Origin of the sequence: Saccharothrix espanaensis DSM 44229 (assembly GCF_000328705.1) — a bacterium.
Classification (GTDB): Bacteria; Actinomycetota; Actinomycetes; order Mycobacteriales; family Pseudonocardiaceae; genus Actinosynnema; species Actinosynnema espanaense.
Window position 1 is genome coordinate 676249 of sequence record NC_019673.1, and the last position, 57023, is coordinate 733271.

The following is a 57023-nucleotide window of genomic DNA, read 5'->3' on the forward strand; positions in this document are numbered from 1 at the left end:
CCCGCGGCGACACGCTGCTCGGTGCGATCATGGTGGAGATCAGGAACCGCCCCCACGCGCGCATCGGGCTGGTCGGGCGCACCGCGACGATCGGACCGGTCGACGCCGCAGTACGGCTGAGCGCGGATCGCGCGTACCTGGTGCGGGAGCGGCTCGTGGCCGGTGGCGTGGGTGCTGAACGGATCCGGGTCGAGGCTCGGGGTTATGCCGATCCCCTTGTCGCCGACCTCGACCGGGACGGCACCCTCGTTCTTGACGCGGCGCAGCGCAACAGGTCCGTGGAGATCGTCGTGAAGTCGACGTAACCGCGACTGGCTACCGTGCACCCGCGTGGTTGCCCGTCCCCTCCTGACGAACTGGTGAACCGATGAACGAGACCGGTCGGGTGCTCGTCGTGGACGACGACGTGACGGTGCGCGATGTCGTGCGCCGCTACCTGGAGCTGGCCGGGCACCAGGTCGAACTGGTCGGCGACGGCGAGCACGCGCTGCGCCGCGTCGCCGAGCGCGAACCGGACCTGGTCGTGCTTGACCTCATGCTGCCCGGCATCGACGGTCTGGAGGTGTGCCGCCGGCTGCGGGCGCGCAGCGCGGTGCCGGTGGTGATGCTGACCGCGCTCGGCGAGGAGGAGGACCGGATCGCCGGGCTCCAGCTCGGCGCGGACGACTACGTGACCAAGCCGTTCAGCCCGCGCGAGCTGGCCCTGCGGGTGACCTCCGTGCTGCGCCGGTCGCGGGTGGTCGCCGACCGGGGCACGCCGGCGCTCGTCGACGGCGGCCTGCGGGTCGACGTCGGCGCGCGCTCGGCGTCGTTGGACGGTCGGGAGCTGTCGCTGACCACCCGCGAGTTCGACCTGCTGGTGTTCTTCCTGACCCACCGGGGCACCGCGTTCGACCGGGCCGAGCTGCTGGCCAGGGTGTGGGGCTGGGAGTTCGGCGACCAGTCCACGGTGACCGTCCACGTGCGCCGGCTGCGCGAGAAGGTCGAGGTCGACTCGGCCCGCCCGGTGCGGATCGCGACCGTGTGGGGCGTCGGCTACCGGTACGACGGGGGCGCGTGATGCTGGTCGAGATCTCCCACATCTTCCCGTACGCGGTGCTGTTCTCGTTGCCGCTGGCGGTGCTCGGCGTGCTGGTGATGCGGCGGCTGGTGCACGGCTCGCTGGCCACGGCGCTGACCGTGCTGGCGATCGTGCCGGTGGTCGCGACCATCGGCGGGGTGCTCGCGGTCAGCGGGTTCATGTTCAGCTCGATCCTGGTCACCACCCTGCTGGTGTGCCTGCTGGTGGCGGTGGTGACCGTGCCGACGGCGGTGCTGCTCGGGCGCGGCCTCGCGCGGCGCAGCGTCTGGGAGCGGGAGGCGCGGGCCCGCGAGCGCGCGGCCGAGGCGTCCCGGCGCGAACTGGTCGCGTGGATCAGCCACGACCTGCGCACCCCGCTCGCCGGGATCCGGGCGATGGCCGAGGCGCTGGCCGACGGGGTCGTCGCGCGGCCCGCCGAGGTCGCCGACTACGCGGGCCGGATCTCCGGCGAGGCGGCGAACCTGTCCGGGATGGTCGACGACCTGTTCGAGCTGTCCCGGATCACGGCCGGCGCGCTGCGGCTGACGTTGTCCGAGGTGCCGTTGGCGGACGTGGTCAGCGAGGTCGTCGCGGCCGAGAGCGCGGTGGCGTCCCGCAAGGGCGTGGTGCTCCGGGCGGACGCCGTGACCTGGCCGGTCGTGCTCGGCTCGGACCCGGAACTGGCGCGGGTGGTGCGCAACCTGCTGTCCAACGCGATCCGGCACACGCCGCCGGACGGGACGGTCGCCGTGCGGGTGGACGTCGACGGCGCGCAGGCGCTGCTGCGCGTGGACGACGGCTGCGGCGGAATCCCGGAGGCCGACCTGGGGCGCGTGTTCGAGGTGGCGTTCCGCGGCACGCCGAGCCGCCAACCGGTCGGCGGCGGCCTGGGCCTGGCAATCGCCCGCGGCCTGGTCGAAGCCCACCAGGGCACCATCGACGCCCGCAACCACGGCCCCGGCTGCCGCTTCGAAGTCCGCCTCCCCCTCAGCAGCCCACTGCGCACCACCTGACCGGAGGCTCAGGGCGGCTGTCCGGGGTCGCGTAGGGCTCTGTGTGGCTTTCCGGCGGCGTGGGTGCTTCCGGGGTCTGTGGGGGTCGAGTGGGGCGTTTTCGGGCACCAGACGCGGCGTGAGGGTGCGCCGCAGTGCGGGCACGGCCGGTCGTACCAGCGTTGGTCGTCGTAGCGGCCCTGGCCGTGGACGACGACGGTCGCCTGATGGCACACGGCGGCGACGGCACACGGCGTCGTGACCCGCCAGTTGGCCGGCGATGTGTGACCCGATGAACCCAGCACCGCCGGTGTGGAAAACCCGCACGTCACCGACGTCAAGGGTGGTAACGGCGTGCGATTGGCGGTGACAGCACCACGGCACGGAACCGTCGTATCCGCCGATTGGCTACGGTGATCCGCATGGAACGCAGCGCGCAGCGCCTGGGACGCGCCCTTGTCGTGATCGTGGACGACCGGGTGGCGCACGGTGAGCACGACGACAGCACGGGACCGCTGGTCACCGAGCTGCTGGAGGAAGCTGGATTCATCGTCGACGGCACCGTCGCGGTGGAGGGCGAGGTCGTGGGTATCCGCGCCGCGCTCAACACCGCGGTCATCGGTGGCGTCGACCTGGTGGTCACCGTCGGCGGCACCGGTGTGTCGCCGCGCGACGTCACGCCCGACGCCACGCAGGGTGTGCTGGACCGGCCCATCGCGGGCATCGCCGAGGCCCTCCGGGCTTCGGGGCTGGCCGCCGGCGCGGTCGACGCGGGGATCTCGCGCGGCCTCGTCGGGGTGTCCGGCAGCACCCTCGTGGTGAACCTGGCGGGATCGCGTTCGGCGGTGCGGGACGGCATGGCAACGCTCTCCGCACTGGTGCCCTACGTCATCGAGCAGCTCTCCGGGCTCGACGAAGCATGAGCGAGCCCGTTGACGACGCCGCTGCCGCCGCTGCCGAACAGGTGGCGAAGGAGGCGGCGCGGCGTCGTCGGCTGGCCGAGGTGTTCGGCGAAGTCCTGCCCGAAGCGGCGGACGAGCCGGCCGCCCAGCGACGTGACGACCAGTGGTACCTCGACAACCGACCTCCCCACCACGAGTAGTCACCCAGGCAGGAGGATTGCGCATCACGCGGGCGAGGCACGGCCGTCGACTCCGGTGACCAGCCCCACTGAGGGGTGACCAGCCGCTGTGCCGGCGCTGCTGCTGGGCTCAGCCGTTGCGCTGCTGTGCGGCCAGCAGGTCGCGGATCTCCTTGAGCAGCTCGACATCCGTCGGCTCCGACGGGCCGGGCTCCTGCCCGCGCTCGCGTCGCTCCTTGATCTTGTTCATGGGCAGCACGAAGATGAAGTAGACGACGGCCGCGACGATCACGAAGTTGATCATCGCCGTGATGATCGCGCCGAAGTCCACGATGGTCTTGTCGTTCTCGCCGAGCTTGACCGCCAGGCCGTCGACGTTGTTGCCGCCGAACAGCGCGATGATCGGGTTGATCAGGTTGTTGGTGAACGCGGTGACGATCGCGCTGAAGGCCGCGCCGATCACGACGGCGACCGCGAGGTCGACCACGTTGCCGCGCATGAGGAAGTCTTTGAATCCCTTGATCACAGCCGGTTCCTCCATTCGGGGGGACATTGGGGCTAGCGGAGGGTAACCGGTCGGTCGACTTCCCGTGACACAGCGGGTACGTGTGTCTCCTCTCGTTCCGTGGAACTTGAACGCGCGGACGGGGTGACCCCCGCCATCCAGCACCGCCTACCGCCTATCGCCGATGCTGGACGTGTTCGAACCCACGCTGCTCCGCCCGCCTTGGCCCCGCCCCTCGCGCGCTGAGCCGGACCGCGCCTTGGGCCGGACCGGACCGTGCCCGCCTTGCCCCGACTCGTTGTAACTCGACCTGAGCCAGCGGACCCGACCTGAAGCCGGGCGACCTGGGTCCGAGCCAGGCCGTGCCTGCCCGTTCGGATGGCTGGGCCTGTATGTCCGTCTCGTCCGTGCGGCCTGCCCAGCCGTGCGGCCTGCCCAGCCGTGCGGCCTGCCCAGCCGTGCGGCCTGCCCAGCCGTGCGGGCGGGCCAGCCGTGCGGGCGGGCCAGCCGTGCGGGCGGGCCGGGTGGGGTTGGCGGCGTGAGGGTTAGCGGAGGGTGACGGTTACGGGTTGGGTCAGGGATTCGGCGGCTACCTTGGTTGCTGCCTCGCGGCTCACGGTCAGGACCACGACCTCGCCGTCGCGGACGGCGGTCACCGAGGCGTGTTCGGCCAGGACGTGGGACTCCGCGCCCACCACGTCCACCCGGCTGCCTGTGCGCAGCAGGGCTGCCACCGCCGGGTCGGCCAGGCGGACGGCCACCGACGCCGTGTCCGGGTCGCGGCTCGCCAAACGGACGTCGGTGAGGGGCTCGCCGGCTCGGGCCGGTGAGAGCAGGGTGCGCCCGGTCGCCTCCGCCGCGGTGACCGGACCGGCTGGGGACAACTCGGGTGGGGCGTGGATGGTTCTGAGGTCGTCAGGGGTCAGCGGGACGCCTGGGGCCAGGTCGCGCGCGGCCACCGCCAGAGGGGTGCCCGCCGGGGCCGGCCAGGCCGCTACCAGCACCGCGAGCAGCGCCAACACCGTTGCCAAGATCTTTCGCGTGAGGTTCATGGGGTTGACGGTAGGGATCTTGGCGGGGTGTGGAAAGCACGAACCCCCGAGTTGTGGATTAACTCGGGGGCCTGTGGATAACTTGGGTGCTACGAGGCTGCGGCAGCCGGGGTCGAGCCGCTCTTCGAAGAGGAGGAAGAGGACGAGGAGGCAGTGGAAGAGGAGGTCGTCGAAGACGAGGTGTCGCTCTTCGTGGACGAGGACGACTCGCTCTTGGCCTCGCTCTTCGCGTCGCTCTTGGCGGACGACGAGGCCGAGGAACGGCTGTCGGTCCGGTAGAAGCCGCTGCCCTTGAACACCACGCCGACCGCTCCGTAGAGCTTGCGCAGCCTGCCCTCGCACGCCGGGCACTCGGTCAGCGCCGAGTCGGAGAAGGACTGCACCGCCTCGAACCGGTGGTCGCACTCGGTGCAGGCGTACTGGTAGGTCGGCACGGTTCGCCCCTCCACGGGTCCATGAATTGGCACTCCGCCGTCACGAGTGCCAACAACGATGATGCGCCGGCCGGCATACGCGGCGCAAACCCCACAGGTCAACGTCACAGCGGCAGGCGGATCACGCCCGCCCCAGGCGTCAGGACACCGTTCATCCGGACATCGTGCGGTTCCGCCGGCAGAGCCGGGACGAACTCGTCGTCCCGCACCAGGGCGACCAACGCCCCCGTCGCCATCGGCAACGACCGGTCGTAGTGCCCGCCACCCTTGCCCAGCCGCACCCCCTGGTGGTCCACCGCCAACGCCGGGACCAGCACCAACGCCGCTGCGGCGATGGCCGAAGCCCCCAACGGCTCACCCGCTGGCTCACGCAGCCCGTAAGGCCCCGGACGCAGCCCACCGTCGTACAAAGCCCAGTTCAGCGGCGCGTCCCCGACGACGATCGGCAGCAGTACCCGCAACCCGCCCGAACGAAGCGTGTCGATCATCTCCAGCGACCCCGGTTCACCCCCGATCGCCAGGTACGCGCACACCGTCTGACCAGGTACGACATCAAACGCAGCAACCACGCTCAGCACCTCGGCCGACAGCGGCACGGGGTCCGCGGTACGCCGTGCGGCTCGCAACCGTGTGCGCAGAGTCGCCTTCCGGTTACGTAGATCGGACGTCATGGCAGGTCACCCTAGGCGCGCCGTTACGCTCGCTCCCCATGAGCGCCTTCCAGACAGCAATCGTGCCCGCTGCGGGGTTGGGCACGCGCTTCCTCCCCACCACCAAAGCGGTGCCCAAGGAGCTGCTGCCGGTCGTGGACACCCCGGGGATCGAGCTGGTCGCCGCCGAGGCCGCCCAGGCCGGTGCGACCAAGCTCGTGATCGTCACCTCACCGGGCAAGGACGCGGTCGCCGAGTACTTCCGGCCGCAGCCCGAGCTGGAGCGGACGCTCGAAGCGCGCGGCAAGAGCGACCTGGTCGAGAAGGTCCGGCGCGCGTCCACCCTGCTGCACGTGGAGACCGCGATCCAGGACAAGGCCCTGGGCCTGGGCCACGCGGTCGGCTGCGCGGAGGGCAACCTGACCGGCGACGACGAGGCCGTGGCCGTGCTGCTGCCCGACGACCTGGTGCTGCCCACCGGCGTGCTGACCCGGATGTCCGCGGTGCGCGAGCGGTTCGGCGGGAGCGTGCTCTGCGCGTTCGACATCCCCAAGGAGCAGATCTCCGCGTACGGCGTGTTCGACGTCCGCGAGACCGACGACGACGACGTCAAGCAGGTCGTCGGCATGGTCGAGAAGCCCAGGTCCGAGGACGCGCCGTCGACGTTCGCGGCGGCCGGCCGGTACCTGCTCGATCGGGCGGTGTTCGACGCGCTCAAGCGGATCACGCCCGGCTCGGGCGGCGAGCTGCAGCTCACCGACGCCATCGCACTGCTGATCGAAGAGGGTCACCCGGTGCACGTCGTGGTCCACCGGGGTGGGCGACACGACCTGGGCAATCCGGGAGGATTCCTCAAAGCTGCGGTTGACTTCGCACTTGAGCACCCGGACTACGGGCCCGAGCTTGGGGAGTGGTTGCGGGAACGCCTCGGCAACTCCTGAACGAGGGTCAACACATGAGGTCAGTGGACGAGCAGCTCGCCAGGGTGATCGCCGCCGCCGTGCGGCCCGCCCCGGTGCGCGTGGCGATCTCCGAGTCGCAGGGCCTGCTCTGCGCCGAGGAGGTGGTCGCGGAACGCGCCCTGCCCGGTTTCGACCAGGCGGCGGTGGACGGCTACGCGGTGCGCAGCGTGGACGTCCAGGCCGCCAACGACGAGCCGGTGCAGCTACCCGTGGTCGGTGAGATCACGGCCGGGTCGCGCCAGCCCAGACGGCTGCAACCCGGTCAGGCCGTCCGGGTGGCCACGGGCGCGCCGCTGCCGACGCTGGCCGACGCCGTGGTCCCGCTCGGGTACACCGACGGGCACCCGGCGAAGGTGACCGTGCGCCGTCCCGTGCCGTCCGCCGGGTTCGTCCGGCGGACCGGCGAGGACGTGCAGACCGGTGACGTCGCGGTCCGCCGCGGCGCGACCATCGGCGCCGCCCAGGTGGGTCTGCTGGCCGCGGTCGGGCGCAACAAGGTGCTGGTCCACCCCCGGCCGCGGGTGTCGGTGATCTCGATCGGCGAGGAGCTGGTCGACGTCGACCGCACCCCCGGCCAGGGGCAGGTCTACGACGTCAACTCCTACGCGCTGGCCGCCGCCGCGCGGGACGCGGGCGCCGAGGTCAGCCGGGTCGGCATCCAGTCCGCCGACCCGCGCCGGCTGCGCGAGGTGGTCGAGGGCCGGTTGCTGCTGTCCGAGATCGTGGTTGTCGCGGGCGGCGTCGGCGGGGTGATCGGCGACGAGGTGCGCGCCGCGCTGGCCGACCTGGGCGACGTCGACTCGACCCGGGTGGCCATGCACCCCGGCTCGGTGCAGGGCTTCGGCCGGCTCGGGCCGGACGCGGTGCCCACGTTCCTGCTGCCCGCGAACCCGATGAGCGCCCTGGTCGTCTTCGAGGTGCTGGTCCGCCCGCTGATCCGGGCCGCGCTGGGCAAGCGCAACCCGTACCGGCGGGCGGTGAGCGCGCGGCTGCTGTCGCCGCTGACCTCGACCAAGGGCCGGCGCGGCTACCTGCGCGGCCAACTGCTGCGCGACGCGGACAACGGCGAGTACCTGGTCCAGCCGCTGGGTATCTCCGGTTCGCACCTGCTGGCGTCGTTGGCCGAGGCGAACTGCCTGATCATGGTCGACGAGGACGTCACCGACGTCGTCGTGGGGGAGGAAGTGCTGGTCAGCTTCCTCGCCCAAAAGAGTTGAGTGCAGAAGAGTCGGACGCAGCAGAGTCGAGCGCGCGAGCACAGGCGGAAACGTTGGACGCAGAGGGGACGGATGGGCGCGGGTCTGGCGTGGGAGGGCGGTAGGCACCCCGGCTGGCCCGCGCGGCTGGGTCCGCTGCGGGTCGACGCGGGCCTGGTCGCGCTGCGCCCGCCGAAGCTGTTCGACGCCACCACGTGGTCCCGGATCCGGATGCGCGACCAGTCCTACCTGGAGAACTGGGAGCCCACGGCGGTCGACGGCTGGCCCGAGCGCAACGCCGCCATGTCGTGGCCCGCGCAGTGGTCGTCGCTGAGGTCGCTGGCCAGGCGTGGGCAGGCACTGCCGTTCGTGATCACCGTGGACGGCGACCTGGCCGGGCAGATCACGGTGGGCAACATCGTGCGCGGGGCCCTGCGGTCGGCGTGGGTGGGCTACTGGGTGGCCGCCGACCGGGCGCGCGGCGGGGTGGCCACGGCGGCCCTCGCGCTGGTCGTGGACCACTGCTTCGGCGACGCCGGGCTGCACCGGCTGGAGGCCACCGTGCGGCCGGAGAACGCGGCGAGCCTGCGCGTGCTGGCGAAGGTCGGTTTCCGCGAGGAGGGCCTGTTCCGCCGGTACCTGGACGTGGCCGGCGACTGGCGGGACCACCTGTGCTTCGCGATGACTTCCGAGGAAGCCTCACCGGAAGGTCTCGTACGCCGTTTGGCCGCACAGGGGCACGTCCGAACCGCCTGACCAACAGGCCGAACGGCATAATCGGATCACCCGAAAGTGGGTGATAGACCACACTTTGGTACGTATGCCGGTCGGCGAGCCTCCGACACTGGTGTGACTGTTGTGACTAGCGTGGCGTACGCAGTTCGCGTGCCACGGGGTAGGGGGAGGTGACGGGGATGCCGAGCTCGCTGATCGTCGTGGGGCTGGTCGTGGCCTGGTTGGTCGTCCTCGTCCCGATGGTCGTGCGCAAGCGCGCCGATGCGCGGAACAGCATGGAGGAGGAGTACGACGCCATGCCTGATGCCGAGTTCGACGAGGACTACGAGGAGTTCGCCGACCAGGCCGACGACTTCGAGGAGGAGCACGCCCACCGGCCGTACCGGCCCGGTCGCGGCGGCTTCGACCCGGAGACGGCGGCCATCGTGGCGCAGGCGAAGTACGCCTTCCGCCGCCGAGTGGTCGGCGCGCTGCTGCTGGCCGCGCTGGTCACCGGAGTCGTCGCGGGCGTGCTGTACCCGCTCGCCTGGTGGGGCCACGCGGCCGTCGACCTGTCCCTGGTCGGGTACCTGGTGTACCTGCGCCGCCAGGTCCGCATCGAGGAGGACATCCGCGCCCGCCGACTGGCCCGGCTCGCCCAGGCCCGCAGGCGGACGTCCGGGCGCCCGGACGTGCGGCAGGAGACGGAACAGGACGAGGTCGAGGACACCGGCCTGGCCCCCCAGCCGCGCTTCCGGCACCAGGTCCGCCCCGGCACCGTGGTGGTCGACGCGGACGACGAGGACCCGATGTTCGTCGAGCTCGACGGCCCCGAAGCCCTGCCGTACCGGCGCGCCTCGGGCGAGTAGAGGGGGGTGGCGGAGCCACCCCCCGGCTACTGATATGCTTCTCCCCGCACCACGGGAACGACAACTGAACACGGGGCTGTAGCGCAGTTGGTAGCGCGACTCGTTCGCATCGAGTAGGTCAGGGGTTCGATTCCCCTCAGCTCCACCGAAGACCGAGGTGTACGAACACCTTCAAGGGCGGGAACCGGTAAGCCGGTTCCCGCCCTTTCGGTGTGTGGCCCCGTTGGGACGGACACCCGGAAGCTGGGCACGATCCAGCAGGTTCGGTGATCTTGATCATGGGGACGAGGTTCCGCGCGATGGCCTTGCGCTGATCGCGGTTGCCTGTACGGAGAATGTCATTGCTGTCCTTCGTGGACTCCGTCCAGCGTGGCCGGGTCGGACATGGCGGGCCCATTCTGTGGTTCTTCCCTGTGCCGCCTTGAGTTCGGCGGCCACGCTTTCGCGGCTGGAGGCGAGACCTTTCTGCCGGCAGGGGCGCTCGTGACCACGATCGGGTTGTACGGAGGGCCGGCCGAGAAGTTGCTGACGCCTGGGCTCACGCCTGAGCGGTACCGTTCAGCGGTCCGGGTTGCGGCGGCCGACCTGGCGACGGGGCACCCGGTGGACATTCACCTCGGCAGGCCCGACCAGGTCGAGCAGTACGCCGCGACGCGGAAGATCCGCGCAAACCGTGAGCCGTAGAGGGTCGACAGGTGAAGATCGATAACAGTCCGCCACGCGGTACTCGTGACTTGCTTCCCGACAGCGTTGCCGTGCGGGACCACGTCCTGGCGAGGATCAGCGAGGTCTACCACCGCTACGGCTACCACCGCATCGAGACGCCCGCCTTGGAGGACATCCGGCGTCTCCAGGGCGGTGACGGTGGCGAGAACGAAAAGTTGATCTTCCAGGTCCTCAAGCGGGGTCTCGGCGAGCAGGTCGAGGACGGCGCTCGGGTTGCCGATCTGATCGACCTGGGACTGCGGTTCGACCTGACGGTGCCGCTGGTGCGCTTCTACGCCAACAACCACGCCACGTTGCCCTCGCCCTTCCGGGCTTTCCAGTTCGCTCCGGTGTGGCGGGCAGAGCGACCCCAGAAGGGGCGTTACCGGCAGTTCTACCAGTGCGACATCGACTTGATCGGTGACGGTTCAGTGCTCGCCGAGGTCGAGTTGATCGAGGCGACCACGGAAGCGCTGGACGCGATCGGCATCACCGGCACCACGGTGCGGCTGTCCGACCGTCGTTTCCTGTCGGCGCTGGCCGCACACGTCGGGCTGGCCGAACCGGAGTGGGCCGGGTTCTTCATCGGTCTCGACAAGCTCGACAAGATCGGCTGGCAGGGCGTGCGCGCCGAGCTGGTCGACAAGCGAGGTCTGTCCGCCTCGGCGGTGGACAACGCCCAGTCGATCATCGAAGGGCTGATCGGGCCGGCGGCGGACAAGGTCGCCGATCGGCTCGCCGAGGCCGTGCCCACCCTGCCGGATGAGGTAGTGGCCGAGATGGCGACGACGGTCGGATGTCTGGCCGACCTCGGTACCGGTCGCCCGGTGCGGTGGGAGTTCGACCCGACCCTGGTGCGGGGGATGGGCTACTACACGGGTCAGATCTTCGAGATCTCCCACCCGGAGTCGTCGTCCTCCGTGGCTGGTGGAGGCCGCTACGACAAGCTCGTGGGCCGATCCCTGGGCAAGGACATCCCGGCCTGCGGATTCTCGTTGGGCTTCGAGCGGATCATCGACCTGATCCCCGACGCCCCGGCCAGGTCGGCGTTGGCCGTGCTGTTCGAGCCGGAGGTCCCGATCTCCTACGCCCTCGAACGCGCTCGCCAAGCGCGGGCCGAGGGCCGGGAGACGACGGTGATCCGACGCAGCGGCAAGCTTCCCGCCCAGTTGAACCGCGTCGAGGGTCAGGGCTTCACCGGCTTCGTGCACCTGCGGGCCGTCTCCACCGACGGAACCGTTGAACCGGAGCGCCCACTGGGCGTTGTGAAGTAACGGAAGAAGGCCCTCCGTGTTAGCCGCAGCGTGGGCACGGCGTGAGTGGAGCTGACGCAGGCTTTCGGTGTGTTCAAGCGGAACTTCGCCGAAAACCTTGACGTGATCGACCGTGTCGCATGTCCTGGTTTAGGTGACAAAAAGCGGTTCGGCGGGGAGTTCGTGCAGGCGAACGTGCTGGGACGCCGGTGTCGGGGGACAGCAGGGGTGAATAGTCGGCCTGACTCCCCGCCTTCTCCCTGATTTTTCGGGTTCGGCGGAATGTGTCGGTGTTTCTCGCCCGGGTTGCTGGAAATCCGGCTCGGGTCGGTGCATCGTGGTGCCGGCGACAGTATTCGTGTCCGACTTCGGCGGGTGGGGCCGTGGGCGGGGGTGGCGGTGTGGGCGGCAAGGTGTTCGCGGGTCGGGTGCGGGCCGCTGATTTGCGGGCTTTGGTGGAATGCGGGCGGACGGTGCGGTACGCGCCGGGGGATCACCTCATGCGGCAGGGGGATCCGGGGGACTGCGTGCTGCTGGTCGGGTCCGGGCGGGTGAAGGTGGTCGCGCGGGACGGGGCCGGGCACGAGCGGTTGCTCGGGATCCGGGGCAGCGGCGAACTGCTCGGTGAGATGTCCTGCGTGGACGACGGGCCGCGGTCGGCGTCCGTGGTGGCGCACGACCCGGTCTCGGCGACGAAGATCGCCAAGGCCCGGTTCATGGGGATCATGGGCGAACGGCCCGCGATCGCCCGCGAGGTCGTCCGGCAGGTGTCCCAGCGGCTGCGCGACGCCGAGCGCAAGCAGTCCGAGCTGACCTCGGACAGCGTGGACACCCGGGTCGCGCGGGTGCTGGCGGAGCTGGTCGGGCTGTTCGCCGACGACAGCGCGCTCGGGCCGCGCGGGGTGACCGTGCCGTTGGGCCAGGAGGAGCTGGCGCAGCTCGCGGCGGCCTCGCACGTGTCGGCGCAACGCGCGCTGCGCGGCCTGCGGGCGCGGGGGCTGGTCACGACCGGGTACGGCCGGGTCGACATCCCCTGCCTGGGCTGTTTCACCGCACTGTCCGGTCTGAACCCCGCGAAAGACGTCAGGGGATGTGGTGGCCGCGGTGCCTGCCCCCAAGGGTGATCACATCGCCGACTCCCTACCCCTCCAGTGAGGCAACGTGAGCACACTCGCACTCGCGCGCACGGTGCTGCGGTTCGACGTCGTCGGCTCCGGCGCCGGTGACCGCGGCCGGCAGGTGTTGTTGGACCGGGCGCTGGAGTCCGTGCTGGACCTGGCGCTCGACGCCGTCCGGGACCCCCGGTACCCGATCGGCAGCTCGTTCCGGCGGGCCGACGGGGACAGCGCGACGCTGGTGATCGAGGCCTGCATCGCCAAGGCGTGGATCGTCGCGGACTTCGTGCTGCGGGAGATCCCCATCGCGCTGAGCGAGGTGAACCGGGTGTCCAACCCGGAGCACCGGCTGCGGCTGCGGGTCGCCATCGACCACGGCGAGACGGTGGTGGAGGTGCCGCACGTCGGCGGTGACCCGGTGGTGGCGACCGCGCGGCTGGTGGACGCGCCGAGGTTCCGGCAGGCGCTGGTCGACTCGCCCGCGCAGGACCTCGGGCTGATCGTCTCCGACCGGTTCTACACCGAGGTGGTGCGGCGCGGCGAGCGCGGGCTCGACCAGGTCGGCTTCCGGCCGATCCACGTCCCGGCGAAGGACTTCCGCCGGCTGGGCTGGCTCTGGGTGCCCCCCGGGGGTGAACCCGCGCCCCGGCCCGGTCGGGGGGTGAAGCCGGAGACGGCGTCCGTGAAGATCGCGGACGCCGTTCGTGTTTTCCGGGTCGAGGGACCACCGGACGTCGTGCTGGGGCTGGGTGAGTGAGCGCCGCGAAAGTCGGACTGCGGGGTCTAGCCTGGTGGCGTGCACGAGACGGCCGAAGACCTGAAGTGGTTGCAGCGCCTGCTCGACGACTCCTACGCGGTGGCGGGGCGGCACCTGCGGTCGGTCGTCACGCCGGAACGGCGGTTGGGCGCGGCCGGGGTCGTCGCCGAGTTGGGCGCGATGCGGGTCATGGCGCTGGCGACCACGACGGCCGCGGGTGAGCCGCGCGTGGGGCCGGTCGACGGGCTGTTCTTCCGGGGACGGCTGCACTTCGGGTCGGGCGCGGATTCCCTGCGGTTCCGCCACATCCGGGCCCGCCGACCTGGGACGGCTGGATGAGCGCGCTGCCGTGGGCCCGGATCGAGCCCGCGCGGATGATCGCCTTCCGCAACCCGTGAGGTCCCGCCCACGGGCGGAAGCCGTGCCAGGACTAGGATCTGGTCGGTGCGCTTCGTGGCCGACCTCCACATCCACTCGAAGTACTCGCGAGCCTGTAGCCGGGACTGCGACCTGGAACACCTGACCTGGTGGGCGAGGCGCAAGGGGATCTCGCTGGTGGGCACCGGCGACTTCACCCACCCCGCGTGGCACGACCACCTGCGGGACAACCTGGAGCCCGCCGAGCCGGGCCTGTTCCGGTTGCGCGCCGACCTGGACCGGGAGATCGACCGCACGCTCGCGCCCTCGCTCGCGGGCACGACGGTCCGCTTCATGCTGTCGGTGGAGATCTCCACCATCTACAAGCGCGGCGACCGCACCCGGAAGGTGCACCACCTGGTCTACCTGCCGGACCTGGACTCGGCGGCGGAGTTCAACCGGCGGATGGCCAGGATCGGCAACATCGGGTCGGACGGCCGGCCGATCCTCGGGCTGGACTCCCGCGACCTGCTGGAGATCACCCTGGAGTGCGGCGGCTACCTGGTGCCCGCGCACATCTGGACGCCGTGGTTCGCCGTGCTGGGCTCGAAATCCGGCTTCGACGCGATCTCGGACTGCTACGTCGACCTGGCCGACCACATCTTCGCCGTGGAGACGGGCCTGTCCAGCGACCCGGAGATGAACTGGCGGGTCTCCGGGCTCGACAAGTACCGCCTGGTCAGCAATTCCGACGCGCACTCGCCGCCGATGCTCGGCCGCGAGGCGACCGTGTTCGACACCGACCTGGACTACCACTCGGTCAAGCGCGCGCTGGAGACCGGTGCCGGGTTCGCCGGGTCCATCGAGTTCTTCCCCGAGGAGGGCAAGTACCACGTCGACGGCCACCGCAAGTGCGGCGTCCGGATGGACCCGGCGGAAACGCTGGCGCACAAGGGGATCTGTCCCGAGTGCGGCAAGCCGCTGACGATCGGCGTGCTCAGCCGGGTGGACGAGCTGGCGGACCGGCCGGAGGGCTTCCGGCCGCCGGGTGCCGCCGGGTTCCGCAACCTGGTGCCGTTACCGGAGATCATGAGCGAGATCCTGGGCACCGGACCGAAGAGCAAGAGGGTGCTCGGCGAGGTCGACAAGCTGACCGCCGCGCTGGGGCCGGAACTGGGGATCCTGCAAGACGTCCCGGTGGACGACCTGGCCGCGCACTCCACGCTGCTGGGCGAGGCCGTGGAACGGTTGCGGCGCGGCCAGGTGGTGCGCGACGCGGGTTACGACGGCGAGTACGGCGTGATCCGGCTGTTCGAGCCGGGCGAGCTGGACCGCCGCCGCGCCTCGTTATCGCTGTTCGACGTCGAAGCGGCACCAGCCACCCGGACACCAGCCACCCGGACACCGGCCACGCAGGCACCGGCCACGCAGGCACCGGCCACGCCGGCACGGTCCGCGCCACGTGCCACGCCCGTCCAACCCGCACCGGACGTCCCGACCCCGGACAAGTCCACTGTGGACGGTAAGTCGCTGCTGGACGGGTTGGACCCGGAGCAGCGCGCGGCGGCGTCGGCAGACGGCGGGCCGTTGCTGATCATCGCCGGACCGGGCACGGGCAAGACCCGCACGTTGACGCACCGGATCGCCCACCTGGTCACCGAGCGCGGCGTCGCGCCGGAGGAGTGCCTGGCCATCACGTTCACCCGCCGGGCCGCCGAGGAGATGGCCGAACGGCTGGCCGCGCTGGCGCCGGGGCACGCCCGCCGGCTGACCGTGGCCACGTTCCACTCGCTGGGCGTGCGGATCCTGCGCGAGCACCACGCCGCGGCCGGCCTGTCCGCCGGGTTCGGGATCGCCGACCCGGACCGGCAACGGGAGGTCGCGCGCTCCGTCGCGGGCGGGGACGAGGAGGCGCGCCGGCTGGTCGCGGAGGGCGACGAGCAGTATAAGAAGGCATTGCGGGCCCTGGACCTGGTCGACTTCGACGACCTGATCGCGCTGCCGCTGTCGTTGCTGGACAACGATCCTGCGCTGGTCGCGGCCTATCGCGAGCGCTACCGGTGGATCTCGGTGGACGAGTACCAGGACGTGGACGAGCAGCAGTACCGGCTGCTGCGGCTGCTCGCGCCGGCCGACGGCAACCTGACCGCGATCGGCGACCCGGACCAGGCGATCTACCGGTTCCGGGGCGCGGACGTCGGGTTCTTCCTGCGCTTCCAGGAGGACTTCCCGGGTGCCCGCAGCGTCCAGCTCACCCGCAACTACCGGTCCAGCGCGCTCGTCGTGGCCGGTGCGATGCAGGTGATCGCGCCTACTTCGCTGGTGCCGCAACGGGAACTGCGGGCGATGGGCGAGCACGGTGACGCGCGCATCGGCGTGCACCACGCGTCGTCGGAGCAGGCCGAGGCGGTGTTCGTGGCGCGGACCGTGGAGCAGGTGCTCGGCGGCGCGTCGTTCCACGCGTTCGACAGCGGCCGGGTGTCGGTGTCCGAGGGATCGCAGGGGCTCGGGTTCTCCGACTTCGCGGTGCTGTATCGGACGGACCGGCAGTCGCGGGCGCTGGTGGACGCGCTGACCCAGTCCGGCCTGCCGTTCCAGAAACGGTCGCACGACCGGCTCGCGGAACGCCCCGGCGTGGCCCGGATCGTGCGTGAGATCGCTTTCACGGCCGGGGACTCCGTGCTGGACCGGGTGCGCGCGGCGGCCGGTGACGACCACACCGCGTACGAGCTGCTCAAGCCGCTGGCGGTCGAGTGCGGCTCGGACTTCGAGCGGTTCGGCACGACGTTGGCGCTCGGGGTCGAGGTCGACACCTGGGACCCGCGCGCGGACCGGATCTCGCTGCTCACCCTGCACGCGTCCAAGGGGCTGGAGTTCGCGGTCGTGTTCATCGTCGGCTGCGAGGACGGGCTGCTGCCGTTGCGGTGGCCCGGTGCGACCGCCGACGACGCCGAGGACGTGGCGGAGGAGCGGCGGCTGATGTTCGTCGGCATGACGCGCGCGCAGCGGCACCTGTTCCTCAGCTACGCCGGCGAGCGCGCGCGGTCGCCGTTCCTGGCCGAGCTGACCGGGTTCGAGCGGGTCGGCGACCTCCGGCCGAGGCGGCGCAAGGGCGGCACCCAGCTCAGCCTGCTCTGAGCCGGCGGGGGCGCGCACGGGCCGGCGAACCGCTCAACCACTGCCGCCGGGCGGCCCTGCGGCGTAGCTTGCCCGTTGTCGCCTGTTAACTCATCACCGGCGACTTAACCGTTTGCCGGGTACCGCTATAACGTCTCCACCTGCGGTTACGTGGTCCAGAAGATCACAAGTGGACTGGACCATAACCTGACGTTATGACTCTACTGGCATATCCGCCGTCTCCCTCAGCCGGCTAGCGTCGGTCGCAACGGCCCCGCATCCTGTGTCACCCCCCTGCAAGGAGACAGCGGATGACTCGACGTATCGCCGCCGCCGTCGCCGTCACGGTATTGAGTGCTGCCGGCGTGGCAGCAGCTCTCACCACTTCAGCGACCGCCGGCCCACCCACAGCAGCACAAGAAGACGGCGTCATCGCCGCGATGGCGCGTGACTTCAAGATCAGCCCGGACCAGGCCCGCGCCCGCATCGGCCGCGAGGCCAAGGCCGCGACCACCGAGCAGTCGCTCAAGACCAAGCTCGGTGCCGACTACGCCGGCGCGTGGCTCAACGGCGACGCCACGGAGTTCACCGTGGCGGTCACCAGCCAGGCGCAGATCCAGGCTGTCAAGGACGCCGGCGCGACCCCCAAGGTGGTCAAGCGCAGCCAGATCCAGCTGGACACCCTGAAGTCCAAGCTGGACGCGAACAAGAACGCGCCCAAGGACGTGCCCGCGTGGTACGTGGACGTGCAGTCCAACTCCGTGGTCGTGCTCGCCCGCAACACCGACAGCGCGAAGTCGTTCATCCAGGCCAGCGGCGTGGACGCGGCTGACGTGCGGATCGAGCAGTCCACCGAGAACCCGCGCGCCCTCATCGACGTGATCGGCGGCAACGCGTACTACATGGGCGGCGGCGGTCGCTGCTCGGTCGGCTTCTCGGTCAACGGCGGCTTCGTGACCGCCGGCCACTGCGGCCGCACGGGCTCGACCACCACCCAGCCGAGCGGCACGTTCGCCGGCTCGACCTTCCCGGGTCGGGACTACGCGTGGGTCCGGGTCAGCGCGGGCAACACCATGCGCGGCCTGGTCAACCGCTACCCCGGCACGGTCGGTGTCAAGGGCTCCACCGAGGCCGCCGTCGGCGCTTCGGTCTGCCGCTCCGGCTCCACGACCGGCTGGCACTGCGGCACGATCCAGCAGAAGAACACCTCGGTGACCTACCCCGAGGGCACCATCTCCGGAGTCACCCGCACGAACGCCTGCGCCGAGCCCGGCGACTCCGGCGGCTCGTGGCTCTCCGGCGACCAGGCCCAGGGCGTCACCTCGGGCGGTTCCGGGAACTGTTCCTCCGGCGGCACGACGTACTACCAGCCGGTGAACCCGATCCTCCAGGCCTACGGCCTCCAGTTGGTCCTCGACGGCGGCGGCACTCCGACTACCGGGCCGACGACGACGACCAGCAACCCTGGCGGTGGTACGTCCTGGCAGCCAGGCGTCGCGTACGCGGCCGGCACCAACGTCACGTACAGCGGCGTCGGGTACAGGTGCTTGCAGGGGCACACGTCCCAAACCGGCTGGGACCCGCCCGCTGTGCCCGCCCTGTGGGCGCGCGTGGGCTAGCGGCAAGCTTCACGCGCGGGGGAGGGGCCCGACGGCCGTCGGGCCCCCCTTCTCCCACGCGTCTACCGGGGATGACGGGGCGTTTGCGGAGGCGCCCCGCCCCCACTACCACCGGGAACGGCCAGGTCCCTCACCTGGCCGTTCCCGGCTTTTTCAGGTCTGGCGCCCGGACTGCTCCGCGCTGTGGTGATCGCTGCGGAACGCACTGTAGCGGTCGTTATAAAATGGCGGGTGTGGCGGGGCGCAAACGTGGGTTCGACCGTGCGGAAGTGCTCGACCAGGTGATGCGCGCGTTCTGGCACGCCGGCTACGACGCCACCTCGGTGGCCGACCTCACCAAGCTGACCGGGGTCAACCCGCCGAGCCTCTACGCCGCGTTCGGCGACAAGAAGGCGTTGTTCGCCGAGGTCGTCGAGCGCTACCAGCGCACGTACGGCGCGTTCACCACCCGCGCCCTGGCCGAGGAGCCGACGGCCCGCGCCGCCGTCGAGCGGATCCTGCGCGAGGCCGCCACCGAGTACACCGACCCGGAACGCCCGCGCGGCTGCCTGGTGCTCAGCGCCCCCGAACTGGCCGGGCCCCGGCGCGCCGAGGTCGACGCCGTCGAGGCCAGGATCCGCGCCGACGTCGCCGCCGGGGTGCTCCCCGCCGCCACCGACCCGCACGGCCTGGCCGTCTTCGTCGCCGCGACCCTGCGCGGCATGTCCGGGCTCGCCCGCGACGGCGCGACGCGCGAAGAACTCGGCCACGTTGCCCGTGCGGCCCTGGCGGGTTGGCCCGCACCCGTACCCTGAGAGGCGACGAGAAGGGGTGGTGGAGGGCGTGGAGCTGGCCGAGTCGCTGCTGGCGTGGCTGCACGGCTGGACCGCCGTCCCGATCTGCCCCGGCGACTGGGCGTGGACGACCACGGCGCTCGGCGCGCTCATCGGCGTGCTGCCCACGGTGGCGGCCCTGCTGGCGATCACGGTCCGCCGGGTGGTCGGCAACTCCTACGGGCCGGTGACCGGCGCGATCTTCGCCGTCCTCGGCGTCTCCAGCACGCTGGTGCTGCCGTGGGTCCTGTTCTCCGGCGCGTCCACGGCGTTGCGCACCAACGCGGTGGCCGGCATGGAGTCGCTGAGCGGGTCGCCGTGCTTCGCGCTCACCCAGGACGAGTACCTGGTCGGCGCGCCGTCGATCGTCAAGGTGGTGACCGGGCAGTCGGACGTGCTGTTCCTGGTCCTGGGCTGCATCACCGCGGTGCTCGCGCTGCTGTGCCTGATCTTCGTGATGCTCCAGGCCGGTTCGGCCTTCCGGCTCGGCCCGAACTGGCCGCGCCGGGTGTTCTGGCCGCCGTTCCTGGTCCTCCTGGTAGCCACCTCGGCACTGCCCGTGACGCTGGTGGGCCACCTGCTGCTCGGATTCTTCCCGGTTGCCCTGATCGGCTCACTGGTCGTGCGGATTTTCGGGTTGACTACCGCCATGCTCAACCGCCCCGGCCGGGAGCGCGGCACGCCGAACTCCCCGCAGCAGCCGCAGTCCGCCGCGTCGTCGCGCAACAACCCGCCGCCCTACCAGGGGCCGCCCAAGCCGCCGCCGTACCAGCCGGCGCAGGTCCCGCAGTACCGGCCGGTGCCGCCGTACAACCCGAACCCGCCGGCGCACAAGCCCGTCCAGCCGGCCCAGCAGCCCTCGCAGCAGCCGCGCCAGTACCCGCCGACGCGGATCGCCGAGGTGCCGCCGGTCGAGCCGCCCCCGAACCAGCAGCCCGCCCAGCAGCCCAGCGGACCCCGGCCGACGCGCGTCGAGCAGCCCAGCGGGCCGCGGCCCACCCGGGTCGAGCAGCAGCCCGCGCAGCTCGCCGACACCCCCGGTCCGCTCCCGTTCGGTCCCGGCGCGAGTTCGCCGATGCCCACGCCCACCACGTCCGACGGCAAGGTGTGGAACCCGGCGAGCGGCCGGTTCCGCCGCGTCCGCCAGCTCGGCCGCGGCGGGTTCGGCACGGTGTGGCTGGCCGTGGACACCCAGCTCGACCGCACGGTCGCGGTGAAGCTCGCGCACGCCCCGGACAACGACACCGAGCAGCGGATGCTGCGCGAGGCGCGGGCCCTGGCGGCGGTGCGGCACCCGAACTGCGTGCGGGTGTTCGACATCGTCCAGGACCCGGACGGCCTGGCCATCGTCATGGAGTACATCGACGGCCAGCCGCTGTCCGACGTGGTGCTCAAGAGCGGCCTGTTGCAGGACACGCTGGCCGCGCGGCTGTGGGTGAACATGGCCGACGCGCTGGCCGCCGCGCACGAGCAGGGCGTGCTGCACCGCGACGTGAAGCCGTCCAACGTGATCGTGGACGGCAGCGGCACCGCGCACCTGATCGACTTCGGCATCGCGCGGTCCAAGGGCGACAGCACGCTCACCGCCACCGGGATGATGGTCGGCACGCCCGACTTCCTCGCCCCGGAGACCGCGCGCGGCGAGGCGGCGAGCCCCGCGTCGGACGCCTGGCAGCTCGCCGCCACCGTGAGCTACGCGCTGACCGGCCACCCGCCGCGCGGGTCGCGGGAGAACCCGATCTCGTCGCTGATGGCCGCGGCGCAGGGCGAGCCGTGCGTGAAGCTGCCCCAGCGCAGCGCCCACCACCGGCTGCTCACCACCGCCTTGGACGCCGACCCGAAGCGCCGCCCGCCGCTGGCCGCGGTCCGGGCCGAGCTGGGGTCGTGGCTGTCGCAGGCGGGCGTGAGCAAGGAGGGCCCGGTCACCCGGATGATCGACCGGCCCGAGCCGCCGACCCGACCGGTGCGCTGAACCCCGCGACCGGTCCCACCACCAGCGGGATCGGCAGCCACTTCGCGGAGAACCCGAGCACCACCAGCGTGGACGCGAGGGCGATGGCGGGCGGCAGGCGGTGGGGCAGCAGCTTCACCGCGCCGCCATGCCCGCCGCCGGCGCCGTCGACGTGACGCCCATCAACGTGTCCAGCGCGATGTCGGCCGCGAGGCGCGAGTTCCTGATCGACCGCCTCAGCGAACGCCGCGAGGTGGTCAGCTTCCGCAGCTCGGTCATCTTCGAGAGCACCCGCAACCCGGTCCCCACCGAACTGCCCGGCTGATCGGGCTGCGGCGAACGGGCGAAGGCGCGGGGGCGCATCGGAACTGGTGCGGACGGCGAAAGCCGACCCGACGGTGGTGGTGGCCGATCCCCGGCGGGAGATCTGCGGTTTCCGGGTGGCGCATTCGGTGCCGTCCGGAACGAAACGCGGAATCAGGCGCGATTCGTTAAGCGACTCCGTGCTCGGCGCGGACGTGGTGGTTCCCACGCTCCCGGTAACGGTCGACGTCTCAGAGCAGAACTGACGTGAAGGGGGCGGCGACGCCGCCCCCGGCAGTCACCGCCAGGACGGCAGCCAGCGCTGGGCCTCCCACATCTCCGGGGTTATGGGGACGCCGTTGAGGATCGGCCAGAGCCACACGAAGTTCGCCACCACGAGCCCCACGTACAGGGCCACGACGAGCAGGCCGGTGCCCCGGCGTTCCTGGCCCGCCGACGACGAGCCGAGGATCTCGCCCAGGGCCAGCACGATCCCGAGCACCAGGAACGGTGCCATCGGCATCGCGTAGAAGAGGTACATCTGGCGGTCGACGTTGGTGAACCACGGGAGGAAGCCCGCGCCGTAGCCGACGAGGACGGCCGCGTAGCGCCAGTCCAGCTTGGCGATCGACTTCCACAGCGCCCACGCCAGCACCGGGAACGCCAGCCACCACATCGCGGGCGTGCCGACCAGCATGATCGCGCCCACGCACGTCGCCGTGCCGCAGCCGGTCAGTTCGCCCTCGTAGTAGTAGAGCATCGGGCGCAGGCCCATGGGCCACGTCCACGGCTTCGACTCCCACGGGTGCTTGTTCGTCTCCGACGTCACCAGCTTGGTGTGGAAGTCCAGCACGTTGCCGCTGTAGTACCAGAGCGCGCGCAGCGGCTCCGGGATCCACGAGTCCTCCGGGATCTTCACGCCCGCCACGTGCCGGTCGATGGCCGTCTCGCTGGCGAACCAGGACCACCACGTGGCCAGGTACGCCAGGATCGGGATCAGCGCCAGCGCGAACAGCGACGGCAACAGGTCCCGCACGATCGTGCCCAGCCACGGCCGTTCCACGCCCGCCGAGCGGCGCGCCGTCGCGCTCCACACCACCGACAGCACGCCGAAGAACACGATGAACCAGGCGCCCGACCACTTCACGCCGCAGCCCAGGCCCAGCGCGACGCCGGCGGCGAACCGCCACCACCGGAAACCCAGGGTCGGCCCGAACGGCGAGTTGTTCACCCAGCCCTCGCGCACCGCGACCGCCAACCGCGACCGCACCTGGTCCCGGTCGGCCATCAGGCACGCGAACGCGGCCACCACGAACAGCACCAGGAAGCTGTCCAGCATCCCCATCCGGGACTGCACGTGGCTCAGGCCGTCGGCGATCAGCAGCACGCCCGCGATCGCGGCCAGCAGGTCCGACCCGGTCAGCCGGCGGGCGATGCGCACCACCAGCACGATCACGATCGTCCCGGCCAGCGCGGCGGCGAACCGCCAGCCCACCCCGTCGTAGCCGAAGATCCACTCGCCGATCGCGATCAGCTGCTTGCCCAGCGGCGGGTGGACGATCAGCTCGTAGCCGGGGTTGTCCTCGTAGCCGCCGTTGCGCAACGCCTGCGCGGCCTGCGGCACGTAGTGCTTCTCGTCGAAGATCGGGGTGCCCTTGTCGGTCGGGAACCCCAGGTTCCAGAACCGCACCACGCCGCCGACCAGTGCGACGGCCAGGGTGACGAGCCACCCGCGCAGGGCGTTGCCCACCGGGCCGGGTTCGAGTTGCCGGGCCCGCTGTTCGCGGTCGTTGCCCGGAGGCGGGCTGGTCGGGGGCAGCTCCCCGACGTCGACCACGTCGTCTGCGGACTGCGGTGCGATCAGGCTCACGGGGCCGATCGTAGGGTGAACGGTGTGAGACCTGTATCCGGATCAGGCCGTCTGGTGCTCGCCGCGACTCCGCTCGGCGACATCGGTGACGCTTCGCCACGCCTGGTGGCCGCGTTGGCGAGCGCCGACGTCGTGGCCGCCGAGGACACCAGACGCCTTCGCTCGCTGGCCGCCGCGCTCGACGTGCAAGTGGGCGGGCGGGTCATCAGCTTCTACGACCAGGTGGAGACCAGTCGGCTGCCCGGTCTGGTCGACGCCCTGCACGCGGGGCAGACGGTGCTGCTGGTGACCGACGCCGGGATGCCGAGCGTGTCCGACCCGGGGTACCGGCTGGTGGCCGCGTGCGTCGAGGAGGGGTTGACGGTGACCTGCCTGCCGGGTCCGTCGGCGGTGACCACGGCGCTCGCGGTGTCCGGTCTGCCGTCGGACCGGTTCTGCTTCGACGGTTTTCCGCCGAGGAAGTCCGGTGAACGTCAACGCTGGTTCGGAGCACTCCTCGCGGAGCCGCGCACGGTCGTGTTCTTCGAGTCGCCGCACCGGCTGGCCGCGACCCTGGCCGACGCGGCGGAGGTGCTGGGCGCGGATCGGCGGGCGGCGGTCTGCCGGGAGCTGACCAAGACGTACGAAGAGGTGCGGCGCGGCGGGCTCGGCGAACTGGCGGAGTGGGCGGCGGAGGGCGTGAAGGGCGAGATCACGGTGGTGCTCGCGCCCGGTGCGCCGGTCGAGGGGCCGTCGATGGAGTCGCTGGTGGCCGAGGTCAAGCAGCGGGTGGCGGACGGCGAGCGGATGAAGTCGGCGGCGGCGGAGGTCGCGGCGGCGGCCGGGGTGAGCAAGAAGGCCCTCTACGACGCGGCCGTCAGCGGCGGTTGAGGCTCAACCTTCGAGCCAGATCAGGCGGGCGTCGCCGAGCAGTTGGTGGCGGGCGAGCAACGCGGCTGCGCTGGTCGACTGCCACGTCCCGCCGTCCTCGGACCAGAGGACGGCGGAGCGCGGCTCCTCGAACTCCATCCCCCACGCCACGAAACCGGGGTCGTCCTCCTGCCGCGCGCTGACCCCCACCAGCGCGAACAGCCTCGGCTGGAAGGTGCGCGCTTCGTATTCCAATTCACCCAGCGAGTCCATGCGCTAACGGTAGCGCGATATGAATAGCGACTTGAATCGCTCGATGGAGTGAACATCAAATCCCGAAACATGCGCCAATATGAGTCGCATGACAATTCGCCATGATCCGTCGGCACTGCGCTGGCTGGTCGGCGTGGAACTCGCGCACCACCGCAAGCGGGCCGCGATCACGCCGCAGCAGGTGCAGGAGGCCACCGGGATCGCCCGCGCCAAGCTCAGCCACATGGAGACCGGGCGCTACCAGCAGTTGCCCGAAGACATCGGCGCGCTCTTGGCGCTTTACGGGGCCGCGCGGCACGACACCGACCGGCTGACCTCGCTGAGTCAAAGCGGTGAGGGCAAGTCCTGGTGGGCCTCGTGGTCGAACCTGGTGCCGGACTGGTTCAAGACCTTCGTCGGGCTGGAGGGGCTCGCCGCGAAGGCGTTTCTGTTCGAACCGCTCGTCATGCCGGGGTTGTTGCAGACCGAGGAGTACGCGCGGGCGATCACCGAAGCGACCGGGTTCGTCCGGCCCGACCACGCCGAGCGGTTCGTGTCGTTCCGCGTCGCACGCGCGAAGCGGCTCACCGACGACGACCCGCTCGAACTGCACGCGGTGATCGGCGACGGCGCGCTCCGGCTGAACGTCGGCACGCCCGAGGTCCGCTACAACCAGTACAAGCACCTGTGCGAGATGGCGAAGCGGCCCAACGTGACGATCCAGATCTGGCGACCTCGGGACGGGCCGCACACGGCGATGAGCGGCAAGTTCGTCGTCCTGGACTTCGACCAGGCCCGCTCGATCGCCTACTCCGAACGCCTCGACGGTGCCGTCTACGTGCAGGATCAGGACGACGTCGAGACCTATAAAATGGCGGCGAAGAACTTGCAGACGGTCGCGATGTCGCCGCAGCAGACCCTGACGCACCTCAAGGTGATGCCTGGCGACGACTAGTCGGGGAGGCTCCCGTGTCCGGGCTCCGCTGGGTCAAGAGCAGCCACAGCTCCAACAACGGAGACTGTGTCGAAGTGGCGTTCGCCGCCGGGGCGGTCCTGGCGCGTGACTCCAAGAGCCCTGACGCCGGTCGGCTGGCCTTCTCACCCGCCGCTTGGCGGGCGTTGGTCGTGCGTGTCGCCCGGTAGTTCGCAGTCCGACGGACCGTCGGCACGTGAGCCGCCCGAAACCAGGTGGCGGCACCTCCGTAGGCTTAACACATGAGTGCTTCCGTGCTGACCGCGGTGGCGTGGCCGTATGCGAACGGGCCCCGTCACATCGGTCACGTGTCAGGGTTCGGTGTCCCTTCCGACGTGTTCTCGCGGTACATGAGGATGTCGGGGAACCGGGTGCTGATGGTGTCCGGCACGGACGAGCACGGCACACCCATCTCCGTCCAGGCGGAGAAGGAGGGGCTGACCGAGCGCGAGCTCGCGGACAAGTACAACCGCGTCATCGCCGAGGACCTCCACGGGCTGGGCCTCTCGTACGACCTGTTCACCCGCACCACCACGGGCAACCACTACAAGGTCGTCCAGGACCTCTTCCTCGCCCTGTGGCGCAACGGCTACGTCATCCCCAAGACCGAGATGGGCGCGATCAGCCCGTCCACCGGCCGCACCCTGCCCGACCGCTACATCGAGGGCACCTGCCCGATCTGCGGCTACGACGGCGCGCGCGGCGACCAGTGCGACAACTGCGGCAACCAGCTCGACCCGATCGACCTGAAGAACCCGCGCTCGCGGATCAACGGCGAGGTGCCGAAGTTCGTCGAGACCGAGCACCTGTTCCTCGACCTCCCGCAGTTCATCGACGCGCTCGGCGGCTGGCTCCAGACCCGCACCGAGTGGCGGCCGAACGTGCTCAAGTTCAGCCAGAACCTGATCAAGGACCTGCGCCCGCGCGCGATCACCCGCGACCTCGACTGGGGCGTGCCGATCCCGCTCGACGGCTGGCGCGACCAGCCGCTCAAGCGGTTCTACGTGTGGTTCGACGCGGTCATCGGCTACCTCAGCGCGTCGGTCGAGTGGGCCCGGCGCTCCGGCGACGACGACGCCTGGAAGGAGTTCTGGACCGGCGACGCCCAGGGCTACTACTTCATGGGCAAGGACAACATCGTCTTCCACTCGCTGATCTGGCCGTCGCTGCTGCTCGGCCAGAACGGCCAGGGCGCGAAGGGCGGCGAGCCGGGCGCGTTCGGCCCGCTGAACCTGCCCACCGAGGTGGTCTCCAGCGAGTTCCTCACGATGAGCGGCTCGAAGTTCTCCACCTCGCGCGGGACCGTCATCTACGTGACCGACTTCCTGCGCGAGTTCGGCCCGGACGCGCTGCGCTACTTCATCTCGGTGGCCGGCCCGGAGAACCAGGACACCGACTTCACCTGGGACGAGTTCGTCCGGCGGACGAACTTCGAGCTGGCCAACGAGTGGGGCAACCTGGTCAACCGGTCGATCTCGATGGCGCACAAGAACGTCGGGGCGATCCCGGCGCCGACCGCGCTCACCGACGCCGACCACGACCTGCTGACCCTGTCCCGCAACGCCTTCGGCGTGGTCGGCGACGCCCTGCGCCGCTCGCGGTTCAAGCAGGCCTCGGGCGAGGCGATGAAGGTGGTCGGCGCGGCCAACCGCTACCTGTCCGACCAGGAGCCGTGGAAGCTCAAGGACGACCCGGTCCGCCGGGACACCGTCCTGCACACCGCGCTCCAGGTCGTCCAGGACGCGAACACGCTGCTCACGCCGTTCCTGCCGCACTCGGCGCAGAAGGTGCACGAGGCGCTGGGCGGCTCGGGCGTGTGGGCGGCGCAGCCGCAGCTCAACGAGGTCGCGGACCTCGACGTGCCGGACCGCGAGTACCCGGTGCTGACCGGGGACTACGCCGGTGAGCAGGCCAAGTGGGAGTCCACGCCGATCCCGGTGGGCCGACCGCTGGCCAAGCCCGCGCCGCTGTTCGCCAAGCTCGACCCGGAGCTGGCCGAGACCGGCCCGGAGTGGGCCCCGATCGTCAAGTGAGCCGTCAGCGAGCCAGGTGGTGAGCCCGTCCGCGAGCGGAACGACGTGACCAAGCGCAGGGGTGAGCGGCCACCGGTCCCGGAAGCACTTCCGGTGCCGGTGGTCGACGCCCACACCCACCTCGACGCCTGCGGGGCGCAGACGCCCGAGCAGGTGCGGGAGATCCTCGACCGGGCAAATGCGGCCGGGGTCGACCGGGTGATCACGGTCGCCGACGACCTGGCGTCCGCGCGGTGGGCGGCGCAAGCCGCCACGTGGGACGAGCGGGTGTTCGCGGCGGTCGCGCTGCACCCGACCCGAACGTCCACTTTCACCGATGCCGACCGCGCGGAACTCACCGCGCTGGCCGCGCGACCGCGCGTGGTGGCGATCGGCGAGACCGGTTTGGACTACTACTGGGACTACTCGCCGCCGGCCGCGCAGCACGACGCCTTCCGTTGGCACATCGAGCTTTCCAAGCTCTCCGGCAAGACCCTGATGATCCACGACCGGGACGCGCACGACGACGTGCTCAAGGTGCTGGACGAGGAGGGCGCGCCGTCCACAGTGGTCTTCCACTGCTTCTCCGGCGACCTCGACTTCGCGCGCGCGTGCGTGGAGCGCGGGTTCGTCCTGTCGTTCGCCGGCGCGGTGACCTTCCGCAACGCGGGGGCGCTGCGCGAGGCGGCGGCGTGGGTGCCGGCCGACCACCTCCTGGTGGAGACCGACGCCCCCTTCCTGACGCCCCACCCGTTCAGGGGGCGGCCGAACGAGCCGTACTGCGCGAACTACACGCTCCGTGACATCGCGACGTTGCGTGACGTGGATGTGGCCGACCTTGCGTCAACTGTCACCCGAAACGCCGAGCGGGTCTTCAACCTCGGTGACGTGGTGCAGTCGCAGTAGGACTTACGACGAATGGCGGACGGACTTGCTCCGCTGTTGGGGTGATCGAACTCACAAGGCGGGTAGGGGTGTTTGCACAACCCCCGCGCACCCGTTACGGTCCCGTGACCGTGCCCCGAGTTCGATCCCCCTGGGGCGCAGCCCGCAGTCGGGGCGGGTTTACACACCAGAAGCGAGAAGACGGATACACGCGGGAGTTGCCGGAGATCACCTGTTGACCGCCGACACCGAACGTGTGCGCGAAACCTTCGCGCCTTCAGGAGGTATGGAACCCCGTGAACTCGTTCAACGAGGACACCGACTGGTTTACCCCCGTGCGGCCTGACCAGGCACCGCCCACCGGCGTGGACGTCCTGGACAGACCCGAGCCCGGTTGGTCCGACTGGGACACCACGGTCTTCAGCATCACCCCGGACGACGTGCTGGAGGTCCTCGGACCCGACGCGGACGACCTGCTGGCCAGTGCCAACGTCGACGTCGACGAGCTGATCAAGCTCATCAACGCCGAGACCACGCTCCTCCCGCCCATCATCATCCCGGACGAGGTCTCCCAGGACCGGGTCGCCGGAGCCCTGGCTGCCGAGCAGCCGAGCGCCCCGCCCGCCGCCCTGGTCGAAGCCGCCGGGAAGTGGAAGCGCCGCTTCCTCAAGGCCGCGGTCGCCACCGTGCTGGTGACCATCTCCGGCGGTGGAGCGACCGCCATCGCGATGGACAAGTCCGTCACCGTCGACGTCGACGGCGAACTCAAGACCGTGCGGACCTACGAGTCCACCGTGGGCGAGATCCTCGCCGACGAGGGCATCGCGGTCGGTGAGCACGACGCGCTCAGCCCGTCCCCCCAGGCGAAGGTCGGCGACGGCGGCAAGATCTCGCTGGACCGCGGCCGGCTGGTCAAGATGACCGTCGACGGCGAGCAGCGCGAGGGCTGGGTCCGCTCGGTCACCGTGGACGAGGCGCTCGACCAGCTCCAGGTCGCCGACGAGGGCGCGTGGCTGTCCCACGACCGCGGCATGGCCGTCCCGCTCGGCGGGATGGCGCTGGAGGTCAAGAGCCTCAAGACCGTCACGCTCTACGACGGCGGCACCGAGCCCAAGCAGCTGCGCACGACGGCGCTGACCGTCGACGAGCTGATGAAGGCCGAGAACATCTCGCTCGGCCCGGAGGACAAGCTCGAGTCCGCCGGCGACCTGCGCATCACCAACGGCGCCGAGGTCCACATCAGCCGCACCGGCGTGTCCGTGATCAACGCGACGGAGGCCGTCGAGCCGCCCGTCGAGGAGGTCAAGGACGACACGATGCTCAAGGGCCAGAAAGAGGTCCTGGAGCCGGGCGAGGCCGGCGAGCAGATCGTCACCTACCGGGTGACCATCAAGAACGGCAAGGAGACCGGGCGCGAGAAGCTCGGCGCGAAGGTCACCAAGGAGCCGAAGGCCAAGAAGGTCAAGGTCGGCACCAAGCTCCCGCCCGACGGCGCGGTGTGGGACCGGCTGGCCAACTGCGAGGCGACCGGCAACTGGGCCATCAACACCGGCAACGGCTACTACGGCGGCCTCCAGTTCAACAAGGGCACGTGGGACGCGTACGGCGGTGCCGCGTATGCCGCCTACCCCCACCAGGCCAGCCGCGAGCAGCAGATCGCCGTGGCCACCAAGCTGCGCGACGCGCGCGGCGGGTACTCGGCGTGGCCCCACTGCCAGCAGAAGCTGGGCCTGCCGTAAGTTGCGCGTGTGACCGAAGCTTCGTCTTCAGCAGGGCCGGGGAGTGCGCTCCTCGGCCCTGCTGACGTTCGTCGGCTCGCCGCCGAGCTGGACATCAGGCCCACCAAGAAGCTCGGCCAGAACTTCGTGCACGACCCGAACACCGTCCGCAAGATCGTCTCGGCTGCCGGGCTGTCGCCCGACGACGTGGTGCTGGAAGTGGGGCCCGGTCTGGGTTCGCTCACGCTGGCGCTCTTGCCCGCCTGCGCTTCGACGGTCGCCGTGGAGATCGATCCGGTGCTGGCCGCCCGGCTGCCGCTGACGGTGGCCGAGCGCGCGCCGGGTCTCTCCGAGAGGCTGACCGTGATCGAGGCCGACGCGATGCGCGTCACGGCCGACCGGTTCGCCACGCCGCCGACGGCGTTGGTGGCCAACCTCCCGTACAACGTGGCGGTGCCGGTCGTGCTGCACCTGATGGCGGAACTGCCTTCGCTGCGCACCGGATTGGTGATGGTGCAGTCCGAAGTGGCCGATCGGATGGCGGCCGGGCCGGGCAGCAAGGTCTACGGCGTGCCCAGCGTGAAGCTCGCCTGGTACGCCGACGCCCGCCGGGCCGGGCCGGTCCCGCGCTCGGTGTTCTGGCCGGTGCCCAACGTCGATTCCGCGCTGGTCGCGTTCACCCGCCACGAGCAGCTGTCCACTGTGGACCGCAAGGTGCTGTTCTCGTTGGTGGACGCGGCTTTCGCGCAACGCCGCAAGATGCTGCGCGGGGCGCTCGCCGGGTGGGCCGGCTCCGCCGCCGCGGCCGAGCGGCTGTTGGTGCAGGCAGGGGTCGATCCGGGCGTCCGGGGGGAGCAATTGGACGTCGGAGCGTTCATCCGGATAGCCGAGGTTTCCTCACCGTAATGGCCGATGATCTTTCGGCCAAAAGTGTGATTTGACGAACGATCCTCATGCGGGCTTGCGTTCAAGCCTCTGCGTCGGGTGTACTCGTGCTGCCATCCCGAGCGGCTGAGAGACCTGGCTCTACGACGCCGCAGCAACCACCTCCCCACGGAGGCAGGTGCTTCAGCCAGGATCGATGGAGGATCACGTGCCCAGGATGCTGCTCACGCGCCGGCGAGTCGTCGACCACGGCCGCCGCACGGTTTCGGGCTGTCGCAGCTAACTCCGCCCCAGGCGCTTTTCGAGTCCTCGTCGTCCCCTCCGCTGGGACACCCTTCTTGAGCCGGCCTTCGGACGTGCACGCCACGAGCGTGCGCTGCCGCGTGCAGTCGTGGAGCGAAATCGTGATCACTGTCGAAAACCTCACCAAGACCTTCCCCGGGAGTACCGGTCAGGTTCGCGCGCTGGACGGCGTGAACCTGGACGTGGCCGCCGGCACCGTCCTGGGCGTCGTCGGCCCCAGCGGTGCGGGCAAGTCCACGCTGGCCCGGTGCGTGGCGCTGCTGGAGCGCCCCGACAGCGGTGCGATCCGCGTCGACGGCACCGACCTGGTGTCCCTGGGCGGGCCGGCGCTGCGTGCCGCCCGCCGGCAGATCGGCGTTGTGCCGCAAGGGGATTCGCTGCTGCGCCAGCGGACCGCCGCGGGCAACGTGGCGCTGCCGCTGGAGTCGGCCGGCGTGCCCGGCCCGCAGCGGCGGACCCGGGTCGCCGAGCTGCTCGACCTGGTCGGCCTGACCGACAAGGCGGGCTCCTACCCCGACCAGCTCTCCGGCGGCCAGCGCCAGCGGATCGCCGTGGCGCGCGCCCTGGCGGCCAGCCCGTCGGTGCTGCTGGCCGACGAGCCGACCTCCGCGCTCGACCCCGACACCACCGGCTCGGTGCTCACCGTGCTGGACCGCGCGCGAGCCGAGCTCGGCGTCACCGTGCTCGTGGTCACCCACGACATGGGCGTGGTCCGCAAGATCTGCGACGACGTCGCGGTGCTGGAGGACGGCCGCGTGGTCGAGCACGGCAAGGTGCTGGACCTGGTCGCGGACGCGGCCTCCCGCACGGCCGCCTCGCTGCTGCCCGCCGTCGACCAGAACCCGGCCGCCGAAGGCGCGTACGACCGCGTCGCGGACGTGGTGCTGGTCGGGTTCGCCGCGGTCGGCGCGCTGCTGCCCGAGGCGACCAGCCGGTTCGGCGTGGACCTCAACCTGCTCGGCGGCGGTCTGACGCGGCTCGGCGAGACCCCGGTGGCGCGGTTCCGCGTCGGTCTCAACGGCGAGCGCGCGGACTCGGCGCTGGAGTGGATCGCCGAAGCGGGTGGCGCGGTGCGCCGGACACTGGCGGGGCCCCAGGGAGTAGCTGCGTGAGGTCTGCCACACCCTGGTCCACCGTGTTCGACGACGTCCTGGTCGCGACCGGCCAGACGGTCTACATGGTGGGCGTCTCCACCCTGATCGCTGTTGTGCTCGGCATCCCGCTCGGCGTCTGGTTGCAGCTCACCGCTCCCGGTGGGCTGCGCCCCAGGCCCGTGGTGCACAAGCTGCTCGGCTTCGTGGTCGACCTCGGTCGGTCCATGCCCTTCCTGGTCCTGCTGATCGTGCTGATGTCGTTCACCCGGCTGATCCTCGGCGGCACGATCGGGCCGACGGCGGCCATCGTGCCGCTGGCGGTCGGCGCGATCCCGTTCGTCGGGCGGCTGGTCCAGAACGTCCTGTCCGAAGTGCACGTGTCGGTGATCGAGGCCGCGGTGACCACCGGGGCCTCCACGCCGCGGATCGTGCGCAGCGTGCTGCTCCGCGAATCGCTGCCCGCGCTGGTCAACGCGATCGGCGTGACCGCCATCGCCCTGCTCGGCTACTCCGCCATGGCCGGTGTGGTGGGCGGCGGCGGCCTCGGCGACCTCGCGGTGCGCGAGGGCTACCAGCGCTTCAACGACCGCTACCTGTGGGCGACGGTCGTGGTGCTCGCCGTCGTGGCCACCCTGATCCAGTTCATCGGCAACCGCGTGGCCCGGGGCGTCGACCGCCGCCGGCACGCCTCCGTCTGACCCTTTCGTCTCCGCTCTGCCCTAAGGAATGTGAAATGCGTATTCGTGCTGCCCTCGTCGCCGTGCTGCTGACCGCAGTGGGCTGCGGAAGCGGCCAGACCGGTGCCGCTTCCGACCCCGAAGCGGCCCTGAAGGTCGGCGTCAGCCCCGTCCCGCACGCCCAGGTGCTCAAGTACGTGGCGGAGAACCTGGCCAAGGACAAGGGCCTCAAGATCGAGGTCGTCGAGTTCACCGACTACGTCCAGCCCAACACCGCGCTGGTCGACGGCTCGCTGGACGCCAACTACTTCCAGACCATCCCGTACCTGGACACCTTCAAGACCGAGAGCGGCGCGAAACTGGAGTGGATCGGGCCGGTGCACGTCGAGCCGCTCGGCGTCTACTCCAAGAAGCACAAGAAGCTCACCGACCTGCCCTCCGGCGCGAAGGTCGCGGTCGCCAACGACGCCACGAACGAGGCGCGCGGGCTGCGGCTGCTCGCCGAGAACGGCCTGATCAAGATCAAGGCGGGCGCGGAGAAGGTCCCGTCCATCCGGGACGTCGCGGAGAACCCGAAGAACCTGGAGTTCGTGGCGCTGGAGGCGGCGCAGCTGCCCCGGTCGCTGGAGGACACCGACGCCTCCGTGGTGAACGGCAACTACGCGATCGACGCCGGGCTCAAGCCCGCGACCGACGCGCTGGTGCTGGAGAAGGCCGAGGGCAACCCGAACGCCAACGGCCTGGTCACCCGCGCCGAGCTCAAGGACGACAAGCGGATCAGGGACCTGCTGGCCCTGCTCCAGTCGCAGCAGGTCAAGGACTACATCAAGCAGACCTTCGACGGGGCCGTGCTGGCCGTCTGAGGCTAGTGGTCGACGGTGGCGCGCTCTCCGCGGAGGGCGCGCCACGCGCCGTAGAGGGCCAGTGCCGCCAGCGCCCCGGTGACGACCGTGATCGAGCCGCTGACCAGCAGGTCCGTCGCGTTGTCGCCGGTCGTGGTGAGCGCCGCGAACACCGTGGTGAACACCGCCAGCGCGGCGAGGACGGCGGCCGGGCGGTCCGGCGGGGCGAACCGGGCCGGGACCGGCCGGCGGGGCATCCGGGACAGCCTCCGCGCGCACCAGACCGCCACCAGCAGGGCTCCCAGGACCGTGCTGACCCACTGCGCCAGCGCGAAGCCGGGCAGCCCCAGCACGTCCCGCTCCAAGACCGGGAACAGCCGCACGCCCCAGCCGTCGTGGTGGGTGAAGGCGTCCCAGACGAGGTGCGTGGTGCTGCCGACCAGCGCCGAGACCGCCGTGGCGAGCCCGAAGCGCGGCGCTCGCAGGTGGGCGACCCGCGACCGGACCGCCGCCGGGGCCAGCGCGAGCGCCGGTTCGAGCAGCAGCGCGCGGTGGACGAGCAGGGCGGCCAGCGCGATCGGCACGTCCACCAGGAGCAGGCCCCACCACGTGTGGGTGTACTCGCCGCCGCCCGGGTAGAGCAGCACGAAGTACGGCAGGTCCGGCGCCATCGAGCCCGCGACCAGCGCCGACGGCACCAGCGGGCGGCGGGTCAGCGGGAGGACCGCGGCGATGTGCGAGGCGGTGAACGGCATACCGGCATTCGACCACCCGAGCCCGCCCGAGGCGGCCCCGGGCACTGCTCCTCCACAAGATCCCCGCACCTCCGACCACCCCCGCCCGGCGGGTTCGTCCGCAGGTGGGAGCCGGGTGGCAGCGAGCACCCGGCCGACGCCCGTAGGCTTCATGGCGTGCTCGCCGTAGTCCCACCCCCGGTCACCGTCCGCGTCCCGGCCAAGGTCAACCTGCACCTGGCGGTCGGTGACCCGCGCGCGGACGGCTACCACGACCTGGTGACGATCTTCCAAGCGCTGTCCCTGACCGACGAGGTGACGGTCTCGGTCGCCGACGACCCCGGCGTCGAGGTGCACGGCGAGGGTGCGGACGTGGTGCCCACCGGACCGTCGAACCTGGCCTGGCGGGCGGCGCGGGTGCTGGCCGAGCACGTCGGCCGCGACCCCGACCACCCCAAGGTCCGGGTGTCGATCCGCAAGGCCATCCCGGTCGCGGGCGGCATGGCGGGCGGCAGCGCGGACGCGGCGGCGACCCTGGTCGGCCTGGCCTCGCTGTGGCGGCTGGAGATCGGCCGGGACGAGCTGGCGGGGCTGGCCGCCAAGATCGGCGCGGACGTCCCGTTCGCGCTCTACGGCGGCACCGCGCTGGGCACCGACCGGGGCGACCAGATCGTGCCCGTGCTGGCCCGCCACCAGTTCCACTGGGTGCTCGCGTTCGACCGGCGCGGCCTGTCCACGCCCGAGGTGTTCGGCGAGCTCGACCGGCTGCGCGCCGACGGCGACCCGCCCCGGGTCGGTGCGGCCGAGGCCGTGCTGGAAGGGCTCGCGTCGGGCGACCCCCGGCAGCTCGCCCTGCTGCTGGGCAACGACCTCCAGGCCGCCGCGGTGTCGCTGCGGCCGAACCTGCGCCGCACCCTGCGCGCCGGGGTGGACGCCGGTGCGCTGGCCGGGATGGTGTCCGGGTCCGGTCCCACCTGCGCGTTCCTCTGCACCGACGCCGACTCGGCGGTCCGGGTGGCCGCCGAGCTGGCCGGCGCGGGGGTGTGCCGCACGGTGCGCGTCGCGCAGGGGCCCGTCCACGGGGCGCGGGTGATCGGGACCGAGGAGACGCCTCGGCCGACACCGCCCGAAGTCCACGCTTGAAATTTCAGACGAAGGTTGTGTTGATGGCCAACTTGGTCAACTTGGAGAACGTCTCCAAGTCGTTCGGTGTGCGTCCGCTGCTGGACGGGGTGTCCCTCGGGGTCGGTGAAGGCGACCGGATCGGGGTCGTCGGGCTCAACGGCGGTGGCAAGACCACGCTGCTGGAAGTGCTCGCCGGGCTCGCCCCGCCGGACGAGGGCCGGGTCAGCCAGACCCGGGGGCTGCGGATGGCCGTGGTGACCCAGCGCACCGAGCTGCCGCCCGACTCGACGGTGCGCAACGCGGTGATCGACCCGCTCGGCTTCGACGCCGAGCACGAGTGGGCGGCCGACGCCCGGGTCCGGTCCATCCTCGACGGGCTGGGCATCACCGCGCTGGGGCTGGAGTCCACCGTCGGCACGATGTCCGGCGGCGAGCGGCGGCGGGTGGCGCTGGCCGCCGCGCTGGTCCAGGAGCTCGACCTGGTCGTGCTGGACGAGCCGACCAACCACCTCGACGTCGAGGGCGTCCGGTGGCTGGCCGAGCACCTGCTGGCCCGGCGGACCGCGCTGGTGGTCGTCACCCACGACCGGTGGTTCCTGGACACGGTGTGCTCGCGGACCTGGGAGGTCGTCGGCGGCAAGGTCGAGCAGTACGAGGGCGGCTACGCGGACTGGATCTTCGCCCGCGCCGAGCGGGCCCGGCTGGCCGACGCCGTCGAGGAGAAGCGCCGCAACCTCGCCCGCAAGGAGCTGGCCTGGCTGCGCCGGGGCGCGCCGGCCCGCACGTCCAAGCCGCGCTACCGGATCGAGGCGGCCGAGGCGCTGATCTCCGACGTGCCCGCGCCCCGCGACACCGTGGAGCTGATGGCCTTCGCCAAGAAGCGGCTGGGCCGGACCGTGGTGGAGCTGGAGGACGTCACGCTCGCGGTCGGCGACGGCGCGCGCACGCTGGTGCGCGACCTGACCTGGCGGATCGGGCCCGGCGACCGGGTCGGGATCGTCGGGATCAACGGGTCGGGCAAGACCACGCTGCTGCGCGCGCTGGCCGGCGAGCTGGAGCCGGTGACCGGCAAGCGGATCCAGGGCCAGACGGTGAAGCTGGCCCACCTGAGCCAGGAGCTGCACGACCTCGACGGCTCGATGCGGGTGCTGGAGGCCGTGGAGGAGGTCGCGCGGCGGGTCGTGCTGGGCAAGCAGGAGATCTCGGCGTCCCAGCTGGCCGAGCGGTTCGGGTTCACCTCGCAGAAGCAGTGGACGCCGGTCGGCGACCTGTCCGGCGGCGAGCGCCGGCGGTTGCAGCTGTGCCGGCTGCTGATGGCCGAGCCCAACGTCCTGCTGCTCGACGAGCCGACCAACGACCTCGACATCGACACGTTGCAGCAGCTGGAGGACCTGCTCGACTCCTGGCCGGGCACGCTGGTGGTCATCTCGCACGACCGGTACCTGGTCGAGCGGGTCTGCGACCGGGTCGTCGCGCTGTTCGGCGACGGCGGGCTGACCGACCTCGTCGGCGGGATCGAGGAGTACCTGCGCCGGCGCGACGCGCAGACCGGTGCCGCCGGACCGGCCAAGGGCGGCGCCGGCAAGGCGCAGGTCGCCGAGGCCGCGCCGGCGTCGGCCGCCGACCAGCGGGCCGCCCGCAAGGAGCTGTCCCGGCTGGAGCGGCGGCTGGAGACCTTGCAGAAGAAGGAGGCGGAACTGCACGCCGCCCTCGCCGCCGCGGCCACCGATCCCGACCGGCTGCTGAAGCTGGACGCCGAACTGCGGGCGGTGCTGGCCGAGGCGGAAGCCGTGGAGGCGCAGTGGTTGGTCGCCGCGGAAGCGGTCGAGGGGTAGTCCCGGCGGCTTCGCGTGTCATCGCCGGGTGGCGGTGACACGCGGCTACCGGCCCCGGCGGCGCAGTTCGGCGGCCAGCAACGGCATCAGCTCGTCGACGTAGGCGCAGTCGTAGCCCTGGCCGTTCACCAGCGAGAGCGTGAACTCCGCCTTCGCCACGTCGGCCGAACTCGCGCCGATCATGCCGTCCAGCGCGATGCCGATCTCCTCCAGCACCCGGTCCACCTGGGACGTGCGGTAACCGCGCTGGGAAGGCCCCGCGACCGGGATCTTGATCAGCCGGAGCTGTTTCCAGGACGTGATCGGCGCACTGGCGCCCGGCCGCCGCGGGCCCTCGCCCAACTGCTTCTCGATCCGCGCCAGGAACGCGTCCACCTCGGTTTCGTCGTAACCCCGGCGGCCGATGATGGGGCGGCTGAAGCGGACCTCGCGGATTTCCCGCGCGGTCAGGTCGTCCTGGCCCAGCAGCGTGTTCTCGATGCGGTCCAGGAACTTGTCGACCTGCGATTCCTGGTAACCGCGCCGGCCGCGCGGGGGTTTGCCGAAACCGACCGTCCGGACGTCCCGCGCGGTCAGCGGTCTCGCCCCCACACCGGCCCGCGGCCGCACCGGCGGGGGAGCGGGGACGCGGTCGCTCGGCGTGGCGGGCACGCGGTCGCGTGGTGTGGCAGGAACGCGGTCGCGCGGCGGGGCCGGGAAGCGGTCGCTCGGCGTGGCCGGGACGCGGTCGCGTGGTGTGGCGGGGAGGCGGTCGTGCGGCGGTGCGGGCGCGCGTTCCAAGGTGACCACGACCAGGTCGAGGAACGTGTCCACGTCGTCCTCGTCGTAGCCGGTCCGGCCGGGTGGGGCGAAGGAGAACTCGATCTCCTGCACCTCGATCGCGGTCAGGTCGTCGCGGCCCGCGAGGGTGTTCTCGATCCGGTCCAGGAACGCGTCGATCTCGTCCTCGTGGTAACCCCGGTTGCCCGGCCGGGGCTTGTGGAAGCGGACGCCGCGGACGTCCTGCGGCGTGAGCCGGGGAGCCGACGCCGGGCGCATCCCGGTCGAGGTCGCGTGCGCGCCCTGCGCCGGCGCGACCGCCTGCCGGCGCTGCGGGGTGGACTTGAGGGTTTCGGCCACCAGGTCCATGAACACGTCGACCTCGGCGGCGTGGTAACCCGGTCTCGCCGGGTGGAAGCGCATCCGGCGGACGTCCTGCTCGGCCACGTCGTCGCGGCCCAGCAGCGTGTTCTCGATCCGGTCCAGGAAGTCGTCCACCTGCTGCTCGTCGTAGCCGGGCTGACCGGGCGGCGGTCGGTGGAACGCGACTTGTCGCAGGTCCTGCGCGCTCAACAGCGGCGCCGGATGTGCGGGCGTGTGCTGACGCGCTTCGAACCCGGCCACCCGATGCCTCCTTTGGTCGTATACCGGGGAGTATCGCCGGACGGTGGGGAACTTGTTTCGCCCTATTGGCTCAATGCGGTGGAGATCGTTCTACCCTGGCGGCCATGAGCCGGTTCGTGGACACCATGGTGGCAACCGCTGCGAGTGCCGAAGGACGGGGTATGACGACCGGGGAGCCGACCGCTCCCATCCGTCGCACCTGGAGTGAGGTGCACGAGCGGGCGACCCGCATGGCGGGCGCGCTGGTGGCCGGCGGGGTCGCCCCCGGCGACTCGGTCGCCGTGCTGGCCGGCGACCCGGCGGCCATCGCCCCGGCGGTGCAGGCGGTGTGGCTGGCCGGCGGCAGCATCACCATGCTGCACCAGCCGACCGCGCGCACCGACCTCGCCGAGTGGGCCGAGGACACCCTGAAGGTGCTGTCCATGATCGGTGCCCGGCTGGTGCTGCTCGGCGCGCCGTTCGACGCGCTGGCCGCCGTGCTCGACCAGCACGGGGTGTCCTACCGCCTGCTCGACGACCTCGACGGCGAGCCGCCGGCCGCGCCCGTGGCGGTGGACGAGTCGGCCACCGCGCTGTTGCAGCTCACCAGCGGTTCTACGGCCGACCCCAAGGCCGTCCGGATCACGCACGGCAACCTGTGGTCCAACGCCGAGGCGATGAGGGTCGCCGCCGCGCTCGACCCCGAGACCGACCGGATGGTGTCCTGGCTGCCGCTGTTCCACGACATGGGCATGGTCGGGTTCCTGACCGTGCCGATGCTGCTCGGGATCGACCTGGTGAAGGTCACCCCGGTCGACTTCCTCGGCCGCCCGACGCTGTGGCCGGACCTGATCAGCCGCTACCAGGGCACGATCACCGCCGCGCCGAACTTCGCCTACGCCATCGCCGCCCGGCGGATGGAGGGCGTCGAGGACGGCACGTGGGACCTGTCCCGGCTGCGCATCGCGCTCAACGGGGCCGAGCCGATCGACCCGGTCGCGGTGAAGTCGTTCACCGACGCCGGCGCGCGGTTCGGGATGCCCGCCGAGTGCGTGCTGTGCGCCTACGGCATGGCCGAGACGACCCTGGGCGTGGCGTTCGCGCCGCTGTTCACCGGGCTCTCGGTCGACGTGGTGGACCCGGACGAGCTGGAAGCCGGCCGGCGGGCCGTGCCGGTGCCCGCCGACAGCCCGAACGCCCGCGCGTTCCCGCTGCTCGGACCGCCGCTGCCGGGCCTGGAGGTCGAGGTCGTGGACGAGTCCGGCGCGGTCCGCGGCGAACGCGAGGTCGGGCAGCTGCGGGTGCGCGGCGAGGCCGTCACGCCCGAGTACCTGACCGTCGACGGCCCGGTGGCCACCCAGGACGCGGACGGGTGGCTGGACACCGGCGACGAGGGCTACGTGGTGGACGGGCAGGTCGTCGTCTGCGGGCGGCGCAAGGACGTGATCATCATGGGCGGCCGCAACATCTACCCGACCGACATCGAGCGCGCGGCCACGTCGGTGGAGGGCGTGCGGGCCGGCAACGCCGTCGCCGTCCGGCTGGACGCCGGGACCCGGCGGGAGCGGTTCGCCGTCGTGGTCGAGTCCAAGCACGCGGGCGAGGACTCCGCCGTGCGGGAGCTGTCGAAGGCGATCAGCGCGCGGGTTGTGGACGCCGTGGGGCTGCGCCCGTACTCGGTGGTGGTGCTCAAGCCCGGCAGCCTGCCCAAGACGCCCTCGGGCAAGCTGAGGCGCTCCGCGGCCTCGTCCCTGGTGCCCAGCGCGAGCTGACCGACGTCGTCCTGCTCGTCACCTGGCCCGTCGGCCGTCCGGTCGACGGGTCGGGCATGGACGCCGGGGGTGGCTGTGCTAACCCGCAGGCCGCGAGGTCGACGTGGTGCTCCCGGGCACGTCGGTCGACTCGTCACCGCCCAGCGCGCTGATACCCGCTGCGACCGCCAACCCGATGGCCACCGCGAAGCACACCTGCTGCAACCCCGAGAAGACGCGCATGTTCGGCGCCTTGACGTTCGGGTTCGCCTCGGCGAGCTGGCCGGTGATGCAGAACAGGCAGGCCAGGCCGAGCACGATCGACGCCGCGAACAGCCCCCACGACCACTGCATCAGGGTGCGTTCCGGGTCGCCCTTGCCACCGGCGAACTCCTTGAAGAACGTGACGGTGAGAGTGAGGACCCCTGTCGACAGGGTCAGCAACTGCTTGCACGCCTCCTGAAGCGACGAGAAGGCTTTGTCCGTGGTCGGGGCCGGTGCGTCCATGGCGATCAGCACCACGGGTAGAAGCCGGGGCACAGCCAACCCCAGACCTTCTGGGTCGTGTCCTTGGTCAGGACGTCGAGCTTGTGTTCCGAAGCAACCTCGACCAGGCGCTCGTGGAGCACTTCGACGTACCCGCCGAAGTCCGGGTGGTCGAACTCGGCTACCTGTCGCCCGCCGACCGCACCACCGCCGGCCACCGCATCCCGGGCGAGCGTCGCCCGGCCCCGGTCGATGATCGTGCCGAGCGCCTCTGCCGCGTCCTCGTCGACCGCCAATCCGCTGTCCCGCAGCGCCTTGATGAGGTCGTCGGTCCACACACGCTGTCCCATCGCCCACCACCCGCGGTGAATCCGGCCTTCAGTTCGTCCGGGTGCCTGTGAGTCGCGATCCTGGGCACGGGCGTTACGCCGTTCGCACTAATGGGTGACGGTCTGGGGTCCCGTCCGTAGCGGCTCAGAACTCGTGCTCAGCTGGACTTGTGCTCAGTGGAACTCGTGCTCAGTGGAACTTGTTTTGGGCGGCTTCCAGGCCCAGTTCCAGCAGGGCCTCGACGGCGTCGGCCGCGCGGTCCAGTTCGAAGGCCAGTTCCTTGCGCTCGACCAGGGAGAAGTTGCGCAGCACGTAGTCCGCCGGGTCCATCCGGCCCGGGGGGCGGTCCACGCCGAAGCGGACCCGGTGGTAGTCCTTGGTGCCCAGGGACTTGGTGATCGAGCGCAGGCCGTTGTGGCCGTTGTCGCCGCCGCCCAGCTTCATCCGCACGGTGGCGAACGGCAGGTCCAGCTCGTCGTGCACGACCACGATGTTCGCGGGCTCGACCTTGTAGAAGTTCGCGGTGCCGGCCACCGGGCCGCCGGAGGTGTTCATGTAGCCGCGCGGCTTGGCCAGCACGACCCGCCGGCCGCCGAGCCTGCCCTCCAGCACCTCGGCCCCGCCCTTGTGGGCCTTGAACCTGCCGCCGATCCGGCCGGCCAGCTCGTCGAGCACCAGGAACCCGACGTTGTGGCGGTTGCCCTCGTACTTGGGTCCGGGGTTGCCCAGCCCCACGACCAGGCTCACGTCATCGGCCACGGGACCGGAACTCCTGCTCCAACTCGTCCAACAGGGCGTCCACCGCCCTGGTCTGGTAGCCACGCCGCAGACCCGACGTGGTGCTGAACCGGGTGTGCCGGACCTCGCTCGACGTCATCCGCCCGCGCCCGTCCAGCGACGCGGCGGCCCGCGCGACGAAGGCGTCCACCTCGCCGCGATCGTAGCCGTTGGACGCCCTGGGCAGCTTCACCGCCAGCACGTCCGCGCCGCCGCGCATCCCGGTCGGCGGCACCGAGCCCTCGCGGAGCTGCCACTCCATCCGGGTCAGGAAGTCGTCCACCAGGCGCTGGTCGTAGCCGCCGGGCAGCTCGGTGAACACCACCCGGCGCACCTCGTCGGGGTGCATCCGGGTGCGGCCCGCCAGCGCGTCGGCGACCTTGAGCAGGAACGCGTTCACCTGGGCCGGGTCGTAGCCCTTCCCGCCGCGCCTGCGGGGGAAGGACGTGCCGCGCACCTGCGCCGGGCTCAAGGACGCGAACGGCACGCCGCCCCAGCCGTGAGGCGGGGGAGGCGTGCCGTTCGACCAGCCCGACGTGATAGGGCTCAGCTCTCTTCGGAGGCCTCGGCCTCGGCGGCCTCACCCTCGCCGTCCAGCTGGGCGGCGGTGGGTGCGGCGTTGACGGCGACGACCAGCGCCTCGGCGTCGGTCACCAGGGAGGCGCCCGACGGCAGGGCGACGTCCGAGGCGTGGATCTGGGTGCCGGCTTCGACACCCGCGACCGAGACCTCGACCTGGTCGGGGATGTGCAGGGCCTCGACCTCGAGCTGGATCGTGGTCAGGTCCTGGGTCACCAGGATGCCGGGGCCCGCCTCGCCGGTGATGACGACGGGGACCTCGACGGTGACCTTCTCGCCCCGCTGCACCAGCAGCAGGTCGACGTGCTCGATGTAGTTCTTGATGGGGTGCGTGGTGACGGTCTTGGTCAGCGCGAGCTCACTGCTGGAATCGATGTCCAGGGTGAGCACCGCGTTCTGACCGTGCTCGCGGACGACACGGGCGAACTCCAGCGCCGGCAGGGCCAGGTGCTTCGGGTCGGAGCCGTGGCCATAGAGCACCGCGGGGATCTTGCCGGCACGACGGGTGCGGCGGGCTGCGCCCTTGCCGAACTCGGTGCGCTCCTCTGCGGCGAGACGGACCTCGGACACGGTGGGGCTCTCCTAACGGTCTGGCCTTAGTACGTCGGGCGGGGCTGCTGAGCGGGGTGCTGGCCTGCGGCGGCGGGCGGCGCGGAAGGTGAACACGCGCGCGGCATCACAACCGCCGCGTCGATCACGCCGAGCGTGATGCTCGCCCTCGCCGAGGCAACCCGACCAGTGTAGGCCGGACCGGGGGCCGGACCCTAATCGGGGGTGGACAACGGTCCGCGCCGATCCCCCGGGCCCGCAACGCGAACGGCCGGCACGTCGGGTCGCGACGTGCCGGCCGTACGCGGTGCACGGGTCAGGCGAGGGTCAGGCGTTGCCGTCGAACAGGCTGGTGACCGAGCCGTCCTCGAAGACCTCCTGGATCACCCGGGCGAGCAGCGGGGCGATCGGCAGCACGGTCATCGCGTCGAACCGCTTCTCCGCCGGGATCGGCAGGGTGTCGGTGAACACGACCTCGCGCGCGCCGCAGGCCTGCAGCCGCTCGACCGCCGGGCCGGAGAGCACCGGGTGGGTGGCCGCGATCACCACGTCCGACGCGCCCTCGGCGAGCAGCTGGTCGACCGCCTTGGTGATGGTGCCGCCGGTGTCGATCATGTCGTCGATCACCACGCACAGCCGGCCCTTCACCTCGCCGACCACCCGGTTGGCGACGACCTCGTTGGGGCGCAACGGGTCCCGCGTCTTGTGGATGAACGCGATGGGCGTGCCGCCCAGGGTGTCCGCCCACTTCTCGGCGAGCTTGGTGCGGCCGGCGTCCGGCGACACCACGGTGATGTCGCGGCCCGCGTACTTGTCGCGGATGTGCTCGGCGAGCAGCGGCATGGCCCACAGGTGGTCCACCGGGCCGTCGAAGAAGCCCTGGATCTGGGCGGTGTGCAGGTCGACCGCGACCAGCCGGTCCGCGCCCGCGGTCTTGAACAGGTCGGCGACCAGGCGGGCGGAGATCGGCTCCCGGCCGCGGTGCTTCTTGTCCTGCCGGGCGTAGGGGTAGAACGGCATTATCACGGTGATCCGCTTGGCGGAGGCGCGCTTGAGCGCGTCCACCATGATCAGGTGCTCCATCAGCCACTGGTTGATGGGCGCGCAGTGCGACTGGATGACGAACGCGTCGCAGCCGCGCACGGACTCCTCGAACCGGACGAAGATCTCGCCGTTGGCGAAGTCGTACGCCGACTGGGGGGTCACCGACACGTTGAGGTGCTTGGCCACCTGCTCGGTCAGCTCCGGGTAGGCACGTCCACCGAAGAGCATCAGGTTCTTCTTCGGCGTTCCGGGCATGGTGGGGTTCACGTCAGCGCCCTTCCTCGGTTGTGTCGGCATTCTGCGACGCCAGCGCCCGCTGCGCCGCCTCGGCGGCCGGGGTGCCGGGCCTGCGCTGCACGACCCAACCCTCCAGGTTCCGCTGCGGGCCGCCGGACACGGCGAGCGCGCCCGGGGGGACGTCCCGGCGCACCACGGTGCCGGCTCCGGTGTACGCGCCGTCCCCGACCGTGACGGGGGCCACGAACATGTTGTCCGAGCCGGTCTTGGCGTGGGACCCGATGACGGTGCGGTGCTTGTGCACGCCGTCGTAGTTCACCGTGACGCTGGCCGCGCCGATGTTGGAGTTCTCGCCGATGGTGGCGTCGCCGATGTAGCTCAGGTGCGGGACCTTGCTGCCGGAGCCGATGTCGGAGTTCTTGACCTCGACGAAGGTGCCGATCTTGCCGTTCGCGCCCAGCCGGGTGCCCGGCCGCAGGTACGCGAACGGGCCGACGGACGCGCCCGCGCCGATCTCCGCGCCGGTCCCGTGGGTGCGCACGACCGACGCGCCCGCACCGATCGAGCACGCGGACAGCGTGGTGTCCGGGCCGACCACCGCGCCCTCGCCGACCACCGTGCCGTCGCGCAGCTGGACGCCCGGCTCGACCAGGACGTCCCGGCCGAGCCGCACGTCAGCGTCGAGCCACGTGGTGGCCGGGTCGACCACCGTCACGCCCTCGCGCATCCACCGCTCGACGATCCGGCGGTTGAGCTCCGCGCCGAGCCGGGCGAGCTGGACCCGGTCGTTCACGCCCTCCACCAGCCACGGGTCGGGCGTCACGACCGCGCCCACCCGCAGCCCGTCGGCGCGCGCGATGGCGAGCACGTCGGTCAGGTACAGCTCGCCCTGGGCGTTGTCGGTCGAGATGCGCGCGAGCGCGTCGCGCAGCACCGCCGCGTCGAACGCGTACACGCCCGAGTTGATCTCGGTGATGGCCCGCTCGTCCGGCGAGGCGTCCTTTTGTTCGACGATCTTCTCGACCTCGCCGGTGGCCGAGCGCACGATCCGCCCGTAGCCGGTGGGGTCGGGCACCACGGCGGTGAGCACGCTCACCGCGTTGCCCGCGGCGGCGTGCCGGACCAGCAGGTCCCGCAACGTCGCCGCGTCCAGCAGCGGCGCGTCGCCGTAGGTCACGACGACCGTGCCGCCGAGGTCGGCGGGCAGTTCGGCGAGGCCGCAGCCCACCGCGTGCCCGGTGCCCTTCTGCTCGTCCTGCACCGCGATGGTGACCTTGCGGTCCAGCGCGGTGGACAGGCCGTCGAGGTGTCGGCCCACCGCGTCGCGGCCGTGCCCGACGACGACGGCCAGGTGATCCGGATCTGTCCCCGCGGCGGCGCGGACGGCGTGCTCCACGAGGGAGCGACCCGCGATCCGGTGCAACACCTTGGGGGTGGCTGAGCGCATGCGGGTGCCTTCACCCGCTGCGAGGACGATCGTGCTGACCGGGGTGGGGACACCCTCTAGCATCAGCGCTCTCCCTAGCTGACCGAAGTGCGTGCGTGCCAGCGGGAAAGCCCGGCTCCCGCCAGGTGCTGATACTAAGCGTCCGAGGACGGCTCGCCTTCCACGGCCGCAACCCGGCAGCCACCTCTGCGCTTTGCCACGTACATCGCCGAGTCGGCTCGGGCGAGGGCCCGGTTGGCCGATTCCCGGGGGCGCACGGAGATCACCCCGACCGACAGCGTGACCCCCCGGGACAGGTCGATTGGCAAGTCCGCCACCGCATCCACCGCCCGGCCCAGCGCCGCTTCGGCGGCGTGCAGGGGCGCCCCGGGCAGCAGCACGACGAACTCGTCGCCGCCGTAGCGGGCCACCAGGTCGTCGCCCCGCAGCGCCTGCCGGAGTGTGCTCGCAATCACGCGCAGGACGTCGTCGCCCTCGGCGTGCGAGTGCTTGTCGTTGACCACCTTGAACCCGTCGAGGTCGACCAGCGCGATCGCCATCGGGTGGGTCTGGGCGCCGATCAGCGCGGCGAGGCGGTCGTCGAGCGCGCGCCGGTTGGGCAGGCCGGTCAGCGGGTCCTGCAACGCCTGCTGCGCGATCGCGCCGTGCGCGCGGGTCAGCCGCTCGTGGTCGCGCCGGGTGACCAGGGTGGCGGTGCGGGCCTCCTGCATCTGCCACAGCTCCACCTCCAGCGCGTTGGCGTAGGTCTGGAGGGCGGAGATGGTGTGCTCGCCGTGCGGGCCGGACAGCTTCGCGTACTCGCGGGTCAGGCACAGCATCAGCGTCGGCTCGGAGGTGTCGTGCTCCAGCCGGGTGCGGGCGTCGGCGAGCACCTGGAGGGCCTGCTGCGGCAGTTCCTCCAGCTCCAGGCAGCGGGCCAGGGCGATGGACACGATGATCAGCTCGCGGGCGTACATGGACAGCTCGCGCAGCCGCCACAGCGGGGCGATGTGCTCCGGGCCGGGCTTGGCCAGCGCGTGCGCCGCGCCGATGATGGGCACCTGCTCGGCGGCCGTCCGGTCGCGCCGGCCGGGGTGCAGCGACTCGCGGAACGGGCCCTCGACGGCCTCGGCGATGGCCGACGCCGTGGCGAACTTGGTCGCGGCCTCCTCCAGGTTCGCCACCCGTTCCAGCCGCAGCCCCCAGCCGATCAGCATCCGGGCGCGGTTCATCAGGTGGATGTAGATCAGGTGCGGCCCGGCGCTGTCCCGGATCGCGTTGTGGGCGCGGGCGAGCACCGCGTCGGCCATCTCGTAGACGCCGAGCTGGGTCAGCACCAGGCCCGTGCTCTGCAGCGCGTTGGCCAGCAGCCGGTCCCAGGTGCGCTTGTCCAGCACCGGGTCGGGGGTGAGGCTCTCCTCCAGCATGGCCAGGCCGGACGCGACCTCGGTCAGCGCCTTGTCCTCGAACCCGCCGAACAGGTACCGGCGGCCGCGCAGCGCGTGCGCCTCGGCCTCCAGCACGACCAGGCCGTGCCGCCGGGTGTGCGCGAGCAGCTCGTCCAGCATGGTGTCGGACAGGTCGATCAGGCCGGGCGTGACCAGCCGGACCACGGCCGCCGCGCGCAGCAGCTGGCCGACGATCCGGGGCTCGTTGCGGGCCTGCGCCTGCGCGAGCAGGTCGTCGACCTCCTGGCACGCGTCGAGCTGGTCGGAGAGGTGGCTGCTCTGGGCCACGGCCACGAGCTCACTCGCGCGGCCGACCAGCCACGCGTCGGACATCTCGTGGGGCGCCGGCACCACGTTGTCCTGCTCGTCGACCGCTTCCTCGCGCAGCGACTCACACCCCCATGCGGACGCAGGGCGACCCGGACCGGTGCGGTCCGGCCGAACTCGCTCCGCCACCAGGATTCGAACCTGGACCATCGGAACCAAAATCCGAGGTGCTGCCTTTACACCATGGCGGAACGGGCGGAGGTCTCCCTCTACCGCGCGAGGACATGTTGTCACGACTGGTGCCGGAAGGTCGGCACCACCACTCAACTGGCCGCAATCCGTCGGTAATTCGATCATGACACTTCGTGTTTCCGCAGGTCACGATCCCCCGGTGCGGGAGGCCAGAAAATCGGTCACGGACCGCTCGTACCCGGTCGGGTCGACGTTCCAGGCGGCGGTGTGCTCGGCGGCCGGCGCTTCGACGTAGGTCAACGGCCAGTCCAGCCGGGTCGACGCCTCGGCGAGGTCGCGGGAGCCCTGCACCGGCACCGTGCCGTCGGCCGCGCCGTGCACCAGCAGCGTCGGCGGCCGGTGCGCGGGCGGGTGGTCGACCAGGTCGAAGCGGTCGAACTCCAGGTCGGCCCGCCAGTCCGAGACCAGCTCGGCGACCGGGACCAGCTGGGTCGGCACGCCCCGGTTGCGGGACTGCAGCTCCAGGGTCTTGGTCCAGCTGGTCACCGGGGCGTCCAGGACCGCGCCGACGGCCTTGCCGGCCAGCTCCGAGCGGCCCAGGAACTGGCCGACCGCCGCGCCGCCCATCGACCAGCCGTAGAGCAGGACGTCCCGCGCGCCGCGGTCGAGGGCGTAGCGGACGGCGGCCTCCACGTCGCGCCACTCGGTGTCGCCGAGGTGGAACAGGCCGTCCGGGGAGGCGGGCGCGCCCAGGTCGTTGCGGTAGGTCACGGCGAGCACCGGCAGGCCCGCCCGGTGCAGGGTCGGGGTGATCCGCAGCGACTCGGCGCGGGTGCCGCCCCGGCCGTGCACCGCGACCACCCAGGTCCGGGCGACGCCGGGGACCAGCCAGGCGGGCATGTCGCCCAGCTCGGTGGGCACCGCCACGTCCTCGTAGTCCAGCCCGAGCGCGGCCTTCGGGTCGGAGGTCCACACCGACGTCTCCAGCCGGACCTTCGTGCCCGCGGGCGGGGCGGTGCCGGTCAGCTCGCGGGTCACCGCGCCGGCCGCCCGGTCGGTCACCCGGCCGACCCGGGCCTCGCCGCCCGGCCACACCAGTCCCCAGGTGCCGGGTTGCACTGTGATTCGGGACTCCGCCAGCGTGACCGTGTTGTCACCCGATCCGACGATCGTGTCCGGGTGGCCGGGACGGGCCTGGTCGGGCTCCAGCAGCTGGCCGCTGTAGTACCAGCCGACCCCTAAGACACCCGCGCTGAGCAGCGCGGACACCACCGCCACGGAGATCAGTGCGATCCGCAACCGGCGTCCGTGGCGAACGTTCGGAGACCCCATTGTCGAATGATGCCCCGCCGGTGATCGACACGCCCGAAATCCTGAGAACACGCGGTGGATTCGGCGCGGACTATGGCGGGACGGGGTTGTCCTAACTTACGCTGCCGTAAGTTACGGTCCCGTAGGTAGTCCCCGGATAACCAAGAGGTACTTGTATGACCAGCACCCTGGAGAGCAGGTCCACGCCGCCCGGTCCTGAGGACAAGGGACCCAAGCCGATGATCGACGGTCGTCGCGGCCACGTGGAGCAGCTCGGTGTCTACGTGTTCGTCGTCGTGCCGTTCCTGGCGCTGATCGCGGCGGTCCCGTTCGCCTGGGGTTGGGGGTTGGGCTGGGTCGACGTGGCGCTGTTCGTCGCGTTCTACTACCTGGCCGGCCTGGGTGTCACGATCGGCTACCACCGCTACTTCACGCACGGCTCGTTCAAGGCGAACCGGGCGCTCAAGATCGGCCTGGCCATCGCGGGCAGCATGGCGCTGCAGGGCCCGGTCATCGTCTGGGTCGCCGACCACCGGCGGCACCACGCGTTCTCCGACCGCGAGGGCGACCCGCACTCGCCGTGGCTGTTCGGCAGCGGCCCGGTCGCGCTGGCCAAGGGCTTCTGGCACGCCCACATGGGCTGGCTGTTCGAGCGCGACAAGACCAACGCCAAGCGCTTCGCGCCGGACCTGCTGGCCGACAAGGACCTGGTCTGGGTCGACAAGTACTTCGTGCTGTGGACCACGATCAGCCTGGTCGCGCCCGGCGTCCTGGGCGGCCTGATCACGATGTCGTGGGCCGGCGCGCTGTCCGCGTTCTTCTGGGCGGGCCTGGTCCGGGTGGCGTTCCTGCACCACGTGACCTGGTCGGTCAACTCGATCTGCCACATGGTCGGCGACCGCCCGTTCGCCGCGCGGGACCGCTCCGCGAACGTCTGGGCGCTGGCGATCCTGTCGTTCGGCGAGTCGTGGCACAACCTGCACCACGCCGACCCGACCTGCGCGCGGCACGGCGTCAAGCGCGGCCAGATCGACACCTCGGCGCGGATGATCTGGCTGTTCGAGAAGTTCGGCTGGGCGACCGACGTGCGCTGGCCCAACCAGCAGCGGCTCGCCCGGATCAGCGCGAAGAAGTGATCCCACACCCGCCCCTCGCCGGTGCGGCGGGGGGCGGGTGTTTAGGGTGGTCGAGGTGGCGGGACGACGGCGCGGCGACGAGACCCCGGTCCCGCGCGTGCGGATGACCGGGAAGGAGCGGCGCGAGCAGTTGCTCGACGTCGCTCGGGCGTTGTTCGCCGAGAAGGGTTTCGAGGTCACCTCCGTCGAGGAGATCGCGCACCGGGCGGGCGTGTCCAAGCCGGTGGTGTACGAGCACTTCGGCGGCAAGGAAGGCATCTACGCGGTCGTGGTCGACCGCGAGATGCAGTACCTGATGGACCACATCGTCAACGCCCTGTCCGGCGGGCACCCCCGGGAGCTGCTGGAACAGGCCGCGTGCGCGCTGCTGGACTACATCGAGGGCTCGACGGACGGCTTCCGCATCCTGGTCCGCGACTCGCCGGTGGCCTCGTCCACCGGGACGTTCTCCTCGCTGCTCAACGACATAGCCTCCCAGGTGGAGTCGATCCTGGGCCTGCACTTCTCCCGGCAGGGCTACGACCGCAAGCTGGCCGCGCTCTACAGCCAGGCGCTGGTCGGGATGGTCGCGCTGACCGGCCAGTGGTGGCTGGAGGTGCGCAAGCCGAAGAAGGACGAGGTCGCCGCGCACCTGGTCAACCTGGCGTGGAAGGGCCTGTCGCACATGGAGCACAAGCCGCGCCTGCGCACCCGCAACTGATCCGCGGTCGCGGCCGGCCGGGGGAGCCGTGGGCGGTCAGCCCCGGGACACCTTGAGGATCTTGTCGTCCGAGCCGTTCGACGTGGTCACGTAGAGCGCCTGGTCCGGCCCGAGGGCCGCGCCGCGCAACCGGCCGTAGGAGCCGTCGAGCTGCTCGGGGATCGAGACCGAGTGCACGCCGCCCTCGGCCGTGACGGTGAAGAACAGGACCTTCGAGCCCTTGAGCGCGGTGACCGCGAGGGTGCCGTCCAGATCGCCCCACCGGTCGCCGCTGAGGAACACGGCGTCGCAGATCGCCTCGGTCGGGCTGCCGGAGGACCAGACGGCCGGGACCGCGTCCGGGAAGCGCTGGAGGTCGGTCATCGGGACGCTCTCGTCGTAGCGGTCCACGGTGCCGCCCTGCGACGGGTCCCAGCCGTAGTTCGCGCCGGGCTTGAGGACGTTCACCTCGTCGTCCACGTCCGGGCCGTGCTCGGCGGTGAAGACCAGGCCGTCGGCGCGGACCGCGATGCCCTGGACGTTGCGGTGCCCGTAGGTGAGCACGCCGCCCGCACCGGTGGCGAGGTCGAGCTTGAGCACCTTGCCGCCGAGGTCGCCCTTGTCCTGGGAGGCCGAGGCTTTCGCGGTGTCGCCCGTGCCGACGAGCAGTTCGCCGTCCTTGCCCAACGCGAGCCGGCACCCGGAGTGCCGGCCGCTGGGGTTGGTCGGGAGGCCGGCCCGGAGCGGGTCCCCCACCCGCTTCGCGGCGGTGCCGTCGAGCGCGAACGTGACCAGGCGGACGTCCTCGTCGGTGTTGAAGCACGTGGTGAACCGCTTGCTGGTGGCGAAGTCCGGGTGGACCACGAGCCCCATCAGCCCGCCCTCGCCGCGCGCCACGACGTCACCGAGATCGGCGTCGACCGGTGTCCGCTGCCCCTTGTCGACCAGGACCAGGCGGCCGGGGCGTTCGGTGACGAGCAGCCGGCCGTCGGGCAGGAACCCGATCTCCCACGGGTGCGTGAGCCCGCTCGTGACCACCTCGACCGTGATCCCCTTGGGAGCTTCCTGCGAGGAGGGCGCGTTGCCCCCGGCGGGGGTGCTGGAACACCCGGCGAGCAGCAACACGGCGGCGAACCCGACAACCCGGCGCATACCGGTCAGCATGTCAGGGCCGTCGTGAAGTAGCCCTACGGCCGTTCCGGCGGGTGTGGCCGGTCGAGCGGGTAGGGGCGTTCCGGCGGGAGGAGCCGCCGGGCCTGGTCGAGGTCGCGGGCCAGGACGTGCCCGTGGATCTCGTGGACCAGCGGGGTGATGTCGGTGATGCCCGCGGTCCACTCCTCCACGTACCGCTCGGAGGCCCGGCCCGCCAGTCCGATCTGGATGGACCGGTGGTCCAGCGCCTCGTGGTGCAGGCCGCGCTCCGGGTCCCACTGCACCCGGACGTCGGGTTTCCCCTTGCCGACCTCGGAACTCGGCACCGCGCTGCGAACGGCGCGGTCGAACCCCTCGCGCGTGATGCGAACGGCGAGAACCCTTTCCTGGTCGGGCTTGCGGGCCCAGCCGCAGCGGTACACCATCCAGAGGAACGACGGCTTGATCCACGTCATGCGCCCGGCCCTGAAGGGCGGCACGAACTTCCCCGCGGCCACGGCGGCGTCCGCGATGGCCGGGTTGTACGCCTGGTAGACCGTGATGTGCCGATCGTCGTAGTCGGCTCGGATCTCCTTGTACTCCATGGGGACAGCGTGAATCACGGGTCAACCGGAAATCCCGGTGGGACGCCGTGGACGGCAGGGTCAACCTCGACGCCGCCGAGCGAATCGACCGCTGGGCCACGGGGTCGTTCCACTGGAGTCGCGCGGATGGCTGCCGGGTCAATTCGGAGTGGCGTGACCGAATTGCCGAAGCGTTGCACCCGCCGGCGCTCGTGGTGTGTCCGAAAGGCCGGAAGAGGGCTGTCGAGGCGGGCGCGGAAAGCCACGAGGACCCGTGCCCGGGATGACGGGTGCGGGGTGATCGCCGCCCAGCACGGCCCCGTTCGGGGGGTGGCGGGGCGGGCCGGGGTAATCGGCGAGCGGGGGGTCGGGGTGGGGACGTAGGGTGGTGGGGAGCACCCCTCCGGTGGGCGACAAGGTCCCGGGCAGGGGTCTGTCCTCGTTGCCTTGGGAGCCACGCAATGCCCCAGCCCGGCCCGTTGTCCGGCCTGCTGACCGCTGTTCTGCCAGACAAGGCGCTCAGCGCCCTCCTCGACTCCGTCGGCTCGCCCTCCCTCGAACTGGAGGGCGCGCCGGCCGCCCGGCCGCTCGTCGCCGCCGCCCTGACGCGCAAGGCGCCGGTGCTGGCCGTCACGGCCACCGGCCGCGAGGCCGACGACCTCACGAACGTGCTGCGGGACCTGCTGGGGGCCGACGCGGTCGCCATCTTCCCCAGTTGGGAGACCCTGCCGCACGAGCGGTTGTCGCCCCGGGCGGACACGGTGGGGGCCCGGCTCCAGGTCCTGCGGCGGCTCCGGCACCCCGACGGGAATCCGCTCCAGGTCGTCGTGGCCACCATTCGCAGCGTCATCCAGCCGATGGCGCCCGGGTTGGGGGACTTGCAGCCCGTCGAACTCGTGGTCGGCGGTGAACTCGATTTCGAGGAGTTGCTCCGCGACCTGGTCGAAATCGCCTACACGCGGGTCGACATGGTCGAGAAGCGCGGGGAGTTCGCGGTTCGCGGCGGCATCCTCGACGTCTTCCCGCCCACCGCCGAGCACCCGTTGCGGGTCGAGTTCTGGGGGGACGAGGTCTCCGAGATCCGGCCCTTCTCGGTCGCCGACCAGCGGTCGTTGCCGCAGGTCGTGGAGCGGTTCACGGCTCCGCCGTGCCGGGAGCTGCTGCTCACCGAACGGGTCCGGGAGCGGGCGGCGGCACTCGCCGCCGAGCACCAGAACGACGCGCAGCTGGTCGAGATGCTCGACAAGCTCGCCGGCGGGGTCCCGTCCGAGGGGATGGAGGCCCTGATCCCGGCGTTGTGCGAGGGCGAGCTCCAGCTCCTCACCGACGTGGTGCCGGAGGGCACGCACGTCGTGCTCAACGACCCGGAGAAGATCCGGGCCCGTGCGCACGACCTGGTCCGCACCGGGCAGGAGTTCCTGGAAGCCTCGTGGACGGCCGCCGCCGGCGGCGGGAAGGCCCCGATCGACCTGGGGGCCTCGGCCTACCGGAGCCTGGCCGAGGTGGCCGACTCGGCCAAGGCCAAGGGCCGGCCGTGGTGGACGTTCAGCCAGCTCACCACCGAGGGCGCCGACGTCGTCCGGCTGGAGTTCAAGCACGTCGAGGCCTACCAGGGCGACATCGACCGGGCGTTCGCCGACCTGCGGGCGCACACCGCCGCCGGCGGGACGGCCGTGCTCGTCGTGCCGGGCGCCGGCACGGCTCACCGGGCCGTCGAGCAGCTCAAGGAAGCCGACGTGTCGGCCGTGTGCGTGGACGTGCTCGACAAGGCACCCGCCGTCGGCACCGTCACGGTGGTGCGCGGGTCGTTGGAGGACGGGTTCTCGCTGCCCGACCTCGCGCTGGTCGTGCTCACCGAGACCGACCTGACCGGCGGGCGGCACGGCACGTCCACGAAGGACATGCGGCGGATGCCGTCGAAGCGGCGCAACGCCGTGGACCCGTTGGCGCTCAAGGCCGGCGACTTCGTCGTGCACGAGCAGCACGGCATCGGCAAGTACGTGGAGATGGTGCAGCGCACGGTCGCCGGGGCGACCCGGGAGTACCTGGTGCTGGAGTACGCGTCGTCCAAGCGCGGCCAGCCCGGCGACCGGCTGTTCGTGCCCACCGACCAGCTCGACGAGGTGTCGCGGTACGTCGGTGGCGAGCTGCCCACGCTGAACAAGCTCGGCGGCAGCGACTGGAAGAACACGAAGGCCAAGGCGCGCAAGGCGGTCAAGCAGATCGCGGCCGAGCTGGTGCAGCTCTACGCCGCCCGGCAGGCCGCGCCGGGGCACTCGTTCGCGGCGGACACGCCGTGGCAGCGGGAGCTGGAGGACGCGTTCCCGTTCACCGAGACCGTGGACCAGATGGCGGCCATCGACGACGTCAAGGCCGACATGGAGCGGACCGTCCCGATGGACCGGGTCATCTGCGGCGACGTCGGCTACGGCAAGACCGAGATCGCGGTCCGGGCGGCGTTCAAGGCCGTGCAGGACGGCAAGCAGGTCGTGGTGCTGGTGCCCACGACCCTGCTCGCGCAGCAGCACCTCAACACGTTCGCCGAGCGGATGCGCGCGTTCCCGGTCAACATCAAGGGCTTGTCGCGGTTCACCGACGCGCAGGAGTCCGAGCAGACGATCGCGGGCCTCGCCGACGGTGAGGTGGACATCGTCATCGGCACCCACCGGCTGTTGCAGAAGGGCTTGCGCTACAAGGACCTCGGCCTGGTCATCGTGGACGAGGAGCAGCGGTTCGGCGTCGAGCACAAGGAGCACATCAAGGCGCTGCGCACGCACGTCGACGTGCTCACCATGTCCGCCACGCCGATCCCGCGCACGCTGGAGATGTCGCTCGCGGGCATCCGCGAGATGTCGACGATCCTCACCCCGCCCGAGGAGCGCCACCCGATCCTGACCTACGTCGGCGGCTACGACGACAAGCAGGTCGGCGCGGCGATCCGCCGTGAGCTGCTGCGCGACGGCCAGGTCTTCTACGTGCACAACCGGGTGTCCTCGATCGAGAAGGCCGCGCGGCGGATCCGGGACCTGGTGCCCGAGGCCCGGGTCATCACCGCGCACGGCCAGATGAACGAGGACAAGCTGGAGAAGATCATCCAGGGCTTCTGGGAGAACGAGTACGACGTGCTGGTCTGCACGACGATCGTGGAGACCGGCCTGGACATCTCCAACGCCAACACGCTCATCGTGGAGCGCGGCGACATGCTCGGCCTGTCCCAGCTGCACCAGCTGCGCGGGCGCGTCGGCCGCGGCCGGGAACGCGGGTACGCCTACTTCCTCTACCCGCCGGAGGCCCCGCTCACCGAGACCGCGCACGACCGGCTCGCCACGATCGCGCAGAGCACCGAGCTGGGCGCGGGCATGGCGGTCGCGATGAAGGACCTGGAGATCCGCGGCGCGGGCAACATCCTCGGCGCGGAGCAGTCCGGGCACATCGCGGGGGTCGGGTTCGACCTCTACGTCCGGCTGGTCGGCGAGGCCGTCGAGGCGTTCCGGCGGCACTCGGGCGCCGAGACCGAGGGCGACGAGGAGCTGGCCGACGTCCGGGTCGACCTCCCGGTCGACGCGCACATCCCGCACGACTACGTGCCGGGCGAGCGGCTGCGGCTGGAGGCCTACCGCAAGATCGCGGCGGCCGGTGACGAGGCCGCGCTGCAAGCGGTGTGGGACGAGCTCAAGGACCGCTACGGCACCCCGCCGCTGCCGGTGGAGCGGCTGCTCGCGGTCGCCCGGTTCCGCCAGACGTGCCGCGCGCACGGCGTGACCGAGGTGATCGTGCAGGGGCAGACCATCCGGTTCGCGCCGCTGGAGCTGCGCGACTCGCAGTTGGTCCGGCTGCGCCGGCTGTACCCGAAGGCGGTGCACAAGCCGGCCGCGAACACGGTCAGCGTGCCTAGGCCGACGGAGGGAGCCGCCGGCGGCCGGATGGGCGCACCGCAGCTGCGGGACCAGGAACTGCTCGAGTGGTGCGCGCACTTCCTGCGATCTTTGGCGGGTACTCCCGTGAGCGGCGTCACGGGGACGTGAGAAGGTAGCTCCTGTGAGGACTGTGCAGAGGCGCTTCACCCTGGTCGGCGCGGCCGTCGCACTGCTGGTGGCGGGCTGCGGCAGCGGCCCGAGCCAGGTGGGTTCGGCCGCGATCATCGGCGACACCGTGATCCCGCTTGAGCTGGTCCAG

General features: G+C 71.4%; 56 protein-coding genes, 2 tRNA genes and 1 riboswitch (2 of these 59 only partly in view). Of the genes, 37 read left to right on the plus strand and 21 right to left on the minus strand.

Annotated features, from left to right (window positions below):
* The 5 genes from BN6_RS03290 to BN6_RS03310 all read left to right on the plus strand — a co-directional run.
* On the plus strand, positions 1-305 hold the end of the coding sequence (locus BN6_RS03290) for an OmpA family protein (RefSeq protein ID WP_015098110.1). It extends 463 nt beyond the left edge of the window; the window shows 305 of its 768 coding nt (coding positions 464-768); the start codon falls outside the window, past its left edge; the stop codon is at positions 303-305.
* A gap of 62 nt (positions 306-367) precedes the next feature.
* Positions 368-1060, plus strand: coding sequence for a response regulator transcription factor (locus tag BN6_RS03295; RefSeq protein ID WP_015098111.1), 693 nt, complete (start codon positions 368-370; stop codon positions 1058-1060).
* Positions 1060-2073: a sensor histidine kinase gene (locus BN6_RS03300; RefSeq protein WP_015098112.1), complete on the plus strand. Its 1014-nt coding sequence runs from the start codon at positions 1060-1062 to the stop codon at positions 2071-2073. The genes BN6_RS03295 and BN6_RS03300 overlap by 1 nt, the downstream gene beginning before the upstream one ends.
* A gap of 401 nt (positions 2074-2474) precedes the next feature.
* Positions 2475-2975, plus strand: coding sequence for a MogA/MoaB family molybdenum cofactor biosynthesis protein (locus tag BN6_RS03305; RefSeq protein WP_015098113.1), 501 nt, complete (start codon positions 2475-2477; stop codon positions 2973-2975).
* Positions 2972-3154 carry a hypothetical protein gene (locus tag BN6_RS03310; protein ID WP_015098114.1) on the plus strand — a complete coding sequence of 61 codons (183 nt, stop codon included), beginning with the start codon at positions 2972-2974 and terminating at the stop codon, positions 3152-3154. The genes BN6_RS03305 and BN6_RS03310 overlap by 4 nt, the downstream gene beginning before the upstream one ends.
* Positions 3155-3263: 109 nt before the next feature.
* On the opposite strand, the gene mscL is transcribed toward BN6_RS03310, so the two are convergent.
* The 4 genes from mscL to BN6_RS03330 all read right to left on the minus strand — a co-directional run bounded on the left by mscL (position 3264) and on the right by BN6_RS03330 (position 5795).
* The gene (gene mscL / locus BN6_RS03315; RefSeq protein WP_015098115.1) at positions 3264-3659 is read right to left on the minus strand and encodes a large-conductance mechanosensitive channel protein MscL; all 396 of its coding nucleotides are present in this window, start codon (positions 3657-3659) and stop codon (positions 3264-3266) included.
* Between the two features lie 524 nt (positions 3660-4183).
* Positions 4184-4690 carry an SAF domain-containing protein gene (locus BN6_RS03320; protein ID WP_015098116.1) on the minus strand — a complete coding sequence of 169 codons (507 nt, stop codon included), beginning with the start codon at positions 4688-4690 and terminating at the stop codon, positions 4184-4186.
* An 89-nt stretch (positions 4691-4779) separates the two neighbouring features.
* A complete protein-coding gene (locus BN6_RS43205) occupies positions 4780-5124 on the minus strand; it encodes an FmdB family zinc ribbon protein (RefSeq protein WP_015098117.1) in 345 nt (114 codons plus the stop codon).
* A gap of 104 nt (positions 5125-5228) precedes the next feature.
* Positions 5229-5795: a 5-formyltetrahydrofolate cyclo-ligase gene (locus BN6_RS03330; RefSeq protein WP_015098118.1), complete on the minus strand. Its 567-nt coding sequence runs from the start codon at positions 5793-5795 to the stop codon at positions 5229-5231.
* 38 nt (positions 5796-5833) lie between these two features.
* Here BN6_RS03330 and BN6_RS03335 point away from each other — a divergent pair, with 38 nt between their 5' ends.
* The 13 genes from BN6_RS03335 (at position 5834) to BN6_RS03400 (ending at position 21222) form a co-directional block, all read left to right on the plus strand.
* Positions 5834-6715, plus strand: coding sequence for a UTP--glucose-1-phosphate uridylyltransferase (locus tag BN6_RS03335; RefSeq protein WP_015098119.1), 882 nt, complete (start codon positions 5834-5836; stop codon positions 6713-6715).
* A gap of 14 nt (positions 6716-6729) precedes the next feature.
* Positions 6730-7953, plus strand: a complete 1224-nt coding sequence (gene glp, locus BN6_RS03340; protein ID WP_015098120.1) for a molybdotransferase-like divisome protein Glp — start codon at positions 6730-6732, stop codon at positions 7951-7953.
* Positions 7954-8025: 72 nt separating this feature from the next.
* Positions 8026-8688: a GNAT family N-acetyltransferase gene (locus BN6_RS03345; RefSeq protein WP_015098121.1), complete on the plus strand. Its 663-nt coding sequence runs from the start codon at positions 8026-8028 to the stop codon at positions 8686-8688.
* Between the two features lie 158 nt (positions 8689-8846).
* Entirely contained in the window at positions 8847-9515 is a 669-nt protein-coding gene (sepX, locus tag BN6_RS03350) for a divisome protein SepX/GlpR (protein ID WP_015098122.1), read from the plus strand.
* A gap of 72 nt (positions 9516-9587) precedes the next feature.
* Positions 9588-9660, plus strand: a tRNA-Ala gene (locus BN6_RS03355).
* A gap of 550 nt (positions 9661-10210) precedes the next feature.
* Positions 10211-11494 (plus strand): histidine--tRNA ligase, encoded by a 1284-nt coding sequence (hisS, locus tag BN6_RS03365; protein ID WP_015098124.1) that lies wholly within the window; start codon positions 10211-10213, stop codon positions 11492-11494.
* 380 nt (positions 11495-11874) lie between these two features.
* Positions 11875-12597, plus strand: a complete 723-nt coding sequence (locus tag BN6_RS03370) for a Crp/Fnr family transcriptional regulator (RefSeq protein ID WP_148302720.1) — start codon at positions 11875-11877, stop codon at positions 12595-12597.
* A gap of 37 nt (positions 12598-12634) precedes the next feature.
* Positions 12635-13345 carry a hypothetical protein gene (locus BN6_RS41540; protein ID WP_015098127.1) on the plus strand — a complete coding sequence of 237 codons (711 nt, stop codon included), beginning with the start codon at positions 12635-12637 and terminating at the stop codon, positions 13343-13345.
* 39 nt (positions 13346-13384) lie between these two features.
* Positions 13385-13684, plus strand: coding sequence for a pyridoxamine 5'-phosphate oxidase family protein (locus BN6_RS03380; protein WP_015098128.1), 300 nt, complete (start codon positions 13385-13387; stop codon positions 13682-13684).
* A gap of 105 nt (positions 13685-13789) precedes the next feature.
* Positions 13790-16840 carry a UvrD-helicase domain-containing protein gene (locus BN6_RS03385; RefSeq protein ID WP_015098129.1) on the plus strand — a complete coding sequence of 1017 codons (3051 nt, stop codon included), beginning with the start codon at positions 13790-13792 and terminating at the stop codon, positions 16838-16840.
* A 290-nt stretch (positions 16841-17130) separates the two neighbouring features.
* Entirely contained in the window at positions 17131-18438 is a 1308-nt protein-coding gene (locus BN6_RS03390) for an alpha-lytic protease prodomain-containing protein (protein WP_015098130.1), read from the plus strand.
* A 224-nt stretch (positions 18439-18662) separates the two neighbouring features.
* Positions 18663-19232, plus strand: coding sequence for a TetR/AcrR family transcriptional regulator (locus BN6_RS03395; protein ID WP_015098131.1), 570 nt, complete (start codon positions 18663-18665; stop codon positions 19230-19232).
* A 16-nt stretch (positions 19233-19248) separates the two neighbouring features.
* Positions 19249-21222, plus strand: coding sequence for a serine/threonine-protein kinase (locus BN6_RS03400; RefSeq protein WP_015098132.1), 1974 nt, complete (start codon positions 19249-19251; stop codon positions 21220-21222).
* Here the strand turns inward: BN6_RS03400 and BN6_RS46460 are convergent.
* Positions 21173-21340, minus strand: a complete 168-nt coding sequence (locus BN6_RS46460; protein WP_158509341.1) for a hypothetical protein — start codon at positions 21338-21340, stop codon at positions 21173-21175. The two genes, BN6_RS03400 and BN6_RS46460, sit on opposite strands and share 50 nt — an antisense overlap.
* A 9-nt stretch (positions 21341-21349) precedes the next feature.
* Between BN6_RS46460 and BN6_RS47600 the strand changes: the two genes are divergently transcribed.
* The gene (locus BN6_RS47600; protein ID WP_197540238.1) at positions 21350-21526 is read left to right on the plus strand and encodes a hypothetical protein; all 177 of its coding nucleotides are present in this window, start codon (positions 21350-21352) and stop codon (positions 21524-21526) included.
* Between the two features lie 276 nt (positions 21527-21802).
* On the opposite strand, the gene BN6_RS03405 is transcribed toward BN6_RS47600, so the two are convergent.
* A complete protein-coding gene (locus tag BN6_RS03405; RefSeq protein WP_015098134.1) occupies positions 21803-23374 on the minus strand; it encodes a dolichyl-phosphate-mannose--protein mannosyltransferase in 1572 nt (523 codons plus the stop codon).
* Between the two features lie 15 nt (positions 23375-23389).
* On the opposite strand from BN6_RS03405, the gene rsmI reads away from it, so the two are divergent.
* On the plus strand, positions 23390-24244 hold the full coding sequence (gene rsmI, locus BN6_RS03410; RefSeq protein WP_015098135.1) for a 16S rRNA (cytidine(1402)-2'-O)-methyltransferase: 855 nt from the start codon (positions 23390-23392) through the stop codon (positions 24242-24244).
* A gap of 3 nt (positions 24245-24247) precedes the next feature.
* Here the strand turns inward: rsmI and BN6_RS03415 are convergent, their stop codons facing one another.
* Entirely contained in the window at positions 24248-24496 is a 249-nt protein-coding gene (locus BN6_RS03415; RefSeq protein ID WP_015098136.1) for a hypothetical protein, read from the minus strand.
* Between the two features lie 88 nt (positions 24497-24584).
* Between BN6_RS03415 and BN6_RS03420 the strand changes: the two genes are divergently transcribed.
* From BN6_RS03420 to BN6_RS03455, 9 genes are all read left to right on the plus strand, one after another.
* Complete coding sequence (locus tag BN6_RS03420; protein ID WP_041311819.1) at positions 24585-25430, plus strand: helix-turn-helix domain-containing protein; 846 nt, start codon at positions 24585-24587, stop codon at positions 25428-25430.
* Positions 25431-25444: 14 nt separating this feature from the next.
* Positions 25445-25618 carry a DUF397 domain-containing protein gene (locus BN6_RS43210; protein WP_015098138.1) on the plus strand — a complete coding sequence of 58 codons (174 nt, stop codon included), beginning with the start codon at positions 25445-25447 and terminating at the stop codon, positions 25616-25618.
* A gap of 72 nt (positions 25619-25690) precedes the next feature.
* Positions 25691-27481 carry a methionine--tRNA ligase gene (metG, locus tag BN6_RS03425; protein WP_015098139.1) on the plus strand — a complete coding sequence of 597 codons (1791 nt, stop codon included), beginning with the start codon at positions 25691-25693 and terminating at the stop codon, positions 27479-27481.
* Positions 27482-27526: 45 nt separating this feature from the next.
* Positions 27527-28366, plus strand: a complete 840-nt coding sequence (locus BN6_RS03430; protein WP_015098140.1) for a TatD family hydrolase — start codon at positions 27527-27529, stop codon at positions 28364-28366.
* 275 nt (positions 28367-28641) lie between these two features.
* Positions 28642-30084, plus strand: coding sequence for a resuscitation-promoting factor (locus BN6_RS03435; protein WP_015098141.1), 1443 nt, complete (start codon positions 28642-28644; stop codon positions 30082-30084).
* Between the two features lie 9 nt (positions 30085-30093).
* Complete coding sequence (rsmA, locus tag BN6_RS03440) at positions 30094-30969, plus strand: 16S rRNA (adenine(1518)-N(6)/adenine(1519)-N(6))-dimethyltransferase RsmA (protein WP_015098142.1); 876 nt, start codon at positions 30094-30096, stop codon at positions 30967-30969.
* 89 nt (positions 30970-31058) lie between these two features.
* A riboswitch (SAM riboswitch) is annotated at positions 31059-31151 on the plus strand.
* A 201-nt stretch (positions 31152-31352) separates the two neighbouring features.
* Positions 31353-32363, plus strand: a complete 1011-nt coding sequence (locus BN6_RS03445; RefSeq protein ID WP_041315964.1) for a methionine ABC transporter ATP-binding protein — start codon at positions 31353-31355, stop codon at positions 32361-32363.
* A 23-nt stretch (positions 32364-32386) separates the two neighbouring features.
* Positions 32387-33043 (plus strand): methionine ABC transporter permease, encoded by a 657-nt coding sequence (locus BN6_RS03450; RefSeq protein WP_231904971.1) that lies wholly within the window; start codon positions 32387-32389, stop codon positions 33041-33043.
* Positions 33044-33078: 35 nt separating this feature from the next.
* Positions 33079-33885, plus strand: coding sequence for a MetQ/NlpA family ABC transporter substrate-binding protein (locus tag BN6_RS03455; protein WP_015098145.1), 807 nt, complete (start codon positions 33079-33081; stop codon positions 33883-33885).
* A 2-nt stretch (positions 33886-33887) separates the two neighbouring features.
* On the opposite strand, the gene BN6_RS03460 is transcribed toward BN6_RS03455, so the two are convergent.
* A complete protein-coding gene (locus BN6_RS03460) occupies positions 33888-34619 on the minus strand; it encodes a DUF4184 family protein (RefSeq protein WP_051075428.1) in 732 nt (243 codons plus the stop codon).
* 156 nt (positions 34620-34775) lie between these two features.
* On the opposite strand from BN6_RS03460, the gene BN6_RS03465 reads away from it, so the two are divergent.
* A complete protein-coding gene (locus BN6_RS03465; protein WP_015098147.1) occupies positions 34776-35741 on the plus strand; it encodes a 4-(cytidine 5'-diphospho)-2-C-methyl-D-erythritol kinase in 966 nt (321 codons plus the stop codon).
* Between the two features lie 23 nt (positions 35742-35764).
* Positions 35765-37558: an ABC-F family ATP-binding cassette domain-containing protein gene (locus BN6_RS03470; protein WP_015098148.1), complete on the plus strand. Its 1794-nt coding sequence runs from the start codon at positions 35765-35767 to the stop codon at positions 37556-37558.
* Between the two features lie 45 nt (positions 37559-37603).
* On the opposite strand, the gene BN6_RS49455 is transcribed toward BN6_RS03470, so the two are convergent.
* Positions 37604-38941, minus strand: a complete 1338-nt coding sequence (locus tag BN6_RS49455; RefSeq protein WP_015098149.1) for a DivIVA domain-containing protein — start codon at positions 38939-38941, stop codon at positions 37604-37606.
* A 104-nt stretch (positions 38942-39045) separates the two neighbouring features.
* On the opposite strand from BN6_RS49455, the gene BN6_RS03490 reads away from it, so the two are divergent.
* Positions 39046-40692: a fatty acyl-AMP ligase gene (locus BN6_RS03490; protein ID WP_041311821.1), complete on the plus strand. Its 1647-nt coding sequence runs from the start codon at positions 39046-39048 to the stop codon at positions 40690-40692.
* Positions 40693-40770: 78 nt separating this feature from the next.
* Here BN6_RS03490 and BN6_RS03495 read toward each other — a convergent pair whose 3' ends face one another.
* The 10 genes from BN6_RS03495 to BN6_RS03545 all read right to left on the minus strand — a co-directional run bounded on the left by BN6_RS03495 (position 40771) and on the right by BN6_RS03545 (position 49305).
* Positions 40771-41178, minus strand: a complete 408-nt coding sequence (locus BN6_RS03495) for a hypothetical protein (RefSeq protein ID WP_015098151.1) — start codon at positions 41176-41178, stop codon at positions 40771-40773.
* A 5-nt stretch (positions 41179-41183) separates the two neighbouring features.
* A complete protein-coding gene (locus BN6_RS03500; RefSeq protein WP_015098152.1) occupies positions 41184-41507 on the minus strand; it encodes a hypothetical protein in 324 nt (107 codons plus the stop codon).
* Between the two features lie 169 nt (positions 41508-41676).
* Positions 41677-42246, minus strand: coding sequence for an aminoacyl-tRNA hydrolase (gene pth / locus BN6_RS03505; protein WP_015098153.1), 570 nt, complete (start codon positions 42244-42246; stop codon positions 41677-41679).
* Positions 42236-42751, minus strand: coding sequence for a DivIVA domain-containing protein (locus BN6_RS41545; protein ID WP_015098154.1), 516 nt, complete (start codon positions 42749-42751; stop codon positions 42236-42238). Before BN6_RS41545 ends, pth begins: the two co-directional genes overlap by 11 nt.
* Before the next feature lie 59 nt (positions 42752-42810).
* On the minus strand, positions 42811-43413 hold the full coding sequence (locus tag BN6_RS03520) for a 50S ribosomal protein L25/general stress protein Ctc (RefSeq protein WP_015098155.1): 603 nt from the start codon (positions 43411-43413) through the stop codon (positions 42811-42813).
* Positions 43414-43719: 306 nt separating this feature from the next.
* A complete protein-coding gene (locus BN6_RS03525) occupies positions 43720-44691 on the minus strand; it encodes a ribose-phosphate diphosphokinase (protein ID WP_015098156.1) in 972 nt (323 codons plus the stop codon).
* A 13-nt stretch (positions 44692-44704) separates the two neighbouring features.
* A complete protein-coding gene (gene glmU, locus BN6_RS03530) occupies positions 44705-46183 on the minus strand; it encodes a bifunctional UDP-N-acetylglucosamine diphosphorylase/glucosamine-1-phosphate N-acetyltransferase GlmU (protein ID WP_015098157.1) in 1479 nt (492 codons plus the stop codon).
* 71 nt (positions 46184-46254) lie between these two features.
* Positions 46255-47880, minus strand: a complete 1626-nt coding sequence (locus tag BN6_RS03535; protein ID WP_084672866.1) for a GGDEF domain-containing protein — start codon at positions 47878-47880, stop codon at positions 46255-46257.
* A 114-nt stretch (positions 47881-47994) separates the two neighbouring features.
* Positions 47995-48065, minus strand: a tRNA-Gln gene (locus BN6_RS03540).
* A 127-nt stretch (positions 48066-48192) separates the two neighbouring features.
* Positions 48193-49305: an alpha/beta hydrolase family protein gene (locus BN6_RS03545; RefSeq protein WP_041311831.1), complete on the minus strand. Its 1113-nt coding sequence runs from the start codon at positions 49303-49305 to the stop codon at positions 48193-48195.
* A gap of 188 nt (positions 49306-49493) precedes the next feature.
* Here BN6_RS03545 and BN6_RS03550 point away from each other — a divergent pair, with 188 nt between their 5' ends.
* Positions 49494-50453, plus strand: coding sequence for an acyl-CoA desaturase (locus tag BN6_RS03550; RefSeq protein WP_015098160.1), 960 nt, complete (start codon positions 49494-49496; stop codon positions 50451-50453).
* A gap of 103 nt (positions 50454-50556) precedes the next feature.
* Positions 50557-51153 carry a TetR/AcrR family transcriptional regulator gene (locus BN6_RS03555; RefSeq protein ID WP_041315979.1) on the plus strand — a complete coding sequence of 199 codons (597 nt, stop codon included), beginning with the start codon at positions 50557-50559 and terminating at the stop codon, positions 51151-51153.
* Between the two features lie 36 nt (positions 51154-51189).
* Here the strand turns inward: BN6_RS03555 and BN6_RS03560 are convergent, their stop codons facing one another.
* Complete coding sequence (locus tag BN6_RS03560) at positions 51190-52284, minus strand: PQQ-dependent sugar dehydrogenase (protein WP_015098162.1); 1095 nt, start codon at positions 52282-52284, stop codon at positions 51190-51192.
* A gap of 35 nt (positions 52285-52319) precedes the next feature.
* Complete coding sequence (locus BN6_RS03565) at positions 52320-52868, minus strand: DUF4291 domain-containing protein (RefSeq protein ID WP_041311833.1); 549 nt, start codon at positions 52866-52868, stop codon at positions 52320-52322.
* Positions 52869-52915: 47 nt separating this feature from the next.
* Here BN6_RS03565 and BN6_RS45270 point away from each other — a divergent pair, with 47 nt between their 5' ends.
* From BN6_RS45270 to BN6_RS03575, 3 genes are all read left to right on the plus strand, one after another.
* Positions 52916-53134, plus strand: a complete 219-nt coding sequence (locus BN6_RS45270) for a hypothetical protein (protein ID WP_148302721.1) — start codon at positions 52916-52918, stop codon at positions 53132-53134.
* A gap of 174 nt (positions 53135-53308) precedes the next feature.
* Complete coding sequence (mfd, locus tag BN6_RS03570) at positions 53309-56872, plus strand: transcription-repair coupling factor (RefSeq protein WP_015098164.1); 3564 nt, start codon at positions 53309-53311, stop codon at positions 56870-56872.
* Positions 56873-56885: 13 nt separating this feature from the next.
* A protein-coding gene (locus BN6_RS03575) for a SurA N-terminal domain-containing protein (protein ID WP_015098165.1) crosses the window boundary here: on the plus strand, positions 56886-57023 show its 5' end (the start). Its footprint extends 798 nt past the window's final position; only the first 138 of its 936 coding nucleotides appear in the window; its start codon is at positions 56886-56888; the stop codon falls past the right edge of the window.

Coding starts and splice junctions, on each gene's coding strand:
- BN6_RS03295 (WP_015098111.1), top strand. CDS start 368: ATGAACGAGACCGGTCGGGTGCTCGTCGTGGACGACGACGTGACGGTG.
- BN6_RS03300 (WP_015098112.1), top strand. CDS start 1,060: ATGCTGGTCGAGATCTCCCACATCTTCCCGTACGCGGTGCTGTTCTCG.
- BN6_RS03305 (WP_015098113.1), top strand. CDS start 2,475: ATGGAACGCAGCGCGCAGCGCCTGGGACGCGCCCTTGTCGTGATCGTG.
- BN6_RS03310 (WP_015098114.1), top strand. CDS start 2,972: ATGAGCGAGCCCGTTGACGACGCCGCTGCCGCCGCTGCCGAACAGGTG.
- BN6_RS03320 (WP_015098116.1), bottom strand. CDS start 4,690: ATGAACCTCACGCGAAAGATCTTGGCAACGGTGTTGGCGCTGCTCGCG.
- BN6_RS03330 (WP_015098118.1), bottom strand. CDS start 5,795: ATGACGTCCGATCTACGTAACCGGAAGGCGACTCTGCGCACACGGTTG.
- BN6_RS03335 (WP_015098119.1), top strand. CDS start 5,834: ATGAGCGCCTTCCAGACAGCAATCGTGCCCGCTGCGGGGTTGGGCACG.
- glp (WP_015098120.1), top strand. CDS start 6,730: ATGAGGTCAGTGGACGAGCAGCTCGCCAGGGTGATCGCCGCCGCCGTG.
- BN6_RS03345 (WP_015098121.1), top strand. CDS start 8,026: ATGGGCGCGGGTCTGGCGTGGGAGGGCGGTAGGCACCCCGGCTGGCCC.
- sepX (WP_015098122.1), top strand. CDS start 8,847: ATGCCGAGCTCGCTGATCGTCGTGGGGCTGGTCGTGGCCTGGTTGGTC.
- BN6_RS03390 (WP_015098130.1), top strand. CDS start 17,131: ATGACTCGACGTATCGCCGCCGCCGTCGCCGTCACGGTATTGAGTGCT.
- BN6_RS03395 (WP_015098131.1), top strand. CDS start 18,663: ATGGCGGGTGTGGCGGGGCGCAAACGTGGGTTCGACCGTGCGGAAGTG.
- BN6_RS47600 (WP_197540238.1), top strand. CDS start 21,350: ATGCCCGCCGCCGGCGCCGTCGACGTGACGCCCATCAACGTGTCCAGC.
- BN6_RS03415 (WP_015098136.1), bottom strand. CDS start 24,496: ATGGACTCGCTGGGTGAATTGGAATACGAAGCGCGCACCTTCCAGCCG.
- BN6_RS03420 (WP_041311819.1), top strand. CDS start 24,585: ATGACAATTCGCCATGATCCGTCGGCACTGCGCTGGCTGGTCGGCGTG.
- metG (WP_015098139.1), top strand. CDS start 25,691: ATGAGTGCTTCCGTGCTGACCGCGGTGGCGTGGCCGTATGCGAACGGG.
- BN6_RS03455 (WP_015098145.1), top strand. CDS start 33,079: ATGCGTATTCGTGCTGCCCTCGTCGCCGTGCTGCTGACCGCAGTGGGC.
- BN6_RS03460 (WP_051075428.1), bottom strand. CDS start 34,619: ATGCCGTTCACCGCCTCGCACATCGCCGCGGTCCTCCCGCTGACCCGC.
- BN6_RS03470 (WP_015098148.1), top strand. CDS start 35,765: ATGGCCAACTTGGTCAACTTGGAGAACGTCTCCAAGTCGTTCGGTGTG.
- BN6_RS03490 (WP_041311821.1), top strand. CDS start 39,046: ATGAGCCGGTTCGTGGACACCATGGTGGCAACCGCTGCGAGTGCCGAA.
- BN6_RS03495 (WP_015098151.1), bottom strand. CDS start 41,178: ATGGACGCACCGGCCCCGACCACGGACAAAGCCTTCTCGTCGCTTCAG.
- BN6_RS03500 (WP_015098152.1), bottom strand. CDS start 41,507: ATGGGACAGCGTGTGTGGACCGACGACCTCATCAAGGCGCTGCGGGAC.
- BN6_RS03525 (WP_015098156.1), bottom strand. CDS start 44,691: ATGCCCGGAACGCCGAAGAAGAACCTGATGCTCTTCGGTGGACGTGCC.
- glmU (WP_015098157.1), bottom strand. CDS start 46,183: ATGCTAGAGGGTGTCCCCACCCCGGTCAGCACGATCGTCCTCGCAGCG.
- BN6_RS03535 (WP_084672866.1), bottom strand. CDS start 47,880: ATGTCCGACGCGTGGCTGGTCGGCCGCGCGAGTGAGCTCGTGGCCGTG.
- BN6_RS03550 (WP_015098160.1), top strand. CDS start 49,494: ATGACCAGCACCCTGGAGAGCAGGTCCACGCCGCCCGGTCCTGAGGAC.
- BN6_RS03555 (WP_041315979.1), top strand. CDS start 50,557: ATGACCGGGAAGGAGCGGCGCGAGCAGTTGCTCGACGTCGCTCGGGCG.
- BN6_RS03560 (WP_015098162.1), bottom strand. CDS start 52,284: ATGCGCCGGGTTGTCGGGTTCGCCGCCGTGTTGCTGCTCGCCGGGTGT.
- BN6_RS03565 (WP_041311833.1), bottom strand. CDS start 52,868: ATGGAGTACAAGGAGATCCGAGCCGACTACGACGATCGGCACATCACG.
- mfd (WP_015098164.1), top strand. CDS start 53,309: ATGCCCCAGCCCGGCCCGTTGTCCGGCCTGCTGACCGCTGTTCTGCCA.